Origin of the sequence: Nocardia sp. NPDC057353, assembly GCF_042667085.1 — a bacterium.
GTDB lineage: Bacteria > Actinomycetota > Actinomycetes > Mycobacteriales > Mycobacteriaceae > Nocardia.
The window spans coordinates 1-57,671 of the sequence record NZ_JBHVAK010000005.1 but is presented as its reverse complement, the minus strand read 5'-3'; the positions used below and the strand labels follow the sequence as shown (position 1 = coordinate 57,671).

Below are 57,671 nucleotides of genomic sequence, written 5' to 3'. Positions count from 1 at the left end.
TCGCCGCCTACGGCAACCAGGACGTCCCGCTGGAGTGCGTGCCGGGCGCGGCCGAGACCTTCGCCGCCACCCTCGACTTCCGCGAGCAGGACTGGTCCGCCGACGCCCGCTTCGGCGCGGAGATCGCCACCGCGGTGCTTCCGCTCCCCGCCGACCCGGCGCCGCGCGATATCGGTATCGCCTTCCACTGCGCGCAGGACGGCGGCTTCGACGCGGCGATCACGGTGCGCGCGGACCTCTTCCGGCCCGCGTCGGCCGAGCTCTTCGCCCGCAGGGCGCTGCGGCTGCTCACCGCCTTCGTCGACACCCCCGACCGGCCGCTGAGCCTGCTCGGCGTCGGCGACGGCGCGGAGCGCGAGCGGGTGCTGCGCGAGTGGTCGACCGGGGTCGAGCAGCCGTTCGGCCCGCCCGCGACGGGGTTGCTGTGGCGGGGGCGCATGTTCCCCGGGCAGCGTCCGGCGCTGCGCTGCGGCGCCGAGACCCTGGACTATCAGACGCTCTTCCACCGTATCGACGAGCTGACCGACGCGGTCCCCGGCACCGGGACGACGGCCGCCGACATCGTCCGGCTGCTGGTGGCCTTCGACGCCGCCGCGCAGGCCGACACCCCGATCACCCTGGCGACCGGCTGCACCGGCACCGGCCGGATCGTGGTGCCGCCCGCTGCGGTCGCCGCCGCGGTGGCCGACCGCCGCGCCGTGGTCACCGACTGCGCGCCGGGCAGCACCGACCGGGCCCGCGGCGCGGTCGACGTGCGGCTGGTGGTCGCGCCCGCGCCGACGGTGGCGGTGCTGGTGGAGGTGCTGGCCGGGCTGATGGACGGCGCCACCGTCGTGGTCGCCGAACCCCGCCGCGCGGCGGCCTTCCTCGATGCCGAGCGGGTCACGCACGTGGTCGCCGCGGCGGGTGCGGTGCTCGGCCCGCACGGCGCGCTGCGGGACGGCCCGAACCGTTGGGCCGAGGTCCGCCGCTGGGACCTGTGGGGCGAGGGCGGCCCGCGCGACTCCGAGTGCGCGCGGCTCGCCTTCGACACCCCGGCCGAGTTCCCCTGCCGCGCGGCGGGCACCGTCGGCTACGTGCCCGCGGTGACGGCGGGCGCGGTGGCGCGCGGGCCGGTGGACGGCAGCGGGCGGGTGCGCCCGATCCCCGGCGCCAGGGTGTACGTGCTGGATCCGCAGGGGCAGCCGTGCGCGCCCGGCGTGCCGGGGACGGTCTACGTGGGCGGTGCCGCGCTCGGCGTGGGGGCGGGTGTGGAGGACGACCCGTTCGAGCCGGGGGAGCGGCGCTACCGCACCGGCGATACCGCGCACTGGACCGTCGACGGCTGGCTCAGATTCGCTTAGCCTAACCTTTGCAGAACGCACGAACGATCTCGAGGAGCTGACTGATGTCGTCGACAACGAGGAGCCGCGGCCCCGCCGCCAGGCTCGGCCTCGCCCTGCTCGCGCTCGGGGTGGCGCTCGGCGCGGTCGCCTGCGGTAGCTCCGATGAGTCCGGCGGCGGCGACGGCGCGGTGACCATTACGCACAGCTACGGCGACACCGCGGTCGAGGGCACCCCGGAGCGCATCGTCGCGCTGGGCAACCAGTGGCTCGACTCCACCCAGGCCTTCGGCATCACCCCGGTCGGCTACGCCGACACCATCGCCGCCACCACCGGTGCCACGGTGCCGTGGGAGCCGGAGTCGCTGCAGCAGTCGACCAAGCTGACCGCGGGCGGCGACCTGGCCGAGCAGATCGCCGGGCTGGAGCCGGACCTCATCCTGGTGCCGACCTACCTGGTCGACAAGGCCATGTACGACAAGCTTTCCAAGCTGGCCCCGACCATCGGCGCGGTCACCGCGGACCGGCAGATCGACAACTGGACCGACCAGGTGACCGCGCTCGGCAAGGTCCTCGGCCGGGAGGGCGACGCGCAGGGCATCATCGACGGCGTCGACGCGAAGATCGACGCGACCAAGGCGAAGTACCCCAACCTGAACGGCAAGACCTTCCTCACCTGCCTGCTCTCCGGGCCTGCCCAGCTCATGGTGCTGGCCGACCCCGAGGACGGCTCCTCGGCGCTGTTCCAGCAGCTGGGGATGTCCATTCCGCAGCAGATCGTCGACGAGGCGCCCGCGGGCGGCAGGCTCGCGCTCTCCCCGGAGCGGCTCGGCGACCTGACCTCCGACATGCTGCTGTGCGGCGCGCTGCCCGCCTTCCAGGAGAGTTTCAAGCAGCTGCCCGGCTACTCGGAGCTGCCGTCGGTGCAGGCCGGCGGGATCGCCTTCGTCGACATGCTGACGATCACCGCGGTCAACACACCGACTCCGCTGAGCACCCCGTACGTGCTGGACAAGCTGGCGCCCACCTTCGAGGCGCTGAACAAGTAGCGGCTCAGCCCGCGGCCCGCCGCAGCGCCGGTTCCAGGCGCTGCAGCAGGAAGGGGACGGAGAGCGCCGTCGGGTACTCCAGCCCGGCCAGCTCGACCGGGTCGAGCAGCACCGCGGTGTCGTTCCGCGCGGCGCCGAGTTCGCCGTAACCCGGCAGCGCCGTGGCGTCGAGGCCGGCGCGGGGGGAGTGGGCGAGGACGAGGAGGTCGGCGTCCAGCTCGGCGAGCCGGTCCACCGGGAGGACCGCCCGGCCCTGGTCGGCGGGGAGCCCCGCGAGGGTGTCGGGGAGCCGCATGCCGAGGCGGGTGAAGAGCGCCAAGGCGGGTGCGGCCGGGTCGGTCACCGCGATGAGCTGGCCGGGTCCGGCGAGCCAGGCCACCGCGACGGTGCGGCCGGGTGCGGATGCCCGCTCGATCCCGCGGTCCACCGCCGCGATGACCTCCGCCGCCGCGTCCGGCTCGCGCAGCACCGCGCCGAGTGCGCGCACCTGGTCGCGCCAGTCCCCGACCGGCCCCGCGGTCAGCGCGGGGATGGTCGGCGCGATCGCGGTCAGCTCCAGGTAGGTGCTCGGCGCGGCGGCCGGGCCCTCCAGCAGGATCAGCTCCGGCCGCAGCTCCTTGACCTGGTAGCCCAGCGGTTTCGCCGGGTCGACGGCGGTGGTCGAGCCGGTGGTCGGCCGCCACGGCGGTGCCGTTCCCGCGGGATCGGCGAGCAGGCCGACCGGCGTCACGCCCATGGCGATCGTCGCGTCCGTCCACTGCGCGCCCAGCGCCACCACCCGCGCCGGTGTCCGCTCGACCACGGTCTCGCCCTGGGCGTGCGGCACCGTCACCGCCCGATCGGCGCTCCGCTCCGGCAGCTGGCACCCGGCCAGCAGCAGCACGGCCGCCGCCAGCACCGCGATCCGCACCCGCGCCTCCCTCCATTCCGGGCGGGGTGCCCGGTGACCTCGTCCGCACGCGCCGCGGTCTGCTCCACTGCCGAGCTCAGAGCAGGCTGACCCGCTGGTCCTCCGGCAGGAACTGCTTGTCGCCGTCCCGCACCTCGAAGGTCTGGTAGTACTCCGCGACATTGCGCACCACCTGGTTGCAGCGGAACTCGCCGGGGGAGTGGTTCCCCTGCAGCGACCGGACCGCCGCCGCCTCGGTGAGCTTCTCCCGCCAGTTGCGCGCCCAGGAGAAGAACATGGTGCGGTAGTCCGGCTGCTGCCCGGCGCGCTCGGCGGCCAGGCGGTAGGCGGCGAAGGCGATCTGCAGCCCGCGCACATCGGCCAGGTTCTCGCCGACGGTGAGCTCGCCGTTCACGTGCTGCTCCGGCGCCAGCCCCTCCGGGACCAGCACGTCGTACTGCGCGACCAGCTGCGCGGTCTTGGCCTCGAAGGCGGCCAGGTCCTCCGGGGTCCACCAGTCGCGCAGGTTGCCGTCGCCGTCGTACTTGGAGCCCTGGTCGTCGAAGCCGTGGCCGATCTCGTGGCCGATGGTGGAGCCGACCGCGCCGTAGTTCACCGCGTCCGCCGCGTCCTTGTCGAAGAACGGCGGCTGCAGGTAGGCGGCGGGGAAGGCGATCTGGTTGGTGGTGGCCGAGTAGTAGGCGTTCACCGTCTGCGGCGACATCGCCCACTCGCTCTTGTCCACCGGCGTGCCGAGCCGGTCGAAGGCCCGCTTCACCTCGAAGGTGTTCACCGCGAGCAGCGACTCGATGAGCTTGCCCCGGGTGATCGTCAGCCCCGAGTAGTCGACCCACTTGTCCGGGTAGCCGATCTTGGTGTCGATCTTGTCCAGCTTGGCCAGCGCCTCCCGCCTGGTCGGCTCCGACATCCAGGACGAGTTCGTGAAGTTCTCCCGGTAGGCCGCCATCAGGTCGTCGACCATGACCAGCGCGCGCTCCTTGGCCTCGGCCGGGAAGTGCTTCGCCACGTACAGCTTGCCGAGCTGCTCGCCGAGGTTGGAGTCGACGACGCCGACCGCCGACTTCCACATCTCCGGCTTCTGCTCCAACCCGCTGAGCTGCTTGCCGAAGAAGTCGAAGCGGGCGTCGGCGATGGCGGCGGGCAGGAAGCGGGCGTAGGCCTGGATGACGCTCATCTTGAGGTACTCGCGCCAGATCGCGATGTCCACCTCGGCCCAGAGCGCACCGGCCGCGGTCACGAACGAGGGCTGCCCGACCACGACCTTCTCGAAGAGCGACTTCGGCCGGTCGGTGTTCCCGGCCAGCCACGGCTCCCAGTCGAACTGCGGCGCGAGCGCGGTCAGCTCGGCCCAGGTCATGAGGTTGTAGGTGGCGTCGGTGTCGCGCAGCCGGATGCGGTCCCAGTGCGCGGCGGCGATCCGCTTCTCCAGGTCGACCTGGCGCTGCGCCAGCCCGGCCGGGTCGGGCAGCCCGGCGCCCGCGGCGGCCTTCTCCAGGTAGAGCTGGTAGCCGGCCAGGTCCTCGGCGAACTCCGGCTTGTCGTAGTACTGCTCGTCCAGGCCGAGCCCGGACTGCCCGATGCTCGGGATGTACTGGGTGGAATTCTTCCGGTCGATGCCGATGCCGAGCCCGATCAGCCCGCCGATCGGCAGCGTGGCCATCACCTTCGCCAGCTCCGGCTTGCCCGGCGCCCCGTCGATCTGCGCGAACATCCCGGCCAGCGGGGTCATCCCCAGCCGCTCGATCTCGGCCAGGTCCAGCCTGGCGTCGTAGAGGTCGCGGATCTGCTGCGCCTCCGAGCCCGGCTCCGGGTCCGAGATGGCCTCGATGAGCTCGCGCAGCTGCAGCTCGGTGCGCTCGGTCGCCTCGGTGATCGCGCCGACCTGCGCCTTGTCCGGCGGCAGCTGGAATTCGCGCAGCCAGCGACCGTTGACGTGCCGGTACAGGTCGTCCTGCGGGCGGATCGCCTCGTCCGCGCCGCCCATGTCGACGCCGGTCAGCCGCACCGGCTCGGTATCGTTCGCGCAGGACGCCAGGTAGACGGCCGCGGGCACGAGGCCGAGCGCGGCCAGGAATGCGCGCCGGTCCAACCGGCCGGATGCAGTCACCAGGATTCCCCTATCCGATGCGGTGCGGGCCGCATCCCGTCGTTCCGCGCCCGACCGGCGCATACTCACTGGCGCCGAGGCTACCGGTATCGCCCGGCGGCGACGACGGGCGCGGAGTTCGCGCGCGCGACCCCCCGATTTCGGCCGGTCCGGGTGTTCCCATACACTAGACCGGTTGCCTGCGGAGGCCGTGCCCCCGCAATTCGGCAGTGAACCCCCAGCGGCGGCTCCGGAGTCCCGGAGAAACCACTGGCAGGCGCGCGCCGGAGGGCAGCCGACCATGCCCGTCGGGTCGGAAATCCGGCGTGCTTCATGTCCAGGTCAACGAAAGGTTGCTGAAGTGATTCAGCAGGAGTCGCGGCTGCGCGTCGCCGACAACACCGGTGCGAAGGAAATCCTCTGCATCCGCGTGCTCGGTGGCTCGTCGCGCCGCTATGCCGGTATCGGCGACATCATCGTCGCCACCGTCAAGGACGCCATCCCCGGCGGCAACGTCAAGCGGGGTGAGGTGGTCAAGGCCGTCGTCGTGCGCACCACCAAGGAGCGCCGCCGTCCGGACGGTTCCTACATCCGCTTCGACGAGAACGCGGCCGTCATCATCAAGGCGGACAACGACCCGCGCGGTACCCGCATCTTCGGCCCCGTCGGCCGCGAGCTGCGCGAGAAGCGCTTCATGAAGATCGTCTCGCTGGCCCCGGAGGTGCTCTGACCATGAAGGTGCACAAGGGCGACACCGTGCTCGTGATCTCGGGTAAGGACAAGGGCGCGAAGGGCAAGGTCATCCAGGCCTTCCCGCAGCAGAACCGGGTCCTCGTCGAGGGCGTGAACCGGATCAAGAAGCACGTCGCGAACTCCGCCAACCAGCGCGGCGCCTCCTCCGGCGGCATCGTCACGCAGGAAGCCACCATCCACGTCTCGAACGTGATGGTCGTGGACTCCGACGGCAAGCCGACCCGCATCGGCTACCGCACCGATGACGAGACCGGCAAGCGCGTCCGCATCTCCCGTCGCAACGGGAAGGACATCTGAGCATGACCACCACCGAGAAGATCCAGCCGCGCCTGAAGCTCCGCTACCGCGAGGAGATCAAGGACGCGCTGAACAGCGAGTTCAACTACGCCAATGTGATGCAGATCCCCGGCGTGGTGAAGGTCGTCGTCAACATGGGTGTCGGCGACGCCGCCCGGGACGCAAAGCTGATCAACGGCGCCGTCGACGACCTGGCCCTGATCACCGGCCAGAAGCCGATCATCCGCAAGGCCACCAAGTCGATCGCGCAGTTCAAGCTGCGCGAGGGCATGCCCATCGGCGCCAAGGTGACGCTGCGCGGCGACCGCATGTGGGAGTTCCTGGACCGCCTGGTCTCCATCGCGCTGCCCCGTATCCGCGACTTCCGCGGCCTGTCGCCGAAGCAGTTCGACGGCAACGGCAACTACACCTTCGGCCTCAGCGAGCAGTCCATGTTCCACGAGATCGACGTGGACCGCATCGACCGCCCGCGCGGTATGGACATCACCGTCGTGACCACGGCGACCAACAACGACGAAGGCCGTGCCCTGCTCAAGCACCTCGGCTTCCCGTTCAAGGAGAACTGAGCACATGGCGAAGAAAGCTCTGGTCAACAAGGCCAACGCGAAGCCGAAGTTCGCGGTGCGCGCGTACACCCGCTGCCAGCGGTGCGGCCGCCCGCACGCGGTCTACCGCAAGTTCGGGCTGTGCCGCGTGTGCCTGCGCGACATGGCGCACAAGGGCGAGCTGCCCGGCGTGCACAAGAGCTCCTGGTGAGCTGATCCCGCTCCGCCGACAGGGACCCGAGCCGCGGCTCGGGTCCCTGTCGCGTTTTCTGCAGGACTCGGTGTGAAATCGGGCATATCGGTGGTTTGTTCACGAAGCATTCACTGGGGTGACAGTGGCTGTCACTAGCGTTGCCGCGGTCCGTCCGACGCACGCACCGGAGAGCTGTGAACACTCTTTCCCGCACCGCTGCAACAACTTTCGACGACTACGCGATCGGCTCGCTGCCACGCGGCTCCGGAGAGATCGAGCGGCTCACCGAGGTCTTCATCGCGAGCATGCTCGACAAGAAACCGCGCTTCCTCGGCTTCCCCACCAATATGGACTTCCGCTTCAGCGAGCTCGCCGGGGTCCTCGACATCTTCGTCAACAACCTCGGCGACCCGCGCAGCGCGGACAAGGCCGGGATCAGCGCCAAGCCGATGGAGTGCGCGGTGGTGGACGCCGTCGCCCGGCTCGCCAACGGGGTGCCGGAGCAGACCTACGGCTACATCGCCGCCTCCGGTAGCGAAGCCAACCTGTTCGGCCTCGACCGCGGCTGCACCGCCCTGCCCGCGGCGAAGATCTACTGCAGCGGCGCCGCGCACTACTCGATCCGCAAGGCCGCCCGGCTCATGCGCCGCGAACTGGTCGTCGTCGACGCCGACCCGACCGGTCGGATGGACCCGGCCGCGCTCGCCGCGGCCTGCCGCGGGGACGCCGGGCGGGGCGCCATCGTGGTCGCCACCCTCTCCACCACCATGACCGGTGCGATCGACGACGTGGACGCGATCATCGCCGCGGCCGGTGCCGCGGGCGAGGTCTACGTGCACCTGGACGCGGCGCTCGGCGGGCTCATCATCCCGTTCACCGAGTACGGCCCCACCTGGGGTTTCGCCCGCCCCGAGGTCGGCAGCATCGCGATCAGCATGCACAAGGCGCTCGGCACCCCCGTCGTCTGCGCGCTCGCCCTGTGCCGCGCCGACCTGGTGCTCACCGCCGTCGAGGGCGACTACGTCGGCGCCACCGACGCCACCCTCGGCTGCTCCCGCTCCGGGCTGGCCGCCGTGCTGCTCTGGTACGCGCTCGCCGGAAAGGGAATCGCCGGGCTAGAGGCGGACGCGCGCACCTCGCTCGCCACCGCCGCCTACGCCGAGCGCGCCCTCGCCGCCGCGGGCACGAACCCCCTGCGGCTCCCGGCCTCGGTCACGGTCGTCTTCGACCGCCCCGCCGAGGCGATCTGTCGCCGCTACCACCTCGCCACCGAGAGGGAGCGGGCGCACGTGATCACGCTCCCGCACGTGCGGGAGGCCATGATCGATGCGCTCTGCCTGGAGATCACCGAGCAGCGGGGGATGTGACCGGTACGGCCAGATCGGGCTGTACGACGGGTGCCAGCGCCGTGAATGGATCCTAGGGCGCGGCCGACCCGATTTTGTCCTGGGAAAACGCACCTTTACACTAGAGCGGTTGCCTGGGCACAGCCATGTCTTCCGCATGCGCTCCCGGCGGCGAGAACTCACCCGGTCGGCAAGTGCCGACCGGACCAGCCGAATTGTCGTAGGCCCACGGTCCGCGTGAGCGGGCGTTGCATGGGAACCGCGGCGAGAAAGGTGTCGAGGTCTAACCATGACCATGACCGATCCGATCGCAGACTTTCTGACCCGTCTGCGCAACGCCAACTCGGCGTACCACGATCAGGTGAAGGCTCCGCACTCGAAGCTCAAGGCGAACATCGCCGAGATCCTCAAGCGCGAAGGCTACATCTCCGACTACCGCACCGAGGATGCGACGGTGGGCAAGACCCTGATCGTCGACCTCAAGTACGGGCCCAGCCGCGAGCGCAGCCTCGCCGGGGTGCGCCGGGTGTCCAAGCCCGGTCTGCGCGTGTACGCGAAATCCACCAACCTGCCCAAGGTCCTGGGCGGCCTCGGCGTGGCGATCATCTCCACGTCCTCCGGCCTGCTGACGGACCGGCAAGCGGCACAGCAGCGCGTGGGCGGCGAAGTCCTCGCCTACGTCTGGTAAGGGAGGCAGAGACATGTCGCGTATCGGCAAGAAGCCCATCGCAATCCCGGCCGGTGTCGAGATCAGCATCGACGGCCAGCAGGTCTCGGTGAAGGGGCCGAAGGGCACCCTGTCGCACACCGTCGCCGAGCCCATCACCGTGTCCCGCGGCGAGGACGGCCAGCTCGAGGTCGCCCGCCCGGACGACGAGCGGCGCAACCGCTCGCTGCACGGCCTCACCCGCACGCTGATCTCGAACATGATCGTCGGCGTGACCCAGGGGTACGAGAAGAAGATGGAGATCTTCGGCGTCGGCTACCGCGTGGCGGCGAAGGGCTCGAACCTCGAGTTCGCCCTCGGCTACAGCCACCCGGTGCCGGTGGAGGCCCCGGAGGGGATCACCTTCGCGGTGGAGACGCCCACCAGGTTCTCGGTGTCCGGAATCGACAAGCAGAAGGTCGGCCAGATTTCGGCGGTCATCCACGGTCTGCGCAAGCCCGACCCGTACAAGGGCAAGGGCATCCGCTACGCAGGCGAGGTCGTGCGCCGCAAGGTCGGAAAGACGGGTAAGTGATCATGGCTAAGACAACGGCAAGCCAGGAGCGGAAGCAGGCCAAGCGGATTCCGCTCGGCAAGGACGTTTCGACCCGGCGCAGGCTCTCCAAGACCCGCCGCCACTTCCGGCTGCGCAAGAAGCTCGCGGGCACCACGGAGCGTCCGCGCCTCATCGTGCACCGCTCCGCGCGGCACCTGCACGTGCAGCTGGTGGACGACTCGATCGGCAAGACCATCGCCTCGGCCTCGACCATCGAGGCGGACGTGCGCGGCCTGGACGGCGACAAGACCGCCAAGGGCGTGAAGGTCGGCCAGCTGATCGCGGAGCGCGCGAAGGCCGCAGGCGTGGAGGCCGTGGTCTTCGACCGCGGTGGCCACGACTACCACGGCCGGATCGCCGCGCTGGCGGACGCCGCTCGTGAAGGCGGGTTGAAATTCTGATGATGATGATCGCGAACGGAAGGAACGTCTGATGCCGGGACGTCAGCGGCGTGACGGCGGAAACGGACCCGCCGGACAGAACAGCACGGGTGGCCCCGAGGGCGGCCGCGACAACCGCAGGGGCGGCGGCAACGACCGCCGCGGCGGCGACCGCAGGGACAATGCCGCCGAGAAGAACCAGCTCGAGCGGGTCGTCGCCATCAACCGCGTCTCCAAGGTGGTCAAGGGCGGCCGGCGCTTCAGCTTCACCGCGCTGGTGATCGTCGGCGACGGCAACGGCCTGGTCGGCGTCGGCTACGGCAAGGCCAAGGAAGTTCCCGCGGCCATCCAGAAGGGTGTCGAGGAGGCGCGCAAGGGCTTCTTCCGCGTCCCGATGATCGGCTCGACCATCGTGCACCCGGTGCAGGGCGAGGCGGCGGCCGGTGTGGTCATGCTGCGCCCGGCCTCCCCCGGTACCGGTGTGATCGCCGGTGGCGCCGCGCGCGCCGTGCTGGAGTGCGCGGGCATCCACGACATCCTGGCGAAGTCGCTCGGCAGCGACAACGCCATCAACGTCGTGCACGCGACGGTCGAGGCCCTCAAGCAGCTGCAGCGTCCCGAAGAGGTCGCGGCCCGTCGTGGCCTGCCGCTGGAGGACGTCGCACCGGCGGGCATGCTGCGTGCGCGCGCCCAAGCGACGGGAGGTGCCAGGTAAATGGCCGATCTCAAGGTGACCCAGATCAAGTCGTCGATCGGGTCGAAGAAGAACCAGCGCGACAGCCTGCGCACCCTCGGCCTGCGCGGCATCCGTAAGTCGGTCGTCCGGCCGGACAGCCCGGAGAACCGCGGTCTGATCAACGTCGTGCGCCACCTCGTCACGGTCGAGGAAGTCCAGGAGGGCTCGCGATGACCATCAAACTGCATCACCTGCGCCCCGCGCCGGGTGAGAAGACCGCCAAGACCCGCGTGGGTCGCGGTGAGGGCTCGAAGGGCAAGACCGCCGGTCGCGGCACCAAGGGCACCAAGGCGCGCAAGAACGTCCCCGCGGCGTTCGAGGGCGGCCAGATGCCGATCCACATGCGGCTGCCGAAGCTCAAGGGCTTCACCAACCCGTTCCGCACCGAGTACCAGGTCGTGAACGTGGGCCGGATCGCCGAACTCTTCCCCGAGGGCGGCGCGATTGGCAAGGACGAGCTGGTGGCGGCGGGCGCGGTCCGCAAGAAGCAGCTGGTCAAGGTCCTCGGCGACGGCGAGATCTCGGTCGCGGTCCAGGTGACCGCGGACAAGGTGACCGGCTCCGCCAAGGAGAAGATCACCGCGGCCGGAGGCTCGGTCACCGAGCTCGGCTGACGATCGCTCTGCACCCGGTGGCACCGGACGAGTGAATGGCTCGTCCGGTGCCACTGTTAGAGTTCAGTAGTTGTCTGCCAAAGCCGTCATGGGGCTCGGCGTCTCCGCTGTAGGACACCGCTGGAACATCCATGGCACAACCGTGTCGTTCGCCAGGAGGATCTGTGCTTTCCGCCTTCGTATCGGCCTTCCGGACTCCGGACTTGCGGCGGAAGATTCTCTTCACGCTGGGGCTGGTCGCGCTGTACCGGGTCGGCGCCGCACTGCCGTCTCCCGGCGTCGACTACCGGGCGGTGCAGGAATGTATCGACCTGGTCTCCGGCGGTGACAACGCGGGCATCTACCAGCTGATCAACCTGTTCTCCGGCGGCGCGCTGCTGCAGCTGTCGGTGTTCGCGATCGGCATCATGCCGTACATCACGGCGAGCATCATCATCCAGCTGCTCCAGGTCGTGATTCCGCGTTTCGAGGAGTTGCGCAAGGAGGGTCAGTCCGGGCAGACCAAGCTGACCCAGTACACCCGGTACCTGTCGATCGCGCTCGCCGTGCTGCAGGCCACCGGCCTGGTCGCGCTGGCGGCGCGCGGTCAGCTGCTGCAGGGCTGCCAGCAGGACATCCTGGCCGATACCGGCATCTTCGGCATGGTCACCATCGTCGTCGTGATGACGGCGGGTGCCGCGCTGGTGATGTGGTTCGGTGAGCAGATCACCGAGCGCGGCGTCGGCAACGGCATGTCGCTGCTGATCTTCGCGGGCATCGCCGCCCGCATCCCGTCCGAGGGCAAGGGCATCCTGGACAGCCGCGGCGGCATCGTCTTCACCCTGGTCTGCGTGGCCGCGCTGCTCATCATCATTGCGGTGATCTTCGTCGAGCAGGGGCAGCGCCGGATCCCGGTGCAGTACGCGAAGCGGGTCGTCGGCCGCAAGATGTACGGCGGCTCCTCGACCTACCTGCCGCTCAAGGTCAACCAGGCGGGCGTGATCCCGGTGATCTTCGCCTCGTCGCTGCTCTACCTCCCCAACCTCATCGCTCAGCTCACGGGTTCGACCAACGCGACCGAGCCGAGCTGGTGGCAGGAGATCATCCAGAAGTACCTGGTGAACCCGAGCAATCCGGTGTACATCGGGATCTACTTCGGGCTGATCGTCTTCTTCACCTACTTCTATGTGGCCATCACCTTCAACCCGGAGGAACGCGCCGACGAGATGAAGAAATTCGGCGGTTTCATCCCCGGGTACCGCCCGGGCAAGCCGACCGCCGATTACCTCCAGTTCGTCCTGAGCCGGATCACCCTCCCCGGCTCGATCTATCTCGGCCTGGTCGCCGTGCTGCCCAACCTCTTCCTGGAAATCGGCAATTCCGGTGGTAGCGCCATGCAGAACCTTCCGTTCGGCGGTACCGCGGTGCTGATCATGGTGAGCGTCGGTCTCGACACGGTGAAGCAGATCGAGAGCCAGCTGATGAATCGCAATTACGAAGGGTTCCTGAAGTGAGAGTTGTACTGCTCGGTCCGCCGGGTGCCGGCAAGGGCACTCAGGCCGTCCTGCTGTCCGAGAAGCTGGGCGTTCCGCACATCTCGACCGGGGATCTGTTCCGCGCCAACATCAGCCAGCAGACCCCGCTGGGCCGCGAGGCGCAGAAGTACATGGACGCGGGCGACCTGGTGCCCAGCGACGTGACGAACCGCATGGTCGAGGCCAGGGTCGCCGAGCCGGACGCCACCGGCGGCTTCGTGCTCGACGGCTACCCGCGCACCGTCGACCAGGCCGACGCGCTGGAGAAGATCCTGCGCGAGCTGGACACCAGGCTGGACGCCGTGCTCTGCTTCGTCGTCTCCGAGGACACCGTCGTCGAGCGCATGCTGGCCCGCGGCCGCAGCGACGACAACGAGGACGTCATCCGCAATCGGCTCCGGGTGTACCGCGAGGAGACCGAGCCGCTGCTGCAGCACTACGACGGCCTCGTGGTGACCGTGGACGGCGTCGGCGAGGTGGACGACGTGAACGCCCGCGCCCTGCGCGCCCTCGGCCACTGATGGTCTTCGGCCGCAAGAGCAAGAAGGTCGTCCCGTTCCGGACGGCGGGTGAGCTGGACGCCATGGCCGCGGCCGGTGCCGTCGTCGGGCGGGCGCTGGTCGCGGTGCGCGAGGCCGCCAAGTCCGGCGTCTCCACCCTGGAGCTGGACGCCATCGCCGAGCAGGTCATCCGGGACGCGGGCGCGGTGCCCTCGTTCAAGGGCTACCACGGCTTCCCCGGCTCCATCTGCTCCTCGGTCAACGACCGCGTCGTGCACGGCATCCCGACCGCCGACGACGTGCTGGCCGATGGCGACCTGGTCTCCATCGACTGCGGCGCCATCCTGGACGGCTGGCACGGCGACTCCGCCTGGACCTTCGGCGTCGGCGCCGTCAGCGCGGCCGACGAGCTGCTGAGCGAGGCCACCCGGCTCTCCATGGAGGCCGGGATCGCGGCCATGCTGCCGGACAACCGCCTCACCGACATCTCGCACGCCATCGAGCTCGGCACCCGCGCCGCCGAGGTCGCGCACGGGCGCGAGTACGGCATCGTCGACGGCTACGGCGGGCACGGCATCGGCCGCGAGATGCACCTCGACCCGTTCCTGCCGAACGAGGGCGAGCCGGGCCGCGGCCCGCGGCTGGTGGTCGGCTCGGTGCTGGCCATCGAACCCATGCTCACCCTCGGCACCACCGAGACCACGGTGCTCGGCGACGACTGGACCGTGGTCACCAGCGACGGCAGCCGCGCCGCGCACTGGGAGCACACCGTCGCGGTGACCGAGGACGGGCCCCGGATTCTGACGCTGCGCCCCGAATAGCGGGGGCGCTCGGCGTTCACCGGACTGGCCTACACTCGCCGTGTCGGCGGGCGGGTCACGGGGAGTGTCGCCTGCGGCTCGCGAGCACCGCAAGGAGCGTCCATGGGGTACACCAGCCCGTTTTCCGAGCATCGGCGGCAGGCCGGGCAGGGGCACGTCAAGATCGAGACCTTGACGGCCGTCTACTGCGCACTGGCCTGCGAGGACGCGATCGAGCAGCTGCGCGCGCTGAAAGCGCTGCTGACGGAGTCGACCTACAGCGGAATCGGCCGGTTCGCGCCGGAGCCGCTGTCGAGCGGCGTCCTGCTGCCGCGGTGGTTCAGTGACAAGGCGGGCGATTTCACCGGCAAGCTGGACGAGCACATCACGCTGCTCCAGGATCTGACCGAGACCTTCATCGCCGCGGGCAACACCTACGCGAGGACCGACGCGAACTCGCGGGAGCACCTCGAGGCGCTGAACGCGGTCAGCTCGGATCCGGCCGCGGCCGGGCGCGGCGACTTCCGCCCGGAGCAGTTCACCCCGTCCACCGCCTACGACCGGGAGAAGGACCGCCCGCAGGTGCCGAGCCAGTTCCACGCGACCGGCACCATGACCATGGAGGGGTACCGGGACTACCGGGAGAACCACACCTCGCTCTCGCCGGAGGAACTGGTCTCGCTGCACAACGACATCACGCCGGAGCGGGCCGCGAATGCCGCCGAGGGGTGGCAGTACGCGTTCGAGAAGCTCGAACTCGAGGCCTCGGACTTCGAGCGGAACATCGCCAGGCTCGTCGACGGCTCGTGGGAGGGGTACGGCGCCGCGAACGCCGTCCAGACCGTGCGCGGCTACAGCGCCTCGATGCGCACGCTCGGGCGGACCGCGAATCTCGTCGCCACGAACCTCGTCTACACGTCCCAGTGGCTGCAGGCGACGAAGCGGGAGATGCCGAGCGACACCTATGCCGCGGAGTGCGATCTGCAGGAGTACCAGCGGCGTTTCAACGAGGTCTACAACGCCGGGCTGGACGCCACCTGCCGTGCGTTCCCGGAGATGCCCGCGACGCTGCCGCCGCCTCCGCAGCCGGTCACGGCGCCGAACGACGGCGGGAACGGCGGGAACAACCGGGGCGGCGGCAACGGTGGAGGGAACGGCGGCGGTAATGGCGGGGGGAACGGCGGCGGAAACGGTGGAGGGACCGGCGGTGGTTCCGGTGGGGGCTCGGGGTCGGGTGGCGGCCCGGACGCGTCGAACCTGACCGGCGGGAAGCCGCAGCAGAGCGGGAACGCGGACGAACTGCTCGCGGCGAGCCAGCAGTACGCCGAGGAGGCGCAGGCCGCCGCCGGGCAGGCGGCGGGGGCCGGTTCCGGCCAGGGGCAGGGCCAGGGCGGGCAACCCGGCGGTGCCGGGACGGGCGGCTTGCCGGGGGCGCTGGGCAATCTCGCGAACCTCGGCCAGGCCGGGGCGGGCGGGCAGCCCGGCGCAGGCGGTCTCGGCTCCGCCCCCGGCGGGATCGCTCAGGGCGCGGGTGGACAGGGCGGCGGTGGACAGGGCGGCGGTGGACAGGGCGGCGGTGGACAGGGCGGCGGTGGACAGGGCGCAGGCTCGCAGGGCATGCAAGCGATCATGGGGCTGCTGACGCCGCTGCTGAGCGCGCTCGCGCAGGGCGTGCCCGCGCTGGCCCCGCTGCTCGCGCAGTTCGCGCAGAACGGCCTCCCCACGCTGGAGGAACTGGTCGCGCGGCACGGGCTCCCCACGCTGGAGGAGCTGGTCGCGCAGCACGGGCTCCCCGCGCTGGAGGAGCTCGCCGCGGGGCTGCCGCCCGAGGTGCGGACGCTGCTCGGCAGGCTCTTCGACGGCTCGGCGCTCACCGACCTGCTGGCGGGCCGGGACCTGACGGAGGTGCTCGGCGGCCGGGACGTCGCGGAGGTCATCGCGGGCAAGAGCGTGGCCGAGCTCCTCGCCGCGCGCGACCTCTACGACCTGCTCGACCTGCCGCATCCCGACAAGGGCGAGCAGGCCGGGGGGATCGCCGCCCGCGCGCTGCCGGGGACGCCGTTCGCCGCTTCCCAGTGGGGTGCGGGCGTGCCGGGCGAGATCGCGGACAAGCCGTTCGCGCTCTCCTTCGCCGCCGGGACCGACGAGGAGGGCGGAACCGCCGCGCTGCCGCGGCCCGCGGTGGCCGCCGAACGGGACGAGGCGCTGCCCGGCGCTCCGGTCGCGGGGGAGCGCGGGGACGACGCCGACGATGTCGCCTTCACCCTTGGTCTGCCCGCGGCGGCGGGGCCGGGGGCGAATTCGTGAACCGGCGCTGGGATCTCACCGATCTCGAGTTCGCGGTGCTGTGGGAGCGGATCAACGGCGGCGACCTGCCGAAGCCGTTCAGCTACGTCAGCCGCACCCGCGGGCTCAGCGCCTACGAGCGCGAGAAGCTGCTGGCCTGGGAGCGGCTGCGGCACCTGGCCGACGACGGCCTCCGCGATGTCTTCGAGGCGATGCACCGGCCCGAGGCGTACGTGGTGGTGCACGGCTGGTGCGACCACGACACGCGCAACCCCGCCAAGCGGGTGCGGGCGCGGGCGGTGCGCTCGGCGACCCACGGCTACCTGCTGCGGCAGCTTCCGGGTGAGACGGTCTGGCACAGCGGCGGTTTCACCATCGAGGAGTGCGGGCCGTTCGGGATCGCCGAGGCCGTGGTGCGGGTGCTGCCCGAGCGGGGTGCCGGGAGGCTGGGCGCGATCCCGATCCTCACCGACCGGGTCGACGACCACGAGCGCTTCCGGTCGGTCCCGGACTCGCGGGTGACGATGCCGAACCGGGAGAGCCCGGCGGACCGCAGCGCCACGTTCTTCGCCCTCCCCGCCGAGCTCACCGGCGCCATCACGGTGCACCAGGGGTACTCGGCGTTCGGGCCGCGCGGCATCCTGGAGCAGGCCATGCTCTGGCGGGATCTGCCCGGCGACGGCCGCTACGTCATCGTGCTGGATCGGGCGCCGACGGCGATGGGGATCGGCACCCGCAGGCTGGTCGCGCTGGTCGACGCCGCGGTGGAGCGGATGCGCGACCGCGCCGACTCGCACTGGGAAGCGGGCTGATCAGCTCTCCAGCAGCAGCGTGACCGGGCCGTCGTTGACCAGCTCGACCCGCATGTGCGCGCCGAAGCGGCCGGTCGCGACGGTGGCGCCGAGCCCGCGCAGCGCCGCCGCGAACGCCTCGACCAGCGGCTCGGCCACCGGGCCCGGTGCCGCGGCGGCCCACGAGGGGCGCCTGCCCTTCGCGGTGTCGGCGTACAGCGTGAACTGGCTGACCACCAGGATCGGGGCGCCGACGTCGGCGGCGGAGCGCTCGCCGGCCAGGATCCGCAGCCGCCAGAGCTTGGCGGCCATGGCCTCCGCGTCGGCGCCGGAGTCGCCGTGCGCGACGCCGACCAGGGCGACCAGCCCTTGCGGGTCGGGGTCGATCCGGCCGACCGTCTCGCCGTCCACCGTGACGGCGGCCGCGCTCACCCGCTGTACCAGCACTCGCATGCCGGTGATGGTGTCACGCGGAGCGGAAGTACAGCACATCCTCGCCGTACTCGGCGAGCGCCCTCGTCTCGGCGGCCTGCCGGATGCCGCTGCTCGGCATCGCGGTGAGCTTGGCGAACATGGCGGTATTGCCGAACGCGGCGCGCACCTGCGTCTCCGAGGCGTAGTCGGCGCCGTAGTCGGCGAGTACCGCGAAATCCAGCGGCGCCAGCGGCGTTGTCAGGTCGACGGCGCCCGCAGGGCGGCCGAGCGCGGCGTACTGGGTGGGCCCGCCGTCCTCGTACCAGCACAGCTCGTAGGACATCTGCTCGGTGGCGGTCACGCTGACGACCGGCCAGCGCTCCGCCAGCCGCAGCGCCAGCGGGTGCCGCCCGGTCGGTGCGACCTCCCAGGCCAGGCTCTTCACCGCGACCCAGCTGCCGGAGCCGCGCTCGATCAGCACCACGTCGTCGCCGAGCCGCTCGCCCGCGTTGAGCTCGGGCGACGGCACCGACCAGTGCTTCTCGTGCACGCCGAGGTAGTTGGAGCTCTGCACCGGGCGCGCCCCGTCCGCCTGGTACGCCGCCAGCACCGCGGCCCTGACCTGCTGCACCGCGTCCGGCGCGGAGCAGCGCACGCTCAGCGCGCCGAAGCTGGTGGCGATCTCGACCGGGCGGGACGGCGGGTCCGGAAGCGCCCCCGCGGCCAGCGGTTTCAGCCCGACCAGGGCGAGCTTCCAGTTGATCTCCTCGATCGTCGCGAGATCACCGGCGCTCTGGTACAGGATCTGCTGCTGGGTGAGCCTGCCTGCACCCTGCAGGTTGCGGCAGTCGAGCTTGCCGAGCGCGGCCAGCGTCTTGCCGGTGAGGTCGAGGTCCTCGATCTTGATCTCGCGCAGCTGCTGCGTCATCTCCTGGCTGGTCCAGGCGGCGTAGCGCTCGCGGTAGGTGGAGAGCGCCTGCTTGCGCTGCCTGCCGATGGTCAGCGTGCGCAGCAGGGTGTTCAGCGAGGCGAGGTACTTGGCCGCCTGCCCGGGGTCGGCGGCGAAGAGCCCGGCCCTGATGCGGGTGGCGTCCTCGGTGGCCGCGACCGCCGTCGCCGGATCGAGCCGGAGCAGCCACACCCCGCACTTGCCGAGCGCGTCCGCGCACATGGCCGCGCTGTGCGGGTGGCTGTGCGCCACCCGGCGGTAGGCCTCGCAGGCCCGCCGGATGGTGCTGGTCGCGAGCTCGCGGTGCCCGACCGCGCGGGCGGCCTGGTCGAAGATGCGCAGCGCGTCCTGGATCTCCCCGGCGAGCCGCGCGGAGACCATGCCCGCGGTGAACCAGTGCAGCCGGATCTCGACCGCCTGCTGCGACGGCTCCAGCGCCTCGGCGGTGCGGTCGCGCGGGCTGCCGTCGGTGCGGGTGGCGATCAGTGCCCTGGCGAAATCACACAGCGAGGTGGCCAGCGGCAGCTCCGCCTCGGCATTGCGGTCGACGGCGGCCCGCCGGTCGGCGGCCACCCGCTGCTCCAGGGCGCTCAGATCCATGGTGGTGTCGAAACCCGCGCTGGCACAGCGAAACCTCCTCGCGCCGACGGCGCCCCTGCATGCTCACCCCCCGTTCTCCGGGGAGCGGACGAATGTGCAGAGTCTGCCACACTCGGCGTACCTGCGTCTCCCGCCCGGTGGCGGATCGGCACGGGCGGTCGCCCGCGGCACCCGGTCGGCGATTAACCCCGAGTTCACGATGCGTCCACGAGCGGGTCGCTCTCGGCTGTCAGGCTTTTCGGGCAGGTTCCACGCCGGGCGCCGGGTGGCGCGCGGCGGCGAGTGGAGGAGCGACGACATGGCCGACAGGCTCGAAGCGGATCCGGCGAAGCTCCGCGCGGCGGCCGCCGCGACCGGCGCACTGCGGGACCGCATCAACGGCGTCCTCGACACGCTCAACGGGGCGATGATCGCGCGTGGCGCGCCCTGGGGCAACGACCGGATGGGGCTGCAGTTCCTGAACGGCGACGCGGGCAACGGCTACGCGGCGATGCGCGACAACTCGGTGCAGAGCGGCCGGAACGCGGCGACGTCCTTCGGCAACTTCTCCGCGGGCATGGTGCAGAGCGCCGAGTACCTGGAACAGATGGATCAGACGCACGGCTTCCGCTGATTCGGACCGGCCATGCCCAACGAGTACACCCGCGCCGAGCTGAACTCGGTCATCGAACAGGTCGGTCAGCAGTTCCGCACCATGGCGCGCATCCAGCGGGAGCGCGCCGCGCTGACCGCGAGCGTGACGGTGCGCAAACGCGTCACGGTGACGGTCAACGCCGACGGCGTCGTGATCGAGACCAAGCTGGGGCCCAACGCCGAAGACCTGGAGCACGCCGAGCTGGCCAGGGCGTTCACCGAGGCGGCGCAGCAGGCCGCCGCCGAGGTGGCGCGCAAGGGGCAGGCGCTGATGCGGCCCTTCGACGACCAGCGCGCCCGGCTGCCCAAGATCACCGACCTGATCGAGGGCATGCCGGACTTCGCGGCCGATCCGCCGGGGCCGGAGCCGGTCTCGACGGCGCCACCGAAGGCGCCGGAGCGGGCGGCCGACGCGGCGCCGGGCGGTCCGGACGACGCGCGCGGCCGTGGGGTCACGGATTCCAGCTGGTGACGCGGATCCGCGCCGATGGTTGACCTACCCGGTGGACTCCTCTGGCTCGCCGAGGCGGTGGTCGGCGTCGACTACCCCGAGGGCAACCCCGACGAGATGTGGGCGCTGGCCGGTGACTGGCGTGCCGCGGCGGACGAACTGCGCGCCATCCTGACCGAGATCGACGCCGCCAAGGGGCTCGCGCTGAGCGCCTACCCCGGTGGCGTCGGCGGTGAACAGATGGCCACCGCCTTCGACAGCATGCGCACCGGGGACTCGTCCATCGAGGCGCTCGCGAACCAGTTCGCCGCGGTCGCGGGGATGGCGGACGAGTTCGGCACCGAACTCGAGTACACGCAGCTGATGTTCTACACGTCGCTGGCGCTGCTGGCGGCGGAGATCCTGGCGGCGTGGATCTTCCCGCCGACCGCACCCGCCGTGCAGGCCGCCGCGGTCGGGATCACCAGGATCGCGCTGCGGATCCTCGCGCAGAACCTGATGAACCGCATCATCAGCCTGCTGGCCAGGGTCGTCGGGCGGAAACTCGCGACCTTCCTGGTGCGGCACATCGCCATCGACACCGTGATCGGCACCGTCCAGGAAGTCGGCATCCAGGCGTACCAGGTCGGCGAGGGACACCGGAAGGACATGAACTGGGATCAGGTCGGGTTGACCGCGCTCAGCTCCGCCGCCGGTGCCATGGCGGGCGAGTGGGGCGGGAACCTCGCCGGGCGCGCGCTCTCCCGCAATCGGCCGCCGCTGCCGGAGGGGGTCATCCCGCCGCCCATGGGGTGGCGGGACGGCGCCGTCGTCGGCGCCACCGCGGGGTTCACCGGTGCCTGGGGTGGGTGGGCGGCGGGCACCTTCGTGCCCTATGTGTCGACCGGGTTGACCGAGGGGTGGGACAAGGCGAACGAGGAGTTGAACCGTTCGCTCTCGCAGTTCGACTGGCGGAGTATCAGCGGTGGGGTGGCGAGTGGGGCGCTCACCGGGGCGAGTCGGGCCAGGGCGGATTCGTGGTGGCAGGGGCGGCATCCGGAGTTGTATCCGAGTGGGGGTGGTTCCGGAGGTGGGGATGGGTCCGGTGATGGGGTCGGTGGCGGTTCGGGGGGCGGGGATGGTGCCGGTGGCGGGAGCGGCGGTGGTTCAGGGGCCGGTGACGGGTCCGGGGCAGGGGATGGTGCTGGCGGCGGGTCAGGGTCCGGTGCCGGTTCCGGGGTAGGGGATGGTGCCGGTGGCGGTTCGGGGGCCGGTGACGGGTCGGGTTCGGGGTCCGGGAACGGGGCCGGTGACGGGTCCGGGGCAGGGGATGGGGCCGGTGATGGCTCGGGTTCGGGCGATGGGTCCGGGGCCGGGAACGGTGACGGGAGCGGCTCGGGTTCGGGTGACGGCTCGGGGAGCGGTGCGGGGGACGGCGGGCGGTCGGGCGAGCAGGACGAGGGGCGGATCGGCGGTGGGCCGTCGAGCGTCGAGGGGGAGGCGCGGGCCGGGCTGCCGGGGGAGCCCGCGCCGTCCGGTGACGGCGGCGGTGCCAGGGGGGCCGATTCCGCGGCGGCCGCCGACGGTGCGAGCGAGGGTGACCGGCAGGCGCACGACGGGGCGCGGGCGGCCGACGAAGCAGGCGCGACCGGGCGGGATCAGCCGGTGGTCGCGGGCAGCGACGGATCGGCGGCCGGGCCGGACGGTGCGCGCGGCGACGTAGGGCGGACCGAGGGTGCCGCCGCCGACGAGCCGACCGCCGCGGATACGGCGGGCAGGCCGTTGGAGACCGGTGAAGTCGCCGGTCCCGGGGACAGTGCCGCAGGGAATACGGCACCCGGTGCCGCCGCCGGCGCAGCGCCCGGCGCACCGGCCGCAGGCGGGGCGCCCGGTATGTCGGCAACGGGTGGGGCGCCCGGTGGTACAGCCGCGGGAGCGGCGCCCGGTGGTGCCGCGGGAAGCAGCACCACGACCGGTGCGCCGAGCTCGGCGACATCGGGGCAGAGCAGCGGAAGCTCACCGGTCGGGCCGGGCGCCGACGGCCGCGCGACCGGCGGTGACGCACGGGGAGCCGAGCCACGCACCGCGGGGCAGTCCCCCGCACCGCGCGCCGACGGCCCGCGGCCGCTAGGCGAGGTCCGGTCGGGCGAGGTCCGGTCGGGCGAGGCGAGGGCGAACGTGCCAGGCCCGCGCGCCGACGGCAGCGCACCGCACCGCTTCGAGGGTCGAGCCGGTGCCGCCGAGATGCCCGCTGGCCGTCCCGCCCCCGGCGAGGGGACGGCGTCGGCGCAGCGCACCGGCACCGAAGCGCCGCGCACCGAGCCCGAGCCCGGCCGCCAGACCACCGCGCGCGCCGACGGCGGCCCGCCCGCCCGCGCGGCAGAGAGCGCTCCGCAGCGCCCGGCCGAGCCGAGCCCCGCAGGCCGCGGCGAGCATCCCGCTGCGCGGGGCGCGGACGGCACCCAGCCGCGCAGCGGAGACGGCGCAGCGGCCCGCACCGGTGACGGTGGCGTGGCCAGAACCGGGGACGGCGCCGCAACACGGTCCGGTGACGGTCCGGGCACGAGGGCCGCGGATGGTGCTGCGGCCCGGCCCGGGGACGGTGGCGGAACCAGAACGGTGGAGCGCGGCGCGACCGGCTCGAGCAACGATGCCGCAGGAAGGACTGCGGATGGCCCGAGCGGCAGGAACGGTGACGGCGCCGGGGGTAGGCCCGAGGACGGGGTCGCGGGACGGAGGGCCTCCCCGGAGGGGACCGGGAACAGGACGGCAGATCCGGACGGGGCCGGGAGCAGGGCGGCGGATCAGGACGGGGCTCGGCCCGCGGACGGATCGCGGGCCGACGGCGCCGCGCGGGCAGGCGACGGTCTGGGCGCCTACGACGGGAACGGGCGCGGGCCCGCGCCGGGAGATCGAGCTGCGGCGACGGAGCCGGGCACGGCTCCCGGCCCGTCTCGACGGGCGGCGGATCCGGACTTCGACGGCACGGTCGTCCTCGTCCCCCCGGTGGACCCTCCTCCGGTCCGGGTGCCGGAGACCGGCGCGGCGACCCGCACGGAACCCGTGGTGGCGCCTCGGGACGGCACGCAGCCGGAGGCGGCGAACCGCGGCGAGTGCGCCCGGCTCACCCTGCTCGAGATCCGGGACGCGACCGGGAGCGAGCGCATCCGGGTGCCGGAGCCGGTCGGCCTCGCGGGCATGTCGGCGACCGAGGTGGCCACCGCAGCGGGCGCCCCGCTGCGCGACGTCCCGCGGGTGCTCGGCGGCGGATCGCCGCACACCCCGCTGGCGGCCGAGCTGCTGCGGCTGGGTGCGGGCGCGCGGGCCCTGGTGGTGGACCGGTACGCGGGCCAGGTGGACGAGCACGGCGTCGGCGCGCACGCCTACGGCCTGACGGTGCGCGCCGGGCCGGACGGCGAGCTCGCCATCGAGGTCTCCGACCCGGCGCACGGCAGGCGCGGCGGGTTCCCACCGGCGACGCCGCGCGAGCTCACCGGCGTCTCCGCGGTCCTGTTCGACCGCGACGGCGTCCCGGTGCGGCCCGCCGCCGCGGACTGGCCGGTGCGCGCCGACCCGGCGGACGTCGAGTCGACGACCGGCCGCCGCATCGGCACCTCGCTCGACGACTACCCGGACCAGGTGCGCTCGCTGCTGCAGCAGAGCGCGGTGGGGCGGGAGGCGCTGGCGGCGCTCCGGCGGCACCGGATCCGGGACTCGTTCGAGCCTGCCCACGAGTACGTCTCCGGCCACTACCGCTCCGACGAGCTCACCGCGACCGTGTACGCCGACTCCGGCGACCACATCGACCAGGCCCTCACCCTGATCCACGAAGCGGTGCACGCGGAGTACGACGCGACCGGGCGGACCGCGAACACCCGCGAGCGGCTGTTGACGCTGGAGCGCGACGCCTACGTCGCCGCGATGGTCCGCGAGGAGGCCGCCGCCTTCGGCCGCGAGTTCGAGTTCGCCCGCGAGCTGCGCGACGCGGGCTACCGGGTGCCGATCAAGCCCTTCGAGAGCAGATACCTGATCGAGTACGCGAAGGCCATGAACAGCGCGTGGCAGCAGGATCCGGCCGCGACGGAGGCCGAGCTCACCGCGCGGGCGCGGGAGTCGGCGGTGGACGCGATCGCCCGCGACGTCGGCACCGCGGACCGGGTGGGCGGCGATTCCTACGAGCAGAAGTACACCCGGGCCTGGAACCGCGCGCACGAGGACGCCCCCGGCGCGCTGTACGCGGAGATGCCGCCCGCGGTGCGCGCCGCCATCGACGAGCTGACCGTGCTCGCCAGGGCGAGCGAGAACACGCAGGACGCCGTAGCCGACCGGATCGACGACCTGGCGGCGCGGCTGCGCATCCCGGCCGCCACGTCGCCGTCCGGCATCGAGGAGGCGGCGTCGGCGGTGCTGGCGCGCACCGCCGACGAATCGGCGCTGCTGGCCAGGCTGCTCGGGGTCGAGCTCGCCGACCTCGGCGACGCGGTGCTGCCCGCGGACGCCGGGGCGCACCGGACCACGCTGCAGCGCAGGCAGTTCGACGCGCTCGCGCTGCTGGACGCGCTCGACCAGCTGCGGCACGAGCGGAGCGCGTCCGATCGGGCGTGGCGCGCGGCGCTGACCAGGGCGACGGACGAGGTGGTCGCAGGCTATCTCGGCGCCGACGGCCGCAGGGTGAACGAGCAGGTGGCGATCGAACCCGGGGAACCGCCCGCGGTGGTCGTCGTGGGCCGGGCCGATCCGGCGGAGGCGATCGCCGCGGTGCGCTCCGACCCCGAGGTCGCCGCGGTGCTCGCCCACCCGGACGTGGCGATCCAGCGGCTCGTGGTCGACCTGCATCGGGACGGCAGCGTGACGGTGCAGCGGCTCGGCGCGGACGAGCAGCCTGCCGCGCCGCACTTCCCGGCGGCGTCCGAGCGCACCCCGGCGGCGGTGCCGCAGCCCGACCGGGTCGCGACCTACACCGCCGAGCAGGTCTCGGCGGTGCGGAACCTGCTGACCCGCACCGATATCGGCCGGTGGGCGGACGGGGTGCTGACGGCGGCGGGGGTCGGCGTGCGGTACGAGTCGGGCGCGGAGCCGCGCTACCTGCCGGACCGGCGGGTGCTCGTCCTCGACCCCGGCCTCGGCCGGGTGGACCAGGCGCTGGCGCTGGCGCACACCGCGATCCACGCCGACGCCTCGCGGTTCCGCGAGTCGGCGAGCACGACCGCCGAGCGGCTGCACCGCTCGCGCGCCGGATTCGCCGACGCCATGCTGCACGAGGAGGGGCGGGCGCACGCCATCGAGATCGAGCTGCGCAAGCAGCTGCGCGAGATCGGGATCGAGGTGCCCGCGGATCGGCTGGAGCGGATCTACGACACCGGGTTCCGCGCCACGCACGCGGCGGCCTTCCTGGCCGATCCGGCCGCCGTCGACACGCTGTGGTCCGCGGGCATGCTCGGCGGCGCCGACGCGCTCGCGCGGGAACTGGGCCGGACCGGCCCCGCGGTCGACGGCCCCGGCTACCGCGCGCTCTACGAACAGGCATGGCAGCGCGCGAACGGGCGCCGCGCCGAGCCGGTCCCGGCCGCCACCGGGCTCGACTACGACGGCGCGGTGCCGCTCACCGAGCTCCCGCCGCCCGGCGACGACGCGGCGCGCGTGCGGGAGCAGGTAGGGCAGGAGCTGGAGCGGCTCGCCCGGCTGATGGAGCGGGAGCGGGCCGCCGCGGCGCAGCGGCACCGTGCGGCGGTGGCGCAGGTCGAGGAGCTGGCGCGGCGGCACACCGCCGCGCCCGCCCTCGATCCGGCCAGGGCCGACGCCGTCGCGCAGCTCGACGCCGAACTGCGGCGCGCCGTGGCGCAGCTGGACGCGGCCTACCAGCGGCACACGGACACGGTCGCGGCGGTGCACGCCAGGCTGCAGGCACAGCTGGGGCCGATGCTGCGGGCGAGCGCCGACGCGCCGGAACGGCTGGCGGCCCGGCTGCGCCACGAGACCGCGCAGGCGCGGCGCGCCTTCGTCGCGAGCTGGGACCGGCTCACCATGGACCGGCTCGGCGCCGAGGGCGATCTGGACCTGCTGCTCGGGCGGCGCGGCAGGGACACGGCGCCGGACACGCCCGCGCCCGCCGTCGACCTCGACATGCTGACGCCGGGGCAGGAAGCCGACGGCAGGAGCATGCGCGCGGTGCTGGCCGCGGTCACCGCGATCGGCGACCGCTTCGGCACGCCCGACGGCACACCGGAGAGCGGCCCCGCGGACCGGGGCGACTGCGTCCGGCTCGCCCTCCGCGACATCAGGGCGGAGACCGGCAGCGGGCACATCCGGGTGCCGTGGCCGACCGGGCCGGAGGGGCTCTCCGGCGCGGAGCTGGAGGTCGCGGCGGGGGCTCCGCTGCGCGGGGTGCCGCCGCCCGAACCCGGCGCGCCCCCGCACGGGCCGCTCGCGGCGGAGCTGCTCGGCCACGGCGCGGGCACGCGGGCGCTCGTCGTGGACAGCTACCGCGGGCCGACGGACCGGTTCGGGGTCGGCTCGCACGCGTACCAGCTCACCGTGCGGGAACGGCCGGGCGGCGAGCTCTACCTGGAGATCTCCGATCCGGCGCGCGGCGTGCGCGGCGAGTTCGACCCGGCCCCCCGGCCGGATCTGGCCGCGGTCTCCGCGGTGCTCTACGACCGGGACGGGGTGCCGCTGCAGCCGCAGGCCGCCGGCTGGAGCACCCCGGCGGAGGCGGTGGTCGCCGGGCGCGTCGGCACCGCGCTCGATGACGGCCCCGAGCAGGTTCGCGCACTGCTGGCGGCCACCGAGAGCGGGCGGAGAGCGCTGGAGCTGTTGCACCGGAACCGCATCCCGGTGCAGCTCGGGCCGCGCGAGCCGGGCTCGAACACCGTGGGGAGGTACTCGCACCAGCGCTCCGAGGCATGGGCCGAGAACGGCAACCGGTACCGCACCGCGGCCGCGGTCGTGCACGAAGCCGCGCACGCGCGCATCGCCGTCACCGGCCGCAGCCCGCACGACCCGGTGGAGCTGCTCCGGCTCCCGCTCGACGAGTACGTGGCGCGGGCCGCGCGGGAGGAGGCGGCCGCCTTCGCCGAGGAGTTCCGCTTCCTCGCCGAGCTCCGCGCCGATGGCCACGACCTGCCGCCGATCGCCCCCGCGCTGGCCGAGGTCTACCGGGACGCCTTCACCCAGCGCCTCGCCGAGCTGCGGGCCGACGCGGAGGTGATGGCGCACCGGCGCCCGGCGGATCGGGTGCCGCTCGGCACCGAGGAGGTACTGCGGGCGCACGCGCACGAGGCCGCGATCGACGCCCTCGTCCCGCACGTACTGGCGCACCCCGCGCCGGGCGCCGACTACGCGAGCAGGTTCCGCGCCGCGTGGGAGGCGGAGGCTCCGCGGCGGCCGAGCGGCCTGTTCGCCTGGCAGGCCCCGCTCGGTGCGGCGGCGCCGGTGGTGCACGCGCACGCGACCGAGGCGCGGTCGTGGGAACGGGTGGCGGAGCGCGCCGACGCGCAGGTCGAGCGGGTGCGCACGGCGCTCGGAATCGCCCCCGGCGGGTACGACGCTGATCTGGCGGGGCTGCTCGACCGGCGCACCGCGCTGGAGCGGGAGGTCTTCGCGACGACGTACGGCCTCGCCGAGGCCGATATCGCCACGACGGACCTCCGGGGTGCGGCATCCCGGGAGCGCGCCGCGCTGCTGCGCCGGGAGTTCGACGCGCACACGCTGCTGGACACGCTGGAGCGGGCGGAGCACGCGCGGGCAGCGGCGGGCGCGGCCCGCGGCCTCGCCTTCGACGCCGCGGCGCGGGAGGTGCTCGGCAGGCTCGGCGCCGAGCTGTCCGACCGGGCCCGCGCGGTGACCGACCGGGTGGTCCTGGTGCCGGGCGCGCCGCCGCGGCTCTTCGTCGCGGGCCGGGCCGCGCCGCACTTCGCGCTCGCGCTGGCCGACGCCGCCGCCGCGGACCCCGAGGTGGCGGCCGCGCTGCGCGATCCGGCCACCGATGTCCAGTACCGCGCCATCGACGTGACCGACTCCGGGGACGCCTTCGTCTACCCGGCCGACGGCCCGGCCGACCGCGGCGAGCCGGAGTGGCAGTGGGCCGACCGGCGGGAGCCCACAGCACCCACCGATCGCGCGGGCGCCTACACCGCCGAGCGGGTCGCGGCCGTGCGCGCGCTGCTCGACCGCACCCCGATCGGCCGCTGGGCGGGCGAGATCCTGGACCGGGCCGGGGTGACGGTCGGCTACGAGACCCGCGGCGAGACCAGGTACCAGCCGGATCGCCGCGTGCTCGTGCTCGACCCGGGGCTGCCCGCCGCCAGGCAGGCGCTCGCGCTCGCGCACGCGGCGGCGCACGCCGACGCCGCCGTCCGCCCGGAGGCGGTGAGCCCGACCGCGCGGCTCATGACGCTCCCGCGCACCGACTACGTCACGGCGATGCTGCGCGACGAGGCCTACGCGCACGCCGTCGAGATGGAGGCGCGGGCGCAGCTGCGCGCACTCGGCCACGACATCCCGGTGGACCACCTCGAGCGGGTCTACACCGAGGCCGCGGGGGACCGGGGCCGCGCGCTGCGCGCCGATCCGGCCGCCGCGGGACCGGAATGGCGGCGGGCCTTCGACGCGGGCGCCGACGAGCTGGCCCGCGAGTTCCGGCTGCCGCTGGACGAGGACGAGCCCCGCCACCGGTACTCCCGCGCCTGGGACCGGGCGCACGGCCGCGACGTCGACGAGCCGGGCGCGCTGCGCACCGACCCGCCCGCCGCCGAGCCGCCGCGGATCGGCGCGCTGCGCGACGACGCCTGGGACCAGGTGCACGACCTGCTGCGCCGCACGCCGATCGGCCGGGAGACGGTCGCGATCCTGCGCCGCGCCGCCGTCGCGGACGAGTACCCGGAGGTCGCGGAGGTCGTCGGGCACACCATCGGGCTCTTCATCCCGGACCGGCTGCGGGTGCTCGTCGCGACGCTCGGCTACGGCGTGCCCGAGGTCGCCCGCACGCTGGTCCACGAGGCCGTGCACGTGGAGTGGGCGGCGCAGGGGCGCTCCGACGGCGGCGCCGCCGATCTCGTCGCGCTCGGCCGCGACGGTTTCCGCGATGCCAGGATGCGGGAGGAGGCGGCCGCCTTCGCCCGCGAGTTCGAGTTCGACGCGCAGCTCAGGGCGGCCGGGATCGAACCGGGACCGCCGGATCCGCTCGCGGCCGAGTATCGGCGGGCGTACGACGAGGCCGCCCGCGCGGCGACCGGGACCCCCGACGAGGTGCGGGCCGCCGCGCAGGCCGCGGGCACCGACGCGGTGCGCCTGGCCTTCGACGACCCGGACTCCGAGACCGGCGCGGTCTACCGCGACACCTTCGACGACGCCTACGACCTGCTTGTCGCCAGGTACGCCGAGGCGACCCGGGTGCCGCTGCACCCGGAGCAGGCCGCGCTGCTGCAGGCGCTGAACCGGGACCGGATCGTCGCCATGCGCGAGATCGCCGTCGTCTACGAGGAGTACGTGGCGGCGCACGAGCGGGCCGGGCTGCCCGCACCGCGCCGGGCGGCCGCGCAGCTGCCCGCGCTGGTGGCCGAGCTCACGCGGGAGCGCCGCGAGCTGGCCCGGCTGCTCGGCGTCGACCCGGACGACCTCGGGGTGCTCCGCCCCGCCGATCCCGCGCTGCGGGGCAGGCAGGAGGCGCTGCTCCGGCTCGAACACGGGGTGCTGCAGATCGCGGACGCGGCGGATCGCACCGTGGTCAGGCAGGACGAGGTGACCAGGACCGCGGCGGCGTACACCGACGCCGCCGCCCGCGCGGCGCTCGCCCACCTGCTCGGCGGCGGACCGGAGGCGCGGTTGGTGACCGACCGGGTGGGGGTGCGGGCGGGCGAGGTGCTCGTGGTGGCGCAGGAGCAGGACGCGCCCGCGGCGCTGGCGGCCGCGTTCGCCGCCGACCCGGCGCTGGTCGACGCGGTACTGCGGCCGGAGACCGAGCTGCGGCTGCTCGACGTCGAGCTCAGGGCCGGGCTCGACTTCCTCGAGGTGCTCGCCGACCGCAGGCTGCCCGCCGAGGTCGCGGAGCTGGTGTCGGCCGCGCTGGCCGGTCCGGAGCAGCCGCCCGCGCCGGACCCGGCCGCGGAGAACGCCGACCGGGCGGACACCCTCGCGGCCCGCCGCACCGCGCGGGTCCTCGACCTGATGCACCGGACCGAGTCCGGGCGCTGGGCATCGGAGCTGCTGCGGCGCAACGGCATCGAGATCGGCTACGAGCCGGGCGCCGCCCCCGCGCTCGCCCCGCTGCGGCAGGCGCTCGTCCTCGACCCCGGTGCCGCCGACCCGGAGCTCGCGAGCGCGCTGGTGCACGCCGCGGCGCACCTGGACGCCGCCGCCACCGCGCCGGACCGCGCCGCCGCCTGGAACCGGGTGAGCCGGGCCGACTACCTGTCCGGGATGGTGGCCGAGGAGGCGGTGGCGCACCGCAGGGAGCTCGAATTCCGCCGCGAACTGCGCGAACTCGGGCACCGGCTGCCCACCGACGCGCTCGAGCGGGCCTACCGCGGCAGGCCGGGGACCGCCGCGGCCGACGGCACCGAGCGGATCAGGGCCACGCTGGCCGCCACCGGCAGGTACGACGCCTGGTACGGGCAGCAGTGGGACCGGGGGACCGGCGCGGCCGACCCGTCCGCGGCGCCCGACGGCTCGGCCCCGCGCCCCGCCGACCCCGGCGACCGGCAGCGGATCGCCGCCCCGGACGGCACCGCCGCCCGGCCCGCGCCGCGCGGTACCGGCGCGCCGCGGGACGAAGCCGCACTCCGCGATGGTGCCGTGCCGCGCGACGGCGCAGGCCGGGATGGGGCCGCGGTCGACGTGCCTGCGCGGCCCGAGGCGCCCGCGGCGAGCGACGCGGCGCAGCCGGTCCGGCGCGACACCGGGCGCGGCCGGTGCGCCGAGCTCGCGCTGTCGCTGATCCGGGCGCTGACCGGCAGCACCGTCATCCGCGACTTCGAGCGAGCCATCGGCCCGGAGGGGGTGACGCAGGCCGAGCTGACCGCGGCCGCAGGCGCCGCTCCGACCCGCTTCACCGGCCACGACAGCATCGCGACGCGGCTGCTCGAGCTCGGCCCCGGCGCGGCCGCGCTGGTGATCGACCAGTACACCGGCGTCGACGGGTACGGCGTCGGCGCGCACGCCTACGTGCTGCACAACGCCGACGGCACGCTGCTGGTCCGCGACCCCGGCGCGAACCGCGACCGCCCGTTCCCGCCGGGCACCGCCGGGGTCAGCGCGATCAGCGCCGTCGTCTACGACGCAGCGGGCAGCCCCGCCGCGCCGCTCGCCGACGCCGACGCGCCCGCGGGCGAGATCCCGGTCCGGGTCGGCACCGTCGCCGACGACCATGGCGACCAGGTGCGCCAGCTGCTGGCGGGCACCCCGACCGGCCGGGCGATCCTGGCCGCGCTCGACGCGGGCCCCGCCCGCATCGGGTTCGACGAAAGCCACCCGGCGGACGGCGGCCTCGGCGAGTTCCGGCGCGCCGAGCTGGCCGCGGTCGCCTACACCAGGGACGCCGACCACATCCGGCAGGCCATGGCCCTCGCCCACCAGTCGGTGCACGCGGAGCGGTTCGTCTCCGGCGAGACCGCCTACACCGACGCGGCCGTCCGCACCATGCGCCGCGCGGATTTCGTCCGCGCCATGCTCGAGGAGGAGGCGCTGGCCCACGCTCGGCGCTTCGACCTCGCCGAGGAGCTGCGCGCCCGCGGCCACGAGGTCGCCGCGCCCCGGATGGAGCAGCACTACCGCGACGTCCGCGACGGTGTGCTCGAGTCGCTGGCCAGGCACAACCCGGAGGTGCCCGCGGCGGAGCGGGCCCGGATCGCGACCCTGGTCGCCGCCGACGCGCTGCTGCCCCTGCTCGCCGACGGCCCCGACGAAGGCAGGCCCGACTACCGCGCGCACTACGGGGAGGTCTGGGACCGGATCCGGCACACCCCGCCCGCTGGCCCGGACATCGCGCTGCACCTGCCCGAGCCCGCGGCGGCCGAGCGCATCCGGCGCGCCACCCTGCACCGGGACGACGCGGGCGTGCGGGCCGAGGAGGTCGCGCGGGAGTTCGAGCGGCGCGCGCGGCAGGCGGGCATCGACCCGAACGCCCCCGCGGACACGATCGCGGCCGCGCTCGCCGCCGAGCAGCGCCGCGCCGTCGCCGCCGCGGCCGATCCCGCCGCCGACCGGGCCGCCGCCCTGACCAGGGCGCACGACCTGCGCAGGCTGGCCGACCTGCTGACCGCGCGGGAGCGGCTCGACGCGGAGTTCGATCGCCGGGCAGCCGCCGCGGACGCCGTCGCCGCCGCCGACGTGCTGCGCGCCGCCGTGGCCGGGCATCCGGGCGCCAGGCTGCTCGGCCCCGCCGCGGTGCTGCTCCCCGGCCGCCCCGACCGGCTGCTGATCGTCGGCGACCCCGCGGCCGCGCTGCGCGCCGTGCCCGAGGCGGAGCTGGTGCGCCCCGATGTGATCCGCGAATACGCCGACGTGCGGGTCGACCACCGCGGCACCGTCCGGGTCCGCTACACCGCGGAGCCGCCCGCGCTGTCCGCGCCGCCCCCGGAGCCGGATCCGACTCCCGGGCCCGAGGACTCGGCGGACACCGCGGCCGCGGACCAGCTCCGCGCGGTCCGGCGCACGCTGGCCGAGACCGAGGTCGGGCGCTGGGCCGACGAAACGCTCGACCGGCTCGGGGTCGAGATCCGGTTCGCCGACGACGGCGTCGAGCGGTACGCGCCCGCCCGCAACCGCCTGCTGCTCGACCCGGGCGCCACCGCCGCGGCGCAGCTGCTCGCCCTGGTCCGCGGCGCCATCTACGCCGAGCTCGCGCACCGCCCCGGCCCGGACGCCGCGCACGAACGCATGACGCTGACCAGGGACCAGTACATCGGCCGGATGCTGGACGGCGAGGCGCGCGCCCACGCCATGGCGGTCCAGGCCGCGATCCAGCTGCGCGCCGCCGGGCACGACGTGCCGGTCGGGCCACTGGAGCAGCGCTACACCGACGCCTTCGTCGCGGCACGCCGGGCGGACGCGGGCGACCTCGCGCTTCCCGGCGCCGAACTCGACCGCCGCGCCAATGCCGCAGGCCTGGACGCGCTCCGCCCCGAGCTGCGCACGCACCGCCCGGAGCCGGACGGCCCGGAGCTGGCGACGACCTACGGCCGGATCTGGGACGCCGCGCACGGCATCCGCTCCTTCGCCGACGTGGTCGCGGCGGCCGCCGAGTCCGGGGTGCGGCAGCGCGAGCTGCTCGCCTCCGGCGCCGACGGGCCGCTGCGGCAGGAGCGGATCACCTACGCGGACGGCACCGTACTGGTCGAGGAGACGGTGCGGACGGTCGCCGAGGCCGACGCGCACGAACTCGCCGCGCTGCTCGCCGCGGCGGTCGGCGCCGACGCCCCGCGGGTGCTGCGGGTCGCCCCGACCGTGGTGCGGCTGGAGCAGCTGCCCGGCGCGCCCGCCGCCGAGCGGTTCCCCGGCTACACCGACCCGCACCGGTTCGGCTTCCTCGGCACGCCGAGCGCCCGCGCCATCGGCCTCTTCGACGCGCTCGCCGCCGTACCCGGCCGCGGCGCCGACGGCTGGCAGGTCGCCGAGCACGGGCGCGCCGTCGCGGCCATCGGCAACCGGAACGCCTTCGCCGGGCTGCGCGGCGACGCGCTCAGCCCGTTCGCCGCCGCGCACTTCCTGCGCCCGACCGACGACGGCGGCGCGGAATTCCGGCCGCACCGGCTCACCCGCGGCGAGGTGGGGCACCTGGAGTTCCGGATCGAGGCGCTGCGGGCGGAGTTCGAGCGGCTGGGCAGGGCCGACTGGCACGACGGGGTGCGGGAGCGGCTCGCCGCGCTCGCGGCGAACGTCGCGCCGGACCCGGTGCCGGAGCCGCCGATCCCCGCGGGCTTCGACGGCACCGGGAACGTCTACGCCAACCGGTACGGCGGCACGAAGGCATTCGGGCTCTTCGCGCGGCTGGAGGACGGGGTGCTGACCCTGACCCTCCGCGTCGGGCCGGGCACCCCGGACGGCCGAACCATGTTCGCCGAGGCGATCGCCGCCTTCGGCGACCGGGTGCGGGTGGTGGAGAGCCAGTGGTTCGCGGGCGGGCCGCTCACCGACAACCTCGACACCTTCAACGCCGCCATCGGCGACCTCTTGCGCACCAACGAGGAGGCGGCCGCCGCGACCTTCACCGGTCGGCTGGCCGCGGAGTTCGGCTTCACCGAGGTCGAGATCCCGCCGGACGGGTTGGAGGGAGCGCCGGGTGAATACACCGGCGCGGTGGTGCACTTCCGCCGTCCGGAGGAGCCTGGCACCGGGATGCTCGAGCAGCGCGCGGCCGACTCCGATTCCGGGCAGGCACCCACCGGGCCGCCGCGGGATTCCGTGGCCGCCGCCCGGCTCGCCGCCGAGCTCGCCGCGGGGCAGCACGAACAGGGGGCGGCGCGCGCGGCGGGCGACCCGGAGCGGCTCGCCGCGGCCGACGCTCAGGTCGCCGCCGCCGAGGCGGCGCTGATCAGGCAGGTGGAACGTGACCTGCTGCTGAGCGCGGGCGCGACCCCGGTCAGCGGCCGGGTCGGTGTCGGCGGCGGTGAGCCGCCCGCGGTGCTCGTCGTCGGCCGGGACGGTGCACCGGCCACCGCGGCGCTCGCCGAAGCGGTGCTCGCGCACCCGCCGCTGGCCGCCGTGCTCGACGGCGCCGAGGTCTCGGAGCTGCGCCGCGACCCGTCCGGGCGGGTCGATGTCCTGCCCGTCGACCCGGCCGAGGTGCGGGCCGCGCTCGATGCCGCCCAGCGCGACACCCGCGTCGAACCGGACCAGGGGCCCCCGCTCCGGCCGGAGCCGACCGAGCCCTCCGAGTGGTACCGGCGGATGCGCCTCGAGCAGGCCGAGTGGACGGCGAGGACCGACGCCGAGCACGCTGACTGGATGCACGGCACGGCCGACCGGCAGGCCGCCGCGGGCGACCCGGCGCACCGCTGGACCAGGCTATACGCCGATATCGCCGATTGGCGCGCCGACCACGCCGCCGAGCGCCTCGCCCGCCTGCACGAAGCCGCGGGAGACCCCGCCGCCGCCCGCGCGGTCCGCACGCAGCGCGCCGAGCGCAATGCCGCCCGCCCCCCGCTCGAGGGGGTCGCGTACCCGGTCGAGCCGGTGACGCACCCGGTCGAGCAGGTTTCCGGGCCCGCGGACGCGGCAACCCGGCCCGCGGATCAGGGGACGCAGTCGGTGGACCAAGCGGCGACGATGTCCCCGGACCGAGGGACCCAACCCTCGGATCGAGCGACGCAACCCGTCGACGAGGCGACCCCACCCGCGGAACCCTCGACCGAACCCACCCTTCCCGCCCCGGAATCCCTCCGCCTGATCCACGACTTCCTCACCGACCTCACCGACGCGGACCGCGCCATGACCCCGCCCGCACACCCCGAGGCGGTGACCGCGCACATCGAGCGCCTGCTGCACGCCCTCGCGCACCCCGACCTGCGCGCCCACCCGGACCCACTGGCCGCCCTCGCCGAACTGGCCGAGATCGCCGCGCTCCGCGGCGTCCTCGGCGCGGGCGCGGAGCCGATCCGCGGCCTGCGCCGCACCGACTTCGACCCGATCGACCTGGACACCGTCTACGGCGCCGAGCCCTACTGGCGCACCGAGGCCGACCCGGCCCGGCTCGCCGAGATCGAGGCCGACCTGCGGCGCATCGGGCTGAACGGCGACGGTGCCGAACCCCCGCGCGCCCTCACCCCGCCGACCCGCCCCGCCGCCGAGCCACCGGCACCCGAGACCGGCCACCGCCTCACCTCCAGCGCCGACGCCATCGACCGCCTCCTCGACCACTTCGGCCGAACCCGCGCCGACCTCACCCCGGACCGCCTGCCGCAGACCGTCGCCGAACTCCGCTACCGCACCCTGCTCCGCGCCGCGGCCGTCGAGGCGCTGGCCGCCGCCGTCACCAGGCACGCGGACGCACCGGCGGACCGCGCCGCCTACACCGCGGCCGACCGCGACCGCTGGGCGGGCAGGCTCGGCATCGACCCGGCCGCCATCGCCCGCGACCCCGCGGGCGTCATCGCCGACCAGCGCGCCGCCGCCCGCCGCGCCGCCGAGGCCGTCACCGACCTCGCGGATCTCGCCATGGTCGCCAGGGTCGTGGACGGCACGCCCGGCGCCCCGCTCCGCTTCACCGCCGAGATCGACGGTGAACGGGTCCCGGTCCTGCTGTACCAGGAGGACGGCCGCTGGCGCGTCGCCACCCGCGACCGCATCGACCCGCCCGCACCCGCGCCACAGCGGGCCATCCCGCCGGGCCCCGGCGAGCGCAAACCGCTGCTCCGCCGCCTGTGGGACGGGTTGCGCGGCCGCGGTTTCGAGGCGCACACGCCGAAGTACCCGTCCGGCTCCGGGCTGGACGCGCAGGGCCAGCAGGAGATCGTGCACCTCGCGGGCATGGTGCTCGAGGTGCAGGTGCTGACCACCTTCGGCGGCAACCCGGCCAGGGTCGCCAAAGAGGCTGTGACCATGTGGAAGATGCGGGAGCTCATCCCGTTCCTGCGGCGCTTCACCAGCCGCGTGCCCGACCGCGCCGCCGACTACGACCCGCCGCGCACCAGGGACGGCAGCGAGTACCGGTACTGGCTCGACGAAGCCGACCCGGAGCTGGTGCGCCGCGAGTTCGGCATCGACCTCGACGACCTGCGCCGACTGGTCGACGCGGAGGAGCGGGCACCGGAGACCCCGCCGCTCGCCGCCGCGGGGCCGCCGCCACCGGAGGGGGAGCGGCTTCCGCGATCCTCCGCCGAGGCCGCGGCGATGGTGCGGGAGCGGGAGGCCGCCGAGCAGCGCCGCGCCGAGCACGCCGAGCGGCTGGCCGAGCTCGCCGCCGAACTCGGCGCCGACGCCCCCGGCCCGACGATCGAGGAGCTGCTGCACGCGGTGCGGGAACTGGAGTACCAGCAGGCGCGCCGCATCGGCGCGCTCTCCGGCCTCGCCGAGTCGGCCGGGCGGTACAACGCCGAGCACGCCGCCATCCCGTACAGCGACACCGTCGACTTCTTCGACACCGACCCGATGACCAGGTTCCTGCAGGAGGTCATCCGGGCGGGCGGCGGCGAGGTGCGGCTGCTGAACTGGCAGGGGGTGAACAACGGCAGCGAGCCCGGCCGGGTGTGGGGCGACCTCTACGACCCCGATCAGCAGACGCAGGACGACGGGCTCGCCGGCTACTTCGAGCACGCGCTGCGCCGCGATCAGATCAAGGACGAACGCGCCGTCTGGGCCCAGCTGCTCGGGGTCGAGCTGAACGACCTCGCCGCGGACCGGCTGCCCGCCACCCTCGACGAGCAGCGGGAGCGGATCCGGGAACTCGGCGACCGGCTCGCGGACTTCCGCGAGCAGGCGCGGCTCTTCGCCCGCGCCGACGCCGAGGCGAGCGAACTCGACGCCACCCTGGCCGATCTCGCCGCGGGCGAATGGATTCGGCTGCACGACGGCGTTCCACTGGACGCGGGCATCGCGCTGCTGCCGGACGCGGACGGTGGCCCCGGCAGGCTCGCGGTGCTCGACGGCGGGCTCCAGCACGACCGCGTCCTCGCCGACGCGCTGCGCCGCCACCCCGCGCTCGCCGCGGCGCTGGAAGCCGGGACGGTCACCGTCGACTACCGGATCGCGGTGGTGGGCCAGGACGGGGTCATCCGCGTCGCCGCCGCGGGCACCCCCGAGGTGCGGCAGCTGCGCGCGGTGGTCGACGGCACCGCGGCCGAGGTCACCGTGGTGCGCGACGACCCCGCGCAGCCCTGGCGCGTGGTGCCGGACCCGCCGCAGGCGGCGACCCCCGACGACGAGCCGACCCGCCGCCGGGACGCGGTGCTCGACGCCGTGCCGCCGGAGCGGCTCCGGCCCACCGTAATCGAGTTCGCGCACCGCCTCGGCGTCCCGCCCGCGCTCCTCGCCGACGAGGTGCGGCTCGGCGCCGAGATCGCCCGGCTGCGCTACGAGAACGCGCTGCGCGGCGGCCAGATCGAGGCCATCATCGACCACGCCCGCAGCACCTGGGACATCGACGACTACCACGCCCTGACCCAGGCGCGGGAAGCGCTGGCGCACCGGCTCGGCCTCGACCCGGCTCGGCACACGCCCGAGCAGGTCGCCGCCGTCCTCGCCGACCCGAGACAGCGGAACGCGCTGCGGTTGCAGCAGGTACAGGATCTGGTCGCCTACACCAAGCTGCTGCGCGGCCAGGACGCCGCCGCGGTGGACGCCGCCCGTGCGCGGCTGACGGCTCGGCTCGGGCTGGTCCCCGCCGACCTGGCCCCGCGCAGGCACAGCGCCGACCTCTCCCGCTACCTGCCCGACTGGCGCGGCCTCGACGCGGCGGCGCTGCGCGACGCCATCGCCTCCCGGATGCACGCCCCGCAGGCGCGGACGGCGCTGCTGGACGCGCTGACCGACTACATGGCCACCCTGGCCGCGCTCGACCCGTACAACCCGAACGCGCACGCCGACCCCGCCGACCCGCGCGTCATCGACGTCGAGTTCCCGGTGCACCCGCGCGCGATGCAGCACCTGAGCGGGCTCACCGGCGACATCGACGCCTTCACCGAGCTGTTCCTGCGGCGCGGCCTGCCCGTCATCGACCACGCCGCGATTCCGCGCGGCGACCTGCTCGCCAACCGGGACTGGGCGCGGATCAGCGGCGTCGACCTCACCGGCGCGGACGCGGCGCGGTGGGCGGCCGTCTACGAGCTCTACCGCGACGGCAAACTCGAGCAGCACGAGCGGCTGACCCCGGCGCAGCTGGCCGAGGTACAGAGCAAGCTGCGCGACGAGGTGCTGCGCCGGGCCGCGGAGATCGATGCCCTCGAAGCCTTCGCCGCGCGGGCCGCGGGCACCCCGCTGCTCGGCGCGGGCAGCCCCGGTGAGTCCGAGCCCGTGCGCGCGGCGACCGACACCCCGCCGCCCGCCCCCGCGACCGGCGGTGGCGGGGGCACCCCGCCGATCGAGCGCCCCCCCGCCCCGCCATCCGCGGGCGACCCGGACGACGACGGTGCCGGTGACCGGGACGGGTCCGCCGACAGTTCGGAGGGGCAGCTCACTCCGGCGGCGCCGACCGGCCCGGAGGCGCTGCGGGCCGCCGGAGCCCGCCCGCTCACCGACGACATCGGCGTGCTCGACGGCCCGCCGCCGGTCATCCTCGTCGTCGGTGGCCAGGACGGCGGCGCGGGCCGCGCCCTCGCCGCCGCACTCGACCCGGCCCCCACCGGCGACCCGCAGCGCGACGCCGACGCCGCCGCCATCGCCCGCGAACTCGAGCGCCTGCTGCGGACACCGGGCGCCACTGTCGCCGAACTCCGCGTCGGCACCGACCCCGACGGCACCCCGGTCGCCACCCCGCTCACCCCGGAGCAGGCAGCGCGGGCGCCGATCGCCGAGGTCGAGCGGCTGACGGCGGAGCGCGCCGCCGCGGCCGCCGAGCTGGAGCGGGCCCGCGCCGAACGCACCGAGGCCATGCGCGGCCTCCCGGTCGACGACGCGCTCATCGGCGCCGCCGACGACCCGGCCCGCCCGCTGGGGCGCACGCTCGAGGAGCTGCGCGCCCGCACCCTGCGCCTGGACCAGCAGGGCCCGTGGCACGACCGGGTGGACCGGCTGGAGGCCGCGGTCGCCCGCGCCGACGCCGCCGCGGCCGAACTCGCCGGGGTCGAGGCCGAACTCGATGCCGCGCTGCACCGGGCCGAGGCCGTCGAACGCGCCGAGCGCGCGGCCGCGGACCGCCTGACCGCCGCCGCCGAGCGGATCGCCGCCCGCAGGGACGCCGCCGCCGCGGAGCTGGAGCGGGCCCGCGCCGAGCGGGCCGAGGCCATGCGCGGCCTCCCGGTCGACGACGCGCTGATCGGCAGCGCCGACGATCCCGCCCGCCCCCTCGCCCGCACCCTGGACGACCTGCGCACCCGCACCCTGCGGCTGGACCAGCAGGGCCCGTGGCACGAGCGGGTGGACCGGCTGGAGGCCGCGGTCGCCCGCGCCGACCGCGCCGAGGTCGAGCTGGCCCGCGCAGAGTCCGAGCTCGCCGCCGCCAGGCAGCGCGCCGACGCCGCCCACCGCCGCGCCGACGCCGCCCGCCCGGAGCCACCGCCCCGCCCCGAACCCGCGACCCGCCCCGTCCGCAACACGCCCGCCCCGCCCCCGGTTGCGCCCGACCCGCAGTCGGATTCGTCCGACCGGCAGTCGGCTACCGGGGCCGACCGTGCCCCGGATTTCGCGGAGCCTCCGGTCTCGGAGCCGACCCGCCCGCAGCCGGATGTCAGGCCCGGCGGCACCACGGAGCCCATCGCGCCCCCGGCGAGCGGGCAATCCGGGACCGAGCCCGCGACCCGCCCGGTGCCGAACCGCCCCGCCCCGCAGGATCTCCCGGATACCGTCGACCCGGACGGCCAGGCACCCCCGCACCGGGGTGCCGACGCCGAGGCCGTCCGCGCGCACACCGAGGCCGTGGCCCGCCGTGACGCCATCGCCCGGCGCATCGCCGAACTCGCCGCCGAACTCCCGATCCGCGACCCGGCCACCGCGCTCGCCCCGGACAAGATCCTCGCCACCCTGCGCGAACTCGCCGGTTGGCGGCTCACCGACGAGCAGGCGCCCGCCATGGCCGAGCTGGCCGAGCTGGCCCCGCAGCTGGTCGAGGCGGACGCCGAGGTCGCCCGCCTGGCGGAGCGGATCGGCCTGATCGAGGAGTACGACCGCCTGCTCCGACAGCGCCAGGACCTGGCGCGCGAGCGCGAGTTCGTCGCCGCCAAGGCGGAGAACCGGGCCCGCGACCTCGGCGTGGACGACGCGGGGTCGTGGGTCCGCCGCGACTCCGATGTCAGGGACGACGTCGTCCGCGCGCTCTACGCCGCGGCGGCGACCGACCGCGTCGACGTCGGCGGTGTCGACGAGACCAGCCGCGGCGAACAGCGCGCGGCCGACCCCGCGGTCACCCGCGCCCGCCTGGAGCGCCTGCGCAAACTCATCGAGGCCACCGGCCGCTACGACGAACTGAACGAGCAGGTCAGGCAGCTGGACGAGCGGCTGGCCGAGCTGGAGCGCGCAGGCGTCCAGCGGCACCGCCCCGGCAGCGAGGACATCGCCGCCGCCATCGACCGCCTCGCCAGACAGCGCGGCGCGGAACTGCAGGCGGTGAAGCCACGCCGCGCCATGCGCGACGACCTCGCCGAACGGCTCGGCGTGCTCGACGCCGACGGTAACCCGGACGAGCGCGCACTCGGCCCCGACCTGGACCGCACCGTCGCCGCGCTGCTCGACGCCGTCCCCGCCGAGCTGCGCGCGGGCGTGCTGCGCCCGGACCAGGTCCCCGCCCGGCTCCGGGAGATCACCGCGCTCGCCGACGCGGCCCGCGACGTCTACGAGGCGCACCAGCGGATCGGCAGGCTGCAGGACGAGATGGCCCGGCTCGCGGGCGCCTGGCGCGACATCGTCGCTGAGCTGGGCGGCCGGATGGTCACCGACCGCGTCGGCCTGGTGCCGGGGGACCGCCCACGGATCATCGTGCTCGGCCCGCGCCCCGACCCGGCGAGCCCACGCGCCGACCACGACGCCGCGCTCGACGAGGCGCTGCGCCGCTCGCAGGCCGCGGCGCAGGCCATGATGCGCCCGGAGACCACCGTCGAGTACCTGCGGGTCACCGCCGACCGGGCAGGCCGGGTCCGGGTCGAGGCCATCCCGCCGCCGCAGGTCGAACGCCTGGCGGGCAGGCTGTCGCAGGCGCGGCGGCTGGACATGGTCCGCTGGCGGGACGCGGCGGGGGAGTGGCACGACGTCGACCCGACCCGGGCGGGCTGGGTCGCGGGCCGGGACGGCGGCGACCTGCCCGCCAAGTTCTCCGCCAAGGACCTGCCGGACGGGGTCAGCGGCTGGGCGATGGGCGACCTGGTCAACGACATCACCCTGCTCACCGACGACGTGCCCGCGGGGCAGTACCCGGAGAGCCTGCTGCCGACGCACATGCCGCAGGCGTACTCGCAGTACGACACCTCGCAGCTGCCGCCGGGGTACACCGTCTTCACCCAGCACTGGGGCGACGACGCCTACAACATCACCCGCCTGCTGCTGATGGCCGCCCTCACCCCCAAGCACCCGGCGGTGCGCGCGTGGATCCAGCGGCACCCGGAGATCGGGCGCTGGGTGCTGGCCAGGCCGTGGCTGCGGCACATCGCCCCCTTCGGCACGGTGTTCCGCGACTACCCCTGGTTCGCCCCGCCCGAGGGCAACCGGCAGCCCATGCACCGGCCGTGGGACCCCGCCGAGCACACCCAGCCCGGTGAGCGGGTCGAGATCCCGGAGGCGCTGCGCCGCGCCTGGGAGCGCGACGTCGCGAACTGGCGGCGGGTGCAGGAGTGGGCGGACGCCGAGTACGAGCGGTTCCTCGCCGACGACACCGACATCGACCGCATCGCGGTCGGGTTGGAGCAGGCGCGCGCGGCCGCGCAGCGCGACCTCGCCATGCAGGTCGTCGAGGCGGTCAGGGACCGGCTGGTGCGGCCGCACTCCGGCATCGACCCGGCCGGTGACGTCGCCGCACAGCTGGCCAGGTTCGACGAACTGACCGATCGGCTCGCCGACGAACTCGCCCCGCTCTTCGGCACCGACGACCTCGACGCCATCCGCGCTACCATCGCCGACCTGCGCGAGCTGATGCTCGACCCGCGCTACCCCGACAACCTCGCCCCCGAGTGGCGCAGCGGCGAGACGCCGGAGCAGGCGATCGCCCGCATCCTCGGCGGGTACATGCGCGACGACAGCCCGCACTTCACCCGCGAGCAGCTCGAGCAGATCAAGAACCACCTCATGCGGGACGAGCACCTGGTCCGCGACTACACCGACCCCACCGGCCGCTACGTGCACCGGCCGATGGACCGCCTCGCCGACATCGCCGAGGCGTGGAACCGGCTCAAGGCGGGCGAGCCGCTCCCGCAGGACTTCGTGCTGCTGCACGACGCGCTGGCCGAGGCGGAGTTCCTGGCCGCGCGGCCCGGTGCCACCTGGCGGGACGCCAATACGCACGCCGTCGGCCTCGGCCACCACTGGGACGCCGACCGCCCGCCGCTCACCGACTGGCGCGCGGGGATCCCCTACGCCATCGACCCGCTCGCACCGCGGCGGGACTTCCTGCCGCCGGGGTCGGACGATCCGCCCGCGCTCGGGCCGGGGGACGGGCCGCGCACGCTCGGACCGGGGGATGGGCCGCGCCCGTCGGGGGCGCCGGACACGGCCGCGCCGCCCGCCGCCGCCGACCCGCCCGCCGCCGCTGCCACGCCCGATTCGCCCGCGCCCGGTGCACCGGACGGCCGCGCCGAGACCGACTCCCGCCCCGAGGCTTCCGCGCCGCCCGCGAGCACGGCCGACGCCGAGTACCTGCGGCTCGCCCGGGAGTGGATCGCCGCGGTCCGCGAACTGGTGCGGGCGGAGAACGCCCGCGCCGCCGCGCTCGCCGCGGTGCCGGTCGACGAGTCCCTGATCGGCGCCCCCGGCGACCCGGACCGCCCCCTCGCCGAGACCCTCGAAGACCTGCGCAACCGCACCCTCCCGCTCACCGAGCAGGAATCCTGGCACCGCAGGATCGACGATGTCGAAGCCGCGGTCGAACGCCACGACGCGGCCGTCGCCGACCTGGCGCGCATCGAAGCGGAGCTCCGTCGGCCCGAAGCCGAGCCGGATCCCGAGGTCGAGCGGCTGACCCGCGACCGTGACGCCGCCGCCGCCGAACTGGCGCGAGCGCAAGCCGCGCAGGCCGAGGCCATGGCCGGGCTCCCGGTGGACGAATCCGACATCGGCACTCCAGGCGACCCTGACCGTCCCTTCGCCGAGACCCTCGACAATCTGCGCGGCCGCACTCTCCGCCTGGATCAGCAGGAGCCCTGGCACAACCGGGTCAACGCCCTCGAAGACGCGGTCGAGCGGGCCGACGCCGCTGCCGCCGAACTCGACCGCATCGACGCCGAACTCGACGCCGCCCGGCGTCGGGCCGCCGAGGAAGCTCCTGGGCAAGCCGCCGGTATGCCCGGGCTTCCCGGTCCCGCAGGCCCGACCGACGGCGATACCGCACGCGGTGGTTCGGATGACGAGGGTGCGGGTGCCGGAGAGCGATCCGACCGCGATTCGAACGACGAGGACCCGGACAGTGATGATCCGGACAGCGACGATCCCGGCGACGGCCCTGACAACGGCGGCCCCAACGACGGCGGCTCCGACGACTCGGACTCGACCGGCAGTGATCCGGACGACGCCTCCGACGCCACGTCGGACCGGCAAGGCCCGATCCTCCGCTCCCGCCTCCCCAAATTCCCCCGCGTCTTCGACCCCGAACTCCCACCCCTACTGGACATCCCGGTCCGCGACCTCCCCTTCGACCCGGGCGCCACCCCCCAGCCCCCGCAGAACCCCCCGCCCCCCGCCAACCCGCCTCCACACCGCCCCGACGGCGGCGAACCGCCCCGCCCGAACCTCCCACCTGGCAGCGGCACCCCGCCCGGCAGCGGCACCCCGCCCGGCGGCGGCACCCCGCCCGGCGGCGGCACCCCGCCCGGCGGCGGCACCCCGCCCCCGAGCGGCACCCCGGGGCCGACCATCCCCCCGGTCGACCCAGGCACCCCACCCGGCGGCCCGTCCCAACCCCCCGCCCCCACCGATCCCGGCACCCCACCCGGAGGCCCCGGCACACCCCCAACCGACCCCGGTCTGCCGGGTTGGCCGCCAGGTGAGCCCGGTGGTCCTGACTTGCCGGGTTGGCCGCCGGGTGAGCCGGGTGGTCCTGATCTGCCGGGTTGGCCGCCGGGTGAGCCGGGTGGTCCTGATCTGCCCGGTTGGCCACCTGGGCAGCCGGGAGACCCTGGCTGGCCGGGCGTGCCCGGTTGGCCTCCGGGCGGGCCCGACGTGCCAGGCCGGCCGCCGGCCGGCCCCGGCGTGCCGGAATGGTCACCGACTTTGCCGGGTGGTCCCGACTCGCCGGGTCTGCCGCCGCACTCGCCGGGCGATCCCGGCGCGCCGGGTGGGCCGCCGACCACTCCAGGACCGATCACCCCACCGGAGCCGACCCAGCCCGGCGGCACCTCCGGCAACGGCTCGGGCCCTTCGGCACCCGGCTATCAGCCGGGGCAGCCCCTGAGCGCACCTCCGTACCAGGGCAACCCGATCCCGGACTGGCGCGGCAACGACACCGGCACCCAGCCGACGACCACCCCGGTACCGGGCACCGACCCGAACGCGGGCACCGGAACCCCGATGCCCCCGCCCGCATCGGGCGGCACCCCGCACCAGGGCCAGGGCGACGACACGCACAACGGCTCCCGCCGCTACGCCAACAGCTTCGATCACCGCCCCACCGAGGAACCGCGGGCGATCACGGTGCACCCGTTCTCGGGGTTCGGCGTGACGGCCCAGTTCGAGCCCGCGACCGGCCTGCTGCAGGCGATGGGCGCGGCGACGGGCCCGTCGGGCGGCGTGTACGGGGAGATCGGCGAGCAGCAGGTCGTCTTCTACCGCGGCGAGGACGGCCTGATGCTCCGGCTGCAGGAGCGCACGATCGACCTCGAATCGCCCGCGGTGTCGGTGCACTGGGGCCAACCGGAGCCACGCCAGACGGTCTTCGCCGTGTTCGAGGGGGACGCCCCGGTGTGCAGGCTGACGTACCGGTCGCTCCCCGCCGAACTGGATCTCGGCCGGATGATCGGCGACGTGTGCGCCGACCCCGCCCGCCGCGCCGGAATGTTCCCGCGGTGACGCCGCGCACCGGCCGCTTCCGCCCCCGTCGCCGGGCGGGCCGCTGTGCCAGGATTGAGGCGGTATTCCGGTCCCGGCACCGAGGGGCGCCGCGCGGCGGCGTCCGCACGAACGAGGAGAGGGCTACGACGTGACGAAGCCGGACGAATCCGACCAGGGCCGCGCCGAGCCGAACCCCGCTGCGGGCGAGCAGGTGCCGGAGCAGCGCACCGATCGCCCCGGGACCACCGCGTCGGATCCTGAAGCCACCGCATCGGATCCTGAAGCCATCGCGTCGGGTCCCGGAACGCCCGGACCCGGAACCCTCACCCCCGACGGCGACGAACCGTCCCCCGACATCACCCTCACCCTCGGCGACCCAACCCCACCTGACCCGACCGAACGCGCGGCAGCGCTCTCCCGCGACCTGGTCCGCGCACTCGCGAAGCTCGGCCCGCAGGGCTGGCGCCGAATGGACGCCGTCTTCGCCATGACCACCGCCGCCGAACTCGCCGCCGTCACCTTCTACGACGACGCGGGCCGCGGCGTGCGCACCCAGCCCTCCCCGGAGACCCTGGCGGCAACGCGCGAGCTGCGCGCGGTCTCCGCCGAGCTGCGGGATGGCCCGTGGTGGCGGCTCCTGGTCGCGCTGCGCAGCACCGGCGAGGTCGAGCTCGATCACGACTACGGCGACGAGCCGTTCCCGGAGGAGCACCTCTTCCCACCGGAGGCCTACCGCGCCGACCTTGCCGCGTACCCGCGCGCCGCGCTCCCGGTGTGGCTGGCCGCCTACCTGGGCCACGGCGGGCGGCAGCAGCGCTCGCCGCGGGACGCGGCGGCGCAGGCCCGCGCGGACCGGGCGGCGGGCATCGCGCCGGTGCGGTCGGAGCGGGATTTCCCCTCTCTTACTGAGCTGTGGGCTCGGTGGGCGGTGATGGCGGCGGCCTTCGTCGCGGCGGGTTCGCCGTGGGGGCCGCGAATGCTGCCCGCGCTCGGCGTCTTCGAGGGCTCCCGGCGCAGCGGCTCCTCGCTGTACACGCTGCCCGGCGGCCGGGCGGTGCTCTCCGGCGGGGTGTGGGATTCGCCCGAGCTCGATGCCGTCTACAACCACGGCGCGCCCGCGCCGAACTGGTACGCGGGCGCGCCGGAGTGGGTCGCGAACCCGGTGCTGAACCCGAGGGCGGTGAGCGGCATGCTGTCGTTCTGCTACTGGTGGGACGGCGGCTCCTGGTACCGCGGCGAATCGCCGGCGGCGGACCGGCTCGCCGCCGCGGTGCCCGGCATCTGGACGGCGGAGACCGTGGTGGACGTCGTGGCGGGGCTGCTCGCCGACGAACCCACCGAGCGACAGCGGGAGAGCGTGCGGAACCTGGTGTCGGCGGCCGAGATCGGGGTGGTCACCGCGGCCACGCTCACCGAGGTCTTCGGCGCGGACGGCGATTTCGACGTGGACAGTGCGCGCTACCAGCTGACGATCGCCGGGGTGCTGCTCACCGCGCCGGAGCCGCTGGCGGAGGCCGAGGCGCTGTCCCTGGTGCGCAGGCACCTGATCGGCGAGGGCGCCGACACCGCGCGCTACCCGCTGGAGCGGCTGCGCGCGGACCGGCTCGCCGTCGGCTGGATGGTCTACGTGCCGACCGCGCCCGGCGAGGTCGCCATCGGCCGCGCCATCTTCTACGTGGCCGACGACGGCGTGCTGGAGCAGTCGTCCTCCTCGGTCGCGCCGTCGATCTACATCGTTGAGTTCGAGCGCCGCTTCCACCGCAGGCAGGGCTCGGTCGACGCGTGAACCGGGGCCGCGCCGCGGCCACGCCCCGCGCACGGGGACAGCAACCACGAGGGGAAGAACTCGAGTCATGACCGGGCCGAACCAGACCCGAACCGAAGCGCCGCGCGCCGAACCCGATGTCGGCTTCAGCCTTGCCGCAGGCCCCGGAGCGGCGCCCGCCGCTGCCCCCGATCCCACCGCCGCGGCTCCTTGGTCCGCTGCGGCGGCGCCGAAGCCCGTGCCGGAGGCACCGGTACCGAGCGACCCGGCGGCCGAGTGCACCGAGTTGAGCCGCGCCATCGCCAGGGAGATCGCCGCCGCGGGACCGGCGGGCTGGCACCGCGTCGAGGCGGTTTTCACCATGACCGTCGCCGCCGAGGCCGCCATCATCGTCTTCTTCGACGAGCAGGAGCGGGCCGCGCGAGCCATGCCGTCGGAACAGCTGCTGAACCTGGTCCGTGCGCACCGCGAGCGCTCCGCGCAGGTCAGCGACGGGCCGTGGTGGCGCTACCTGTTCGCCCTCGACAGCGCGGGCAGCCTGCAGGTCGACCACGACTTCGGCGCGGAGCCCTTCCCCGAGGACCAGCTCTTCCCGCCCGAGGCGTACCTGGCCGACCTGGCGGCGTTCCCGCGCAGCCGGATTCCGGTCTGGCTCGGCGCCTACCTGCACCACGGCGACCGACAGTCCCGCACCCCCGCGGCGGCACGGGCCGATCACCTCGCCCATCGAGGCGCGCCGGTGCCGGAGGCGGAGCTGCCCGAGCTGCCGCTGATCTCCGCGCGCTGGGCGGTGCTCGCCGCGGTCTTCGTCGCGATCGGCTCCCCGCTCGGGCCGCGAATCCTGCCCGCGCTGAACTGGTTCGCGGGCTCGACCCGCAGCGGCTCCGCGCTCTTCACGCTGCCGGGCGGGCGCGCCGTGCTCTCCGGCGGGGTGTGGGAGGCGGCCGCGCTGGACGCCGTCTACAACGGCGGCGCCGAGATGCCCGCCTTCTACCGCGGTGCCCCGGAGTGGGTGGCGAACCCGGTGCTCGACCCGCGGGCTGCCACCGGTTCGCTGTCCTTCTGCTACTGGTGGGAGAACGGCCGCTGGTTCCGCGCGGAGTCGCCGCCCGCGAGCGAGATCGCCCCCGCCGTGCCCGCCATCTGGTCCACCGAGAGCACCGCGGGCATCCTCGCCGCGCTGCTCGCCGAGGCCATGGGGATGGACGCAACCGCCGCCGCGACGGAGCTGGTGATCGCCGCGGAAACCGGCGTGGTGCACCGCGATGCGGTGCGGCGGCTGCTCGGTGCCGACGAACGGCTGGAGCTGGAGGCCGGGCTGCTGCAGCTCTCGATGGCAGGCGTGGTGGTCACGGGGGAGGGGTGAGCGCGCGCCGTTCAGGCATCGAAAGCTGTACACGCGCCGTTCATCTGCGCGAGCCTAGAATCAATGACACTGCACAGGACGAGCGCTGTGGATTGCTCGCGATGCGCGGAACGGAAGCCGACGATTCGCTGGGAGGGTGAGCGATGGCGGATTCGACCCCGACTCCCTGGAGCGGCCTGCAGAGCGCCGCGGGCGGCGGAGTCCTGCAACTGGACCCGGGTGTGCTGGAGGGGCTGGTCAACGCCGCCAACGGGGCCAGGGTGCGGGTGAGCACGGTGCGCGGGCAGGTGGGGCTGATCGATCGGCTCGCCCCCTTCGCCGACGTGCTCGCCTCGGCGGACATGCTGGCCCGCCGATTCTCGACCAAGGGCCAGGATTTCGGCCGGATCCTCGATGATCACGTGCGCATCCTGGACGACCTGAACGAGACCTTCATGGCCGCCGCGCGCACCTACATCGACAACGAGAACCGGGGCAGCGCCCAATTCGAGATGCTGCGGCAGCGGATCATCGACCACCGCGCCCCCACGCTGCTCGACACCCTGACCGGCCGCCCGCCCCCGGCCGACCTGAGCTTCGACAACGATCGGCACACCCCGTCCGGCGGCGCGCGCACCATGCAGCCGACCTGGAACGAGCCGGGCAACCGGCCGGAGGAGAACTGGGGCTTGCCGCCCGGGCTGGTGAACCAAGCCGGGCTGCAGTTCGATCCGCAGGCCGGGCTGCACGCCGAGGAGCCGGGTTCGATCGGCTACGAGCAGTACCAGGCGATCCGCGATTCGATTCTCGGCGGCAAGCCGACCCTGGCGGCGCAGGCCGCCGCGGACTGGCGCTGGCTCTCCGGCGAGCTGCGCAGCTCGTTCAGCATCCTCACCACCCAGATGTCCGGCACCCAGGGCAGCTGGACCAGCACCGACGGCAACGGCGCCGCGGAGCGCGCCAGGCAGGCGGTGCAGGCGTACGGCACGGGCGCCGACAATCTCATGCGCAGCATGAACGCCATCGGCGATGCGCTGGAGTACACCTCGGAGTGGCTGTACAGCACCGGCGCCGGGCTGGCCGCCTTCGTGGCCGCCCCGCAGCCCGCGAACGTCGACCCCACGGTGTTCGCCGCCCAGGTCAGGCAGGCCGCGCTGGCGCACTACACCCGGGTCATGAACGACACCTACGTGCCCGGCGTCGAGCACACCGCGCAGGTGCTCGCGGTGCTGCCCGACCCGATTCCGCCCGTCACCGGCGACCGCCCGACGCTCACCGGGAACGAGAGCGGCGGGCAGCAGGGCGGCTACGGCGGCAGCGGGCGGCAGTTCGCCGGTGGCGGCGGGCCCGGTGGCGGACCGGGTGGGCTCGGTCCCGAGGAGCTGGCGTTCGCGCAGCAGGATGCGCAGAGCCAGGGGGGCGGAGACGAGGGGCTGGGTGGCGCGGGGGAGCCCGGCCTCGGTGACACCGGCGGCGTGGGCGGGCAGGAGCCCGGCGCGGACGGGCTGACCCCGGAGCAGCGGCAGGCACTCGGCGGCCAGGACGGGCAGGGCGGCGGCAATCCGCTGGAGCAGCTCGGGCAGCTCGGCCAGCAGGTGAGCGAGGCCGGGCAGCAGCTGCTCGACGGCGCGCAGCAGGCCGGGATCCCCGCGGGCCTCGCAGGCATGCCGAACCTCGCGCACCTCGCGGACCTGCCGGAACAGGCGCGCAAGCCCGGCGGCGCAGGCGGCGGTGCCGGGGGCGGGGTCGGCGGCGGCGCGGGCGGCGGCCCCGGCGAGCGGGCCGCCAACCTGGACAAGGCATCCAAGCTGTTCCCGCGCGCCACCCCTGTCACCGCCGAGCTCGGCATCGGCACCAAGGCGGGCGTCGCCACCGGCGGCATGCCCATGGGCGGCATGCCGATGGGCGGCCCCATGGGCGGCGCGGGCGGCGCCCAGGGCGGCTCGGAGCGGGAACACAAGCGCGCCGAGTACCTCGACTCCGACGAGTACCTGGAGGAGGCGTTCGGCGAGGCGCCGGTCGTGGTCCGGCCCGTCGTCGATCTGTGAGCGGGCGGCCCCGATGACCCGCAGCTGGGAGCTCTCGCCGCTGGAGTTCACGGCACTGTGGACCGAGCGGGCGGAGTGGCTGCCCGAGCCGTTCGAGCACCGCACCGAACCGGGGGCGACCGCCGTCGAGGCGCGCGAGTGGCGCGCCGCGGCGGTGGCCCGGCTCCGGGAGCGCTGGGGCGGCGAGCTGGACGACGTGCTCGCCGCCGTCGCCCGCCCGGACATCAGGGTGATGGTGCTCGGCGTCGGCATCGCCGACGCGACCCGGATCCGGGTCCTTGCCACCCGCACCGCCGACCAGGGATACCTGATCGTGCAGCGGCCGGGCGCCTCCGCCGACGAGGCGGGCGGCTTCACCGTGACCGAGCAGGACGTCCTCGAGCTCGGCGGCGCGGTGGCGGGGGCGCTCCCCGAGCGCGCGGCGGGCAGCCGCTCCGGTCTCACCCTGGCCGCCCCGGCCGCCGACGAGCACCTCGACCACGGCTACCACCGCTCGGTGGTGCGCGACGTGATCGACACCAGCCCCACCGGCGACACCGATTTCGGCCGCGCCGCAGCCGATCTGGCGGGCACCGTCACGGTGCAGCAGGGCACCTCGCGCTTCGGGCCGCGCGGCATCAGCACCGTGTACCTGCACTGGCGCGACCTCACCGACGACGGCAGATACGTGGTGGTGCCTGGCAATCCGCCGACCGTGGTGCCCGCGGGGCCGGACCGGCTGACCAGTCTGCTGAACGCGCAGATCGCCGAGATCGTCAGCGCCATCCGGGACGACCGCGCGTGAGAACTCAATGACCACAACTGGCGCCGCGGCCATCCGGATGCGATCCTCGAAGCACTCACGACGGGAGACAGCGTGACGAAAGACCCGGCGCGACAGGATTTTCCTGCCGAATTCACCGCGGCGACGGTGAACGGAACGATCACCGTGCGCACCACCGAGCACGGGCTTCCGCTCGGCGTCACCCTCGACCCGGACCAGCTGCGCCGCGACCCCGACCAGCTCGCCGCCGAGCTGCTGCGGCTGTGTAGGCAGTCCGCGGCCCGCGCCGGGGTCGCGCGCCGCGAGCAGCTGAGGGAGGCGGGCTTCACCCCGGAGATGCTGGCGCGCACCGGGCTTCCCACCGAGCGCGATGTGGCGGCGGCGGAGATCATCGCCGAGCAGGAGTACGAGACCGAGCCGCAGAGCTGGCTGCACTCCCTCTAGTTTCCGATCGACACCGACAGGAGGCGCCCGTGGTCGAGACCATGGACGAACTGCTCGCCCGGGTACAGAACCAGATCCACCGGCTGCGCGATCTGGGCGAGGCGATGGGCGACGTGCGCGCCACCGAGACCTCGCCGGACGGCGCGATCACCGTCGAGGTGGACGGCAACGGCGCGCTGCTCGACCTCAGCTGCACCGCCGCGATCGGGCGGCTCACCCCCGCCGAATTCGAAAGCGCTCTGGTTTGGACCGCGCGCGCCGCCGCGACCCGCGCGTTCGCCGAACGCGGCGCGATCATCACCACCTTCAACGCCGAACAGCCGGGGTAACCGTCCTCGAGTAGTCATCAAAAGTTAACCGTCGGTCGTTCGCCATTCCGGATCACCGGTCGGTAACGTTGAGCGAAACATGGTGCCATGTTTCGGGATTGGACGAGAGTCATGAACCACGTCGCAGTAGTACCGGATGCGCTTCGCCGGTACGGTGATGCGTCCGCGTCGATGGCAACGGGCATCGCCACCGCGGGGACGGTCGACCAGGCCGCCACCATCGCCGCCGTCGTGCCGATCTTCGGCCTGATCGGCCAGGAGTTCCTGGCCGCCTACGCCTTCGCGCAGGCGAACCACCTGTCGTCGCTGCTGGAGCTGGCAGGCGTGCACGCGGGGACCGCGCTCACCGCCCACGAGGCCGCGGCCACCTACGAGGCAGCGGACGCCGAGTCCGGGGCGGCCATCGGAGCCGTCCAGGAGCTATGACCACGCCGGATCCGGGGCAGGGCGGCCCCCCGCCGCTGGATCCGACGCTGCTCGAGCTGCTGCGCGGCAGCGCGCTCGCGCCCATGCTGGACCGCCCGGTGAACGACATCCTGCACGACATCGGGATGCCGGAACTGCCGCAGTTACCGGCGATTCCACCGCTGCCAGGGCTGCCGCCGCTGCCGGTGATCGACCTGAGCGCGCTCATGCGCCCGCTCACCGATCTGGCCGCGGCCTTCGGCACCGGCAGGCTGCCCGACCCGCAGCCGCAGCCGGTCTTCGCCGACCCGGCCGCCGCGCCGCCGCCGCCCGCCGACCCCACCCAGATGCTGCAGAACTCGGGCGCGGTGCTGCAATCCGCGGTCCAGCTCGGCACCACCGCGCTGCAGGCCGTCATGCAGGTCTGGCAGAGCATGGCCGCCGAGCAGGCCGCCGCGAAGGCCGGACAGGCGCAGGCCGACGGCACCGAGTTGGCCGCGCAGAGCGGCCAGCAGAAGCTGATCATGGGGAACGGCGCGACCAGCGTGTTCATCGGCGCCGCGGAGCTGGCCGCGGTGATCGCCAAGTTCTCCGCGACGCTCGCCGCCGCCCCGCTCTACGCGACCAGCGGGCCCGGGATGGCCTTCCTGGTCGCCTCGGCGGTGGAGTCGGCGGCCGAGGGCGTCGCGATCACGGTGAAGACCAAGGGCGAGATGCTCGGCCACAGCTCGAGCATGACCGCGGCGGGCCAGAAGGTAGCGGTGACCAGCGCGCCGACCGGCGTCGACGGCGCGCAGCAGCTGAGCAAGCTGCTCGGGTTGCTCGGGCCGCTGCTCAGCTCGGTCTCCTCGGTCGCCGGGTCGGTCGCGCAGGCGACGCAGAAGCCCGCCGATGTCTCGCTCACCGCGCCGCGGACGCTCACCGGCGCGGCCACCGCGGACGAGCAGCAGGCACCGGCCGAGCCGATCGCGGCGGGCGGCGGCGGTTTCGGCGGTGGCGGTGCCGGCATCGGTGGCTTCGCCGCCGCACCGACGCCGCTGAGCCCGTGGTCCGGCACGAAGACCGCGGCCGGCGCGCCCGGCGGAGTCGGCGCGCCGAGCGGCCAGCAGCCCGCGAGCGTGCTCCCGGCGAGCACCGTCGCCGGTGGCGGCCCCGGCGGCGGCCTCATGCCGATGGGCGGCGCGGCGGGCGCCATGGGCGCGGGGCTCGCCAGGGACGGCGAGTCGAGCACCGACGCGCTGCGCGGGCCGATGGTGAACGCGGGCAACGGCGACGAGGTCGTCGGCCGGATCGACGGCGTCGCGGTGCCGGTGGTCGGCGCCACCGCCGATCGACCCACCGAGCCACCGCCCGACCGCGACCTCAGACTCTGATCGTCGGAACTCGCTCCGGCGACGGCGGAAACGACCACGTACCACCAGGAGGCAGGGATGAGCACCGAGCAGGGTTTCGACGGCGTCCGGTTCGATCCGGCGGCCGCGGCGCGCGCGTCCAGCGGACTCGATGTGCTGGCCGACCGGCTGGCCACCGAGCTGCAGGCGGTGGAGGCGGCGCTGCGGATTCCGCCCGCCGGGATCGACGAGGTCTCCGGCCGGGCCGCCGAGACCAGCAACGACGTCGCCGCGGCGTACCTGAGCAGCGCGCAGGCCGGGGTGCACGAGGTGCGCAAGCTGGCGGCGGCGCTGCGCGCACAGACCACCGATTTCGACAAGCTGGAATCGGACACCGTGGCCAGCCTCGGATCCAGTACCGGCACGGCCTGAGGCCCGCTCCGGCTTCGTCGTCGAAAGGCACTGCGCAGCAATGATCGAACCACCGCAGCCCGGTTTCACCGGCGTCGTCTGGGAGGCGAGGCCGCCGCAGAAGCTGGCCGAGGACCTCGGCACCGGCCCCGGCTCCGTCCCGATGGCGGAGGCGGCGGCCGCGTGGGGCAGGCTCGCGGCGGCGTTCGGCGCGGCGGTGCTGGAGTACGAGCACGTGCTGCACGAGCTGCGCGGGGCCTGGCAGTCCGGGGCCAGCGGCGCGGTCATCGAGACGGTCACGACGCTGCGGCAGTGGCTGATCGATGTCGCGGCCGCGGCCGCGGGCAATGCCGCTCGGATGCAGGCCCAGGTCGCCGCGTACGAGATCGCCGCGCTGGCGATGCCGAACCTGGTCGACATCGAGGCCATCCAGCAGGCCCAGCGCACCATCGAGAGCATCGGCGCCGCCATGGGCGCGCCGATCAAGGCCATCGCCGCGCAGACCGACACCGAGACCGACCAGGCCAAGGTCGTCGCCTCCAGGGTGATGCGCAACTATGAGGCCGCGACCGAGCCGCTGGCGCTGCCCTGGTCGCAGCAGCATCCGCCGCGGATCGCGCCGGAGCAGCCGCTGCAGGCCGAGCAGTCGGCCCAGTCGGCCGCGCGCGAAGCGAGCGCACGGGAGATCTCCACGGTCACACCGTCCTTCGCCGTTCCGCCGATCAACGTCGCGGGGCTGATCGCGCTGCCGCCGCGGGAGCTGGGTGCCTTCCGCGCCCCCGCGGTCGCCTCGGCCGCCGCCGCCGGGGTGGAGGTGCAGCCGCGCCCGGCGCCGGTGCCCGCCACCGCGCCCGCGGGCCATGGCATGCCGATGACGCCGCTGGCCCAGGCGGGCGGCGCACAGGAGAGCAGCCGCTTCCCGCGCGCGGGCATCCCGGGAGCCACCGACGACCACCTCGCCGAGGAGACCGGGATGCAGGCCGCGCCCGCCGTGCTCGGCGGCACCGTCGCGGGCACGGCGGCGGCCGTCCCCGATGCCGCGCCCGCCGAGCGGCTCCGGCAGCTGGAGGGCAGGCCGTGACCACGCTGACCAACGACGGGCTGCTCGCCCTCGCACAGCGGCTCGGCGTGCAGACCATGCCGCTGGTGCTCGCCGTCGGGCCGCGCCACGACTCCTACGCCGAGTGGCAGCGGGCCCAGGCCGAGGCCGTCACCGAGCTGACCGGCGCTGGGCTGCTGGACGGGGCGGGCGAGGTCGCCGACGACATCGCGGCGGCGCTCTTCGTGCTGGCGCAGCCCGAGTGCCAACTGGCCGCGCGCACGATCACCGCCGACGGGGTCCGGCGCAGCTGCCTGGCCCGGCGGGGCGAGCAGCACGCGGTCGCGATCCGCGACGGCGACACCTACCAGGTGCGCTCGATCTGGCTGGACGGCTCCAACGCCGCCGCGGGCACCCCGCTGCTCGCCGCGCTCGACCCGTGCCCGCCCGCCGCCGTCCCCGCGCTCAGCGCGCCCGCCGACGAGCTGGCGGCCCGGCTGGACGCCGCTGAGACGGCCGACGACTACATCGATGCCTGCTACCACTCGGGCGCGCCGGAACGGGACGCCGTCGTCCTCGGGTCCGCCTTCGCGGCCACCCGCGCCTGCACCGAAATCGTGGCGCTCGCGCACGGGGACGGGGTCACCACCCGGGCCCCCGGCGCCGTCGCGGTGTACGACACCGAGCGCGGCCGGATGGTCGCCGCCCCGTCGGTCGCACCGGACCAGCGCCTCTGGACCACGGTCACCACCGGCTCCGACCACCGGGTCGCGCATGCCATCACCGCGCTGCTCGAGGGGCTGCCCGGGGGGAGGTGGCTCGCGCACTAGCTATCGAGTCACAGCCGGTGGCTGTGGCACATGACCGTGGGGCTCGGCCGGTGCGCGGCACCGGCGGAGTTCGGCACCACAAAGCATTCACCGAGAAAGGTCACAGACATGAGTCTCACAGATCTGCCCGGCGCCGGGGCAGGCGCGGTCGGCGTCGAATCCGCAGCGATCAGGGGTGTCGAAGCGGAGATGATCGCTTCGATCGGTCAGCTGAAGACCGCCGTCAACTCCGTCGCCACGGCCGCCGGCGATGCGGCCAAGGGCTGGCAGGGTGACGCGGGCGACAAGTTCCGGAAGGTCGCCAAGGACTGGGAGGACGAGGCCGCCAATCTGAACACGAAGTTGGACCTGTTCCAGCAGGCCGTCGAGAGCGCCCGCGCGACGCTCGAGACGATGGATCAGGCCTGATCTCGGCAATCCTGCACCTCATCCGATCCACGAACAGGACTGATCAATGACCATTCTTTACGACCCCACCACCATGAACGCGCTCTACGATGAGCTGGCGCGGAACGGCCAGAACATCGCCAACGAGATCGACCAGCTGATGCAGCAGGCCAACAACTACGAGGCCAACCTCACCGGTGACAACGGTCGGGACGACTACGTCGCCAAGAAGACGCAGCTGTTCGACGAGCTCGCCGACACCAAGGTGAAGCTGGATCAGCTCGGCGCCGAGGTCGAGAACGCGCTGGCTCGCGCGCTCGAGGCGGACGGCAAGGTCGGCGACGGCTTCGCCTCCTTCTGATCGCGAACACCCGAGGCCGGCCGGGGCGCGCCC

At 74.4% G+C, this 57,671-nt stretch carries 38 protein-coding genes (1 of these 38 running past the window's edge); 34 read left to right on the top strand and 4 right to left on the bottom strand.

Annotated elements, in window-relative coordinates:
• Both ACFUUZ_RS04080 and ACFUUZ_RS04075 read left to right on the top strand, forming a co-directional pair.
• Positions 1-1,343, top strand: the 3' end of a protein-coding gene (locus tag ACFUUZ_RS04080; RefSeq protein ID WP_378692342.1) for an amino acid adenylation domain-containing protein. It extends 4,369 nt beyond the left edge of the window; 1,343 of the gene's 5,712 nt are visible here — the last part of the coding sequence; the start codon falls outside the window, past its left edge; it ends in the stop codon at positions 1,341-1,343.
• A gap of 44 nt (positions 1,344-1,387) precedes the next feature.
• The gene (locus tag ACFUUZ_RS04075; RefSeq protein ID WP_378692341.1) at positions 1,388-2,371 is read left to right on the top strand and encodes an ABC transporter substrate-binding protein; all 984 of its coding nucleotides are present in this window, start codon (positions 1,388-1,390) and stop codon (positions 2,369-2,371) included.
• Positions 2,372-2,375: 4 nt separating this feature from the next.
• Here the strand turns inward: ACFUUZ_RS04075 and ACFUUZ_RS04070 are convergent, their stop codons facing one another.
• A complete protein-coding gene (locus tag ACFUUZ_RS04070) occupies positions 2,376-3,281 on the bottom strand; it encodes an ABC transporter substrate-binding protein (RefSeq protein ID WP_378692339.1) in 906 nt (301 codons plus the stop codon).
• A gap of 76 nt (positions 3,282-3,357) precedes the next feature.
• Complete coding sequence (locus ACFUUZ_RS04065; RefSeq protein WP_378692336.1) at positions 3,358-5,388, bottom strand: M13 family metallopeptidase; 2,031 nt, start codon at positions 5,386-5,388, stop codon at positions 3,358-3,360.
• Between the two features lie 340 nt (positions 5,389-5,728).
• On the opposite strand from ACFUUZ_RS04065, the gene rplN reads away from it, so the two are divergent.
• The 16 genes from rplN (at position 5,729) to ACFUUZ_RS03985 (ending at position 17,405) form a co-directional block, all read left to right on the top strand.
• Entirely contained in the window at positions 5,729-6,097 is a 369-nt protein-coding gene (gene rplN, locus ACFUUZ_RS04060) for a 50S ribosomal protein L14 (RefSeq protein ID WP_067646869.1), read from the top strand.
• 2 nt (positions 6,098-6,099) lie between these two features.
• Positions 6,100-6,417: a 50S ribosomal protein L24 gene (rplX, locus tag ACFUUZ_RS04055; protein WP_357018795.1), complete on the top strand. Its 318-nt coding sequence runs from the start codon at positions 6,100-6,102 to the stop codon at positions 6,415-6,417.
• A 2-nt stretch (positions 6,418-6,419) separates the two neighbouring features.
• On the top strand, positions 6,420-6,983 hold the full coding sequence (rplE, locus tag ACFUUZ_RS04050; RefSeq protein WP_378692333.1) for a 50S ribosomal protein L5: 564 nt from the start codon (positions 6,420-6,422) through the stop codon (positions 6,981-6,983).
• Positions 6,984-6,987: 4 nt separating this feature from the next.
• The gene (locus ACFUUZ_RS04045) at positions 6,988-7,173 is read left to right on the top strand and encodes a type Z 30S ribosomal protein S14 (protein ID WP_067646866.1); all 186 of its coding nucleotides are present in this window, start codon (positions 6,988-6,990) and stop codon (positions 7,171-7,173) included.
• 176 nt (positions 7,174-7,349) lie between these two features.
• The gene (locus ACFUUZ_RS04040; protein ID WP_378692331.1) at positions 7,350-8,522 is read left to right on the top strand and encodes an aminotransferase class I/II-fold pyridoxal phosphate-dependent enzyme; all 1,173 of its coding nucleotides are present in this window, start codon (positions 7,350-7,352) and stop codon (positions 8,520-8,522) included.
• Positions 8,523-8,790: 268 nt separating this feature from the next.
• Positions 8,791-9,189, top strand: a complete 399-nt coding sequence (rpsH, locus tag ACFUUZ_RS04035) for a 30S ribosomal protein S8 (protein WP_067646818.1) — start codon at positions 8,791-8,793, stop codon at positions 9,187-9,189.
• Between the two features lie 13 nt (positions 9,190-9,202).
• Positions 9,203-9,742, top strand: coding sequence for a 50S ribosomal protein L6 (rplF, locus tag ACFUUZ_RS04030; protein ID WP_378692328.1), 540 nt, complete (start codon positions 9,203-9,205; stop codon positions 9,740-9,742).
• A 2-nt stretch (positions 9,743-9,744) separates the two neighbouring features.
• Complete coding sequence (gene rplR / locus ACFUUZ_RS04025) at positions 9,745-10,164, top strand: 50S ribosomal protein L18 (protein ID WP_378692326.1); 420 nt, start codon at positions 9,745-9,747, stop codon at positions 10,162-10,164.
• Between the two features lie 31 nt (positions 10,165-10,195).
• Complete coding sequence (gene rpsE / locus ACFUUZ_RS04020) at positions 10,196-10,858, top strand: 30S ribosomal protein S5 (RefSeq protein WP_378692324.1); 663 nt, start codon at positions 10,196-10,198, stop codon at positions 10,856-10,858.
• Positions 10,859-11,053 (top strand): 50S ribosomal protein L30, encoded by a 195-nt coding sequence (rpmD, locus tag ACFUUZ_RS04015; protein ID WP_378692322.1) that lies wholly within the window; start codon positions 10,859-10,861, stop codon positions 11,051-11,053.
• Complete coding sequence (gene rplO, locus ACFUUZ_RS04010) at positions 11,050-11,493, top strand: 50S ribosomal protein L15 (protein WP_378692320.1); 444 nt, start codon at positions 11,050-11,052, stop codon at positions 11,491-11,493. The genes rpmD and rplO overlap by 4 nt, the downstream gene beginning before the upstream one ends.
• Before the next feature lie 164 nt (positions 11,494-11,657).
• A complete protein-coding gene (secY, locus tag ACFUUZ_RS04005) occupies positions 11,658-12,986 on the top strand; it encodes a preprotein translocase subunit SecY (RefSeq protein ID WP_378692318.1) in 1,329 nt (442 codons plus the stop codon).
• The gene (locus tag ACFUUZ_RS04000) at positions 12,983-13,528 is read left to right on the top strand and encodes an adenylate kinase (RefSeq protein WP_378692316.1); all 546 of its coding nucleotides are present in this window, start codon (positions 12,983-12,985) and stop codon (positions 13,526-13,528) included. The genes secY and ACFUUZ_RS04000 overlap by 4 nt, the downstream gene beginning before the upstream one ends.
• On the top strand, positions 13,528-14,328 hold the full coding sequence (map, locus tag ACFUUZ_RS03995) for a type I methionyl aminopeptidase (RefSeq protein WP_378692314.1): 801 nt from the start codon (positions 13,528-13,530) through the stop codon (positions 14,326-14,328). The genes ACFUUZ_RS04000 and map overlap by 1 nt, the downstream gene beginning before the upstream one ends.
• 102 nt (positions 14,329-14,430) lie before the next feature.
• The gene (locus tag ACFUUZ_RS03990) at positions 14,431-16,614 is read left to right on the top strand and encodes a hypothetical protein (RefSeq protein ID WP_378692312.1); all 2,184 of its coding nucleotides are present in this window, start codon (positions 14,431-14,433) and stop codon (positions 16,612-16,614) included.
• Entirely contained in the window at positions 16,611-17,405 is a 795-nt protein-coding gene (locus tag ACFUUZ_RS03985) for an ESX secretion-associated protein EspG (protein WP_378692310.1), read from the top strand. Before ACFUUZ_RS03990 ends, ACFUUZ_RS03985 begins: the two co-directional genes overlap by 4 nt.
• Here ACFUUZ_RS03985 and dtd read toward each other — a convergent pair whose 3' ends face one another.
• Together dtd and ACFUUZ_RS03975 are read right to left on the bottom strand one after the other, a co-directional pair.
• Positions 17,406-17,837 carry a D-aminoacyl-tRNA deacylase gene (dtd, locus tag ACFUUZ_RS03980; protein WP_378692308.1) on the bottom strand — a complete coding sequence of 144 codons (432 nt, stop codon included), beginning with the start codon at positions 17,835-17,837 and terminating at the stop codon, positions 17,406-17,408.
• Between the two features lie 13 nt (positions 17,838-17,850).
• Entirely contained in the window at positions 17,851-19,347 is a 1,497-nt protein-coding gene (locus ACFUUZ_RS03975; RefSeq protein ID WP_378692307.1) for a hypothetical protein, read from the bottom strand.
• A 298-nt stretch (positions 19,348-19,645) separates the two neighbouring features.
• On the opposite strand from ACFUUZ_RS03975, the gene ACFUUZ_RS03970 reads away from it, so the two are divergent.
• From ACFUUZ_RS03970 to ACFUUZ_RS03895, 16 genes are all read left to right on the top strand, one after another.
• On the top strand, positions 19,646-19,960 hold the full coding sequence (locus ACFUUZ_RS03970; RefSeq protein ID WP_378692305.1) for a hypothetical protein: 315 nt from the start codon (positions 19,646-19,648) through the stop codon (positions 19,958-19,960).
• Positions 19,961-19,972: 12 nt separating this feature from the next.
• Complete coding sequence (locus ACFUUZ_RS03965) at positions 19,973-20,452, top strand: YbaB/EbfC family nucleoid-associated protein (RefSeq protein WP_378692303.1); 480 nt, start codon at positions 19,973-19,975, stop codon at positions 20,450-20,452.
• Positions 20,453-20,467: 15 nt separating this feature from the next.
• Positions 20,468-46,198 carry a hypothetical protein gene (locus ACFUUZ_RS03960; RefSeq protein ID WP_378692302.1) on the top strand — a complete coding sequence of 8,577 codons (25,731 nt, stop codon included), beginning with the start codon at positions 20,468-20,470 and terminating at the stop codon, positions 46,196-46,198.
• A 130-nt stretch (positions 46,199-46,328) separates the two neighbouring features.
• Positions 46,329-47,966: a hypothetical protein gene (locus tag ACFUUZ_RS03955; protein WP_378692300.1), complete on the top strand. Its 1,638-nt coding sequence runs from the start codon at positions 46,329-46,331 to the stop codon at positions 47,964-47,966.
• A 67-nt stretch (positions 47,967-48,033) separates the two neighbouring features.
• Complete coding sequence (locus ACFUUZ_RS03950; protein WP_378692298.1) at positions 48,034-49,311, top strand: hypothetical protein; 1,278 nt, start codon at positions 48,034-48,036, stop codon at positions 49,309-49,311.
• A gap of 143 nt (positions 49,312-49,454) precedes the next feature.
• Entirely contained in the window at positions 49,455-51,338 is a 1,884-nt protein-coding gene (locus ACFUUZ_RS03945; RefSeq protein ID WP_378692297.1) for a hypothetical protein, read from the top strand.
• A gap of 13 nt (positions 51,339-51,351) precedes the next feature.
• The gene (locus tag ACFUUZ_RS03940) at positions 51,352-52,122 is read left to right on the top strand and encodes an ESX secretion-associated protein EspG (RefSeq protein WP_378692295.1); all 771 of its coding nucleotides are present in this window, start codon (positions 51,352-51,354) and stop codon (positions 52,120-52,122) included.
• A 126-nt stretch (positions 52,123-52,248) separates the two neighbouring features.
• Complete coding sequence (locus tag ACFUUZ_RS03935; protein ID WP_378692293.1) at positions 52,249-52,545, top strand: hypothetical protein; 297 nt, start codon at positions 52,249-52,251, stop codon at positions 52,543-52,545.
• Between the two features lie 29 nt (positions 52,546-52,574).
• Positions 52,575-52,874 (top strand): YbaB/EbfC family DNA-binding protein, encoded by a 300-nt coding sequence (locus tag ACFUUZ_RS03930; protein ID WP_378692291.1) that lies wholly within the window; start codon positions 52,575-52,577, stop codon positions 52,872-52,874.
• 111 nt (positions 52,875-52,985) lie between these two features.
• Entirely contained in the window at positions 52,986-53,300 is a 315-nt protein-coding gene (locus tag ACFUUZ_RS03925; RefSeq protein WP_378692289.1) for a type VII secretion target, read from the top strand.
• The gene (locus tag ACFUUZ_RS03920) at positions 53,297-54,652 is read left to right on the top strand and encodes a hypothetical protein (protein WP_378692287.1); all 1,356 of its coding nucleotides are present in this window, start codon (positions 53,297-53,299) and stop codon (positions 54,650-54,652) included. The genes ACFUUZ_RS03925 and ACFUUZ_RS03920 overlap by 4 nt, the downstream gene beginning before the upstream one ends.
• A 57-nt stretch (positions 54,653-54,709) precedes the next feature.
• Positions 54,710-55,042, top strand: coding sequence for a PE family protein (locus ACFUUZ_RS03915; protein WP_378692285.1), 333 nt, complete (start codon positions 54,710-54,712; stop codon positions 55,040-55,042).
• Between the two features lie 40 nt (positions 55,043-55,082).
• The gene (locus tag ACFUUZ_RS03910) at positions 55,083-56,102 is read left to right on the top strand and encodes a PPE domain-containing protein (protein ID WP_378692283.1); all 1,020 of its coding nucleotides are present in this window, start codon (positions 55,083-55,085) and stop codon (positions 56,100-56,102) included.
• A complete protein-coding gene (locus ACFUUZ_RS03905) occupies positions 56,099-56,890 on the top strand; it encodes an ESX secretion-associated protein EspG (protein WP_378692281.1) in 792 nt (263 codons plus the stop codon). Before ACFUUZ_RS03910 ends, ACFUUZ_RS03905 begins: the two co-directional genes overlap by 4 nt.
• A gap of 108 nt (positions 56,891-56,998) precedes the next feature.
• Entirely contained in the window at positions 56,999-57,298 is a 300-nt protein-coding gene (locus ACFUUZ_RS03900; RefSeq protein WP_378692279.1) for a WXG100 family type VII secretion target, read from the top strand.
• Positions 57,299-57,344: 46 nt separating this feature from the next.
• A complete protein-coding gene (locus tag ACFUUZ_RS03895; RefSeq protein WP_378692277.1) occupies positions 57,345-57,638 on the top strand; it encodes a type VII secretion protein EsxR in 294 nt (97 codons plus the stop codon).
• Positions 57,639-57,671: the final 33 nt, after the last annotated feature.

Bases quoted from the DNA above. Each gene is read 5' to 3' on its own strand.
- ACFUUZ_RS03975 (WP_378692307.1), bottom strand. From the start codon at position 19,347: ATGGATCTGAGCGCCCTGGAGCAGCGGGTGGCCGCCGACCGGCGGGCC.
- rplX (WP_357018795.1), top strand. From the start codon at position 6,100: ATGAAGGTGCACAAGGGCGACACCGTGCTCGTGATCTCGGGTAAGGAC.
- ACFUUZ_RS03900 (WP_378692279.1), top strand. From the start codon at position 56,999: ATGAGTCTCACAGATCTGCCCGGCGCCGGGGCAGGCGCGGTCGGCGTC.
- rplO (WP_378692320.1), top strand. From the start codon at position 11,050: ATGACCATCAAACTGCATCACCTGCGCCCCGCGCCGGGTGAGAAGACC.
- ACFUUZ_RS03945 (WP_378692297.1), top strand. From the start codon at position 49,455: ATGGCGGATTCGACCCCGACTCCCTGGAGCGGCCTGCAGAGCGCCGCG.
- ACFUUZ_RS03940 (WP_378692295.1), top strand. From the start codon at position 51,352: ATGACCCGCAGCTGGGAGCTCTCGCCGCTGGAGTTCACGGCACTGTGG.
- ACFUUZ_RS04045 (WP_067646866.1), top strand. From the start codon at position 6,988: ATGGCGAAGAAAGCTCTGGTCAACAAGGCCAACGCGAAGCCGAAGTTC.
- ACFUUZ_RS03960 (WP_378692302.1), top strand. From the start codon at position 20,468: ATGGTTGACCTACCCGGTGGACTCCTCTGGCTCGCCGAGGCGGTGGTC.
- ACFUUZ_RS03910 (WP_378692283.1), top strand. From the start codon at position 55,083: ATGATCGAACCACCGCAGCCCGGTTTCACCGGCGTCGTCTGGGAGGCG.
- rplR (WP_378692326.1), top strand. From the start codon at position 9,745: ATGGCTAAGACAACGGCAAGCCAGGAGCGGAAGCAGGCCAAGCGGATT.
- dtd (WP_378692308.1), bottom strand. From the start codon at position 17,837: ATGCGAGTGCTGGTACAGCGGGTGAGCGCGGCCGCCGTCACGGTGGAC.
- rpmD (WP_378692322.1), top strand. From the start codon at position 10,859: ATGGCCGATCTCAAGGTGACCCAGATCAAGTCGTCGATCGGGTCGAAG.
- rplE (WP_378692333.1), top strand. From the start codon at position 6,420: ATGACCACCACCGAGAAGATCCAGCCGCGCCTGAAGCTCCGCTACCGC.
- ACFUUZ_RS03970 (WP_378692305.1), top strand. From the start codon at position 19,646: ATGGCCGACAGGCTCGAAGCGGATCCGGCGAAGCTCCGCGCGGCGGCC.
- rpsE (WP_378692324.1), top strand. From the start codon at position 10,196: ATGCCGGGACGTCAGCGGCGTGACGGCGGAAACGGACCCGCCGGACAG.
- ACFUUZ_RS03925 (WP_378692289.1), top strand. From the start codon at position 52,986: ATGAACCACGTCGCAGTAGTACCGGATGCGCTTCGCCGGTACGGTGAT.
- ACFUUZ_RS03915 (WP_378692285.1), top strand. From the start codon at position 54,710: ATGAGCACCGAGCAGGGTTTCGACGGCGTCCGGTTCGATCCGGCGGCC.
- ACFUUZ_RS03920 (WP_378692287.1), top strand. From the start codon at position 53,297: ATGACCACGCCGGATCCGGGGCAGGGCGGCCCCCCGCCGCTGGATCCG.
- rpsH (WP_067646818.1), top strand. From the start codon at position 8,791: ATGACCATGACCGATCCGATCGCAGACTTTCTGACCCGTCTGCGCAAC.
- map (WP_378692314.1), top strand. From the start codon at position 13,528: ATGGTCTTCGGCCGCAAGAGCAAGAAGGTCGTCCCGTTCCGGACGGCG.
- ACFUUZ_RS03895 (WP_378692277.1), top strand. From the start codon at position 57,345: ATGACCATTCTTTACGACCCCACCACCATGAACGCGCTCTACGATGAG.
- rplF (WP_378692328.1), top strand. From the start codon at position 9,203: ATGTCGCGTATCGGCAAGAAGCCCATCGCAATCCCGGCCGGTGTCGAG.
- ACFUUZ_RS03950 (WP_378692298.1), top strand. From the start codon at position 48,034: ATGACCGGGCCGAACCAGACCCGAACCGAAGCGCCGCGCGCCGAACCC.
- ACFUUZ_RS04075 (WP_378692341.1), top strand. From the start codon at position 1,388: ATGTCGTCGACAACGAGGAGCCGCGGCCCCGCCGCCAGGCTCGGCCTC.
- ACFUUZ_RS03990 (WP_378692312.1), top strand. From the start codon at position 14,431: ATGGGGTACACCAGCCCGTTTTCCGAGCATCGGCGGCAGGCCGGGCAG.
- ACFUUZ_RS03965 (WP_378692303.1), top strand. From the start codon at position 19,973: ATGCCCAACGAGTACACCCGCGCCGAGCTGAACTCGGTCATCGAACAG.